Source organism: Acinetobacter junii CIP 64.5, from assembly GCF_000368765.1.
In the GTDB taxonomy this organism is placed as follows: domain Bacteria; phylum Pseudomonadota; class Gammaproteobacteria; order Pseudomonadales; family Moraxellaceae; genus Acinetobacter; species Acinetobacter junii.
Window position 1 is genome coordinate 1185747 of sequence record NZ_KB849655.1, and the last position, 57671, is coordinate 1243417.

The window sequence follows — 57671 nt, forward strand, 5'->3', positions numbered from 1 at the left end:
TGGTGGGCGCTGACGGGATCGAACCGCCGACATTCTGCTTGTAAGGCAGACGCTCTACCAACTGAGCTAAGCGCCCTTAACGTCTTCATCGTTTGTGAGGTGCATTATAGAGAATCTTTACAGCCTGTCAAACGCTTTTCCTCATCTTTTCTAAAAAAACAGTGTGAATGATTAAAAAATAGGTAATTCACGATAAAATCTAATATTTCAGTATTTTATTTAAACACTTATTCGATTTCTAACAGCTAAATTTCTAAAGGCGATTCAGAAATGTAGACCAGTGCATGTTCAGGAACCAGTTCAAACAATTCAAGAATCTCATCATTCTGCATACGAATACAGCCATGCGACATTGGAATACCCATTGGTTGGCTTTCAGGTGTTCCATGAATATAGATATATCGATTGAACGTGTCGCAGCCCTCACCTTTATTAAAACCAACTTCTAAGCCATCTAGCCAAAGAATACGAGATAAAATCCAATCCCGTTCTGGAAACTGTTCCGCTAATTGCTGATTATAAATTTCACCCGTAGGTTGACGAGCGATGAAGACTGAATTCTTTGCTGCTTTCTGACCGATTTTCTGAGCAACACGATGCCAGCCTCGTGGTGTTTTACCACTATTTTCTTGTTCACCAATGCCATTCTTGCCAGATGAAATCACATAGAACTTATTATGTTTGGGCAAATATAAGGTTTGTTGTGCTAGATCGATCAAAATATCAGCTTGTTCGATGGTATACGACATTTTTATCTCAAGATTAAATAACGCTAAATTATTTCAACACAAATCATAGCTGATTTCTGTAGTTTTGATTTTTTAAAAATTTGGCTCTATAGGCGTTTAAAATGACTAAAAAATTATGAGTATTCTTATTATAGCATTTGGTTTGTTAAATTTAAGCGTAAATCAACGCAGCATTAAAGCCATCTCTCAGATTTACTTAATCATTTTTTGACTCAGGCTCAGGGCGTGACCACAGCCAAATTGCAACGATCAACATCGTCACATCAGTGAATACTTTGACTAAGATTGGTGCATTGGTAAATAACATCAAAACTCCACTGATTAGCATCATAATTGATGCAATCCATTTTGCTTTGCGTGGCACAGTGCCGTATTCACGCCAGTTGCGTAAGGTAGCTCCATATTTGGGATGATTGAGTAACCAAGCATCCATTTGTGGCCATCCTTTTGATGCAGCCCAAGCAGCAAGGATCAAGAAAACCGTTGTTGGCATACCTGGCAAAATTGCACCAATAATACCGAGCGTAATGAAAATTACGACCAGACTTCGCCAAAATAAAGTTTTCATTGCGCTATTAACCAATACGTCAACACAAGCGTGCTAGTATAAAGTGTTTTTAAGCTGCTTTCTTAAACTTGGCTGGCTTATTTCTATGATTGGATTAAATGATGTCTGAAGCCGATTCTACGCCGCTGTTTTTTGAACCTTGGATACAATTTAAAACCCCAATCGTCAGGCAGCTCGCATTTTGCATCTCGAGCCCGAATATCCTTTCACAAAAGCCACATGAATTAGTAATAAAAAACAATTTTGAGCTACACGATGACCTTCATTGGCAAGAGCTTTACCAATCCTACGAAGCACGTTTATTTCAGTTAGATGATGATCCAAGCCCTTTAATTGAATTTATAGCTCGCTTAAAAAGCACACGACTTGGGTTGCGTTTCGAAAATTTACTGTGGTTTTGGCTTTTAGATCAGGATTTTCATCATTATCAATTACTTGGTCATAGCATACAAATCATCAACGGCGCAGTAACAATTGGAGAGCTCGATTTTTTAGTTTTAAATCAGCGAAGTAATGAAATTGAACATTGGGAAGTGGCATTAAAGTATTATCTAGGTGAAATGGATCTAGAATTAAAACATTGGTACGGGCTCAACCGACAAGATACATTGAACAGGAAATTACAACATTTCACTGAACGACAATTTCAGTTTTCTGAAATAAATGATTATAAAATTCAAAGAAAATTTTGTGTTTTAAAAGGTCAATTGTATTTACCGACTGTTTGCAACGGTCAACGCCCCCTCCCCACATGGATAAATAATCGTCGCAGAATAGGAAAATGGGGAACACATATTCCAATCGCTCAATATCATCGCTTACAACGGCATGAATGGTTGTGCCCAAATCGTGAAGTAAGTTCTACCTCAGCCAAATGGTGGACAGATGGGCTCTATCACGATCCCAATAGTGAACCTCAGTTTTATATGTTTAGGACATCATTGTTCAAGCAAACTTAAGTTGTTTAACTTTTATAAAGTAACATTTCATAACAGTTCTACAAACAAACCATCATGTTCATTTTATAGTATTTTTTTTAGCCTCTAAGAACATCATAATTACATTTAAACGGAGAAGATGATGAAAAAAATCTTAGTTGCTTCGATCATGACTGCTTTTGTTTTAACTGGTTGTAATACATTTAAAGGTTTTGGTCAGGACGTATCTAAAGCAGGTGACAAAGTTACTCAGACTGCTGAAAAAACTCAAGAAAAAATGTAATCTTGATCCAGCAAGTTCACAAAACCTTATCTCATCTCAGATAAGGTTTATTTTTACATACCTTTCTTAATCATATTCCCCTATTATATCGGTTCAGAATTCACCAGATTTAGCTACATCTCGCATGAACCAGCATTCCGATACTTTAGAACTCAGTTTACAACTTCTTCGTCAACCTTCTGTCACTCCATTCGATCATGATTGTCAAAAAATCATGGCTGATCGATTAGAGAAAGTAGGTTTTAAAATTGAAAAGATGCGCTTTGAAGACGTTGATAATCTTTGGGCACGTCGGGGTACAGAACAACCTGTTTTTTGTTTTGCTGGGCACACAGATGTAGTCCCAACAGGTCATTTAGATGCATGGAACTCAGATCCATTTCTGCCAAGCATTCGTGATGGCAAGTTATATGGTCGTGGTTCAGCTGATATGAAAACAGCTTTGGCAGCAATGGTTGTTGCTTCTGAGCGTTTCGTAGCAAAACATCCAAATCATAAAGGTTCTATTGCGTTCTTAATTACCTCTGATGAAGAAGGCCCATCAATCAATGGTACTGTCAAAGTTGTTGAAACCTTAGAAGCGCGCAATGAGAAAATGACGTGGTGTCTTGTTGGAGAACCTTCGAGTACTCATCGATTGGGTGACATTGTAAAAAATGGTCGTCGTGGATCTTTAAATGCTGTTTTAACGATTCATGGCAAGCAAGGACATGTGGCTTATCCTCATCTTGCACAGAATCCAATTCACCTCGCCTCTAAAGCAATTAATGAGTTATGTGAAACAGTTTGGGACAATGGCAATGAATATTTCCCTGCGACTTCTTTCCAAATCTCAAATATTCATGCAGGAACTGGCGCAACCAATGTCGTACCAGGAACTTTGAAAGTGACTTTTAACTTCCGTTATTCGACTGAGGTTACAGCCGAAATATTAAAACAACGTGTTATCGAAACTTTAGATAAACACCAATTAACCTATGACATTCAATGGACCTTGTCTGGTTTACCATTCCTTACACCTGTCGGTGAGTTGGTGAATGCAGCAAAAACAGCCATTAAAAATGTAACAGGCATTGAAACCGAACTTTCTACGAGTGGCGGTACTTCAGATGGTCGTTTTATCGCACCAACTGGCGCACAAGTGCTAGAGCTAGGGGTTTTAAATGCAACCATTCACCAGATTAACGAACATGTCAACGTAGATGAGCTTGATCCATTAACTGATATTTATGAGCAGATTCTAGAAAATTTATTAACTTAATCCTGTGCATTAAAAAAGGAACTCTATTTTGAGTTCCTTTTTTATTTTATAAACCTAGCTTGGTTTGAATATGCTGTAAATTAGGTACGTAGAATTGCTTCTCTCCCATTTTTACATACTTGAAGACCGTACTATCATTAATATCACGTTCTTCATCTACCATTTCTGAGATACGTAAACGAATAGATTCTGGCATTTCGTTGCATACCAAAGCAAAGCGTTCTGAAACATCATCACCCTCAATGACCAAAGCAACACCTTCTTTTAACTTCGGATCATTGACAGCAAAGACTGGTAGCTTAAGATCATGCCACTCAATGAAATCAACATTGGTTTCAGTATCCATTGCTGAAAGCACAATGTTTTGTGGTAACAACATTGGAACATTATCAAAACAATCAATAATATAGGCATCAATAAAACCAGTAGATACTGTAATTAAATGCTGTAGTTCTTGTTGGTTAATTTGTCCCAATCCAGCAGTGTTCGCATTTTTTTTTGCCATTCGTTTCTACCTCTCAGCGAACCGTCAGTAAACTTTCGATATTTTCCAAAAGAGTTTCCTCTTGGAATGGTTTACCCATGTATTGACTTACACCCAATGACAATGCTCGTTCACGATGTTTCTCACCAGTACGTGAGGTAATCATAATAATCGGTAAATCTCGGTGTAACTCATGATGTCGAACAAGATTCGTCACTTCGAAACCATCCATTCGCGGCATTTCAATATCTAACAACATTAAATCAGGTTTGATTGTTTCAAGTTGTTCAATTGCATCAACACCGTCTTTCGCTGTCACAACATCATAACCATGACGTTCTAATAGACGTGATGTGACTTTTCGTACTGTGACAGAGTCATCGACAATCATAATCAAACGACGTTCATCATAACGCTGTTTGGTATAGGTATCATCAGCTTGTTTACTGCGATGAGTTGACTGCGCCTGACGAGCAATAGTTTGACCATCTAGAATCAAACAGACTTGTCCATCACCTAGAATCGTCGCTCCTGCAATCACACCAATACTCGAGAACTGTTGTCCAATAGGTTTCACAACAATTTGGCCACGAGAACCGATCAATTGATCAACCAGTAAAGCCGTAGTTTGACCTTGCGCACCTTTAACCAAAAGTACAGGCAGAGAATGCACCATTCCACTTAAGCGTGGAATTGGTTGACCTGCTACAAACTCAGATAAATAACGTAAGCGATATTTCTCTTGATCAATTGTGAAGTAATCATCCTGACCTTCGAAATATTGTTCTAAAGCTGCAGGAGAAATTCGCACAATACGATCAATTTGTGCAAGTGGGAACGCAAATTGCTGATCACCCGCTTTCACCATTAACGCATCACTAACCGCCACAGTTGTTGGGACACGAATTGTGAAAGTTGTTCCCTTACCAAGTGTTGAGTTTACATTGACGTGACCACCTAATGCTTTGATATCACTTTGTACAACGTCAAGACCTACACCACGACCTGAAATCTGCGTAACCTGTGCAGCCGTACTAAATCCTGGGTGGAAAATAAATTGTAAGATTTCTTCTTGTTCAAGCTTTTGATCTTTGGTCATCAAACCCGTTTGAATAGCTTTCTGCTTGATACGGCTAACATCAATACCTTTACCATCATCACTGAATGTCACAACAACATCAGTTCCTTGACGACCGATATTTAATACAATATGACCTGTTTCTGGTTTATTGGCTTGCAAACGTTGCTCACGATCCTCGATACCATGGTCAATCGCGTTACGTAACATATGTTCGAAAGGCGCAATCAATCTTTCGAGAATACTACGATCTAGTTCACCCTCAGTATTATTTACCACCAATTCTGTTGGACGATTCAATGTAGATGCTGTTTGACGAACAATACGCTGTAATCGTGGTAGCAATCTTGAGAAAGGTACTAGACGAGTTCTCATCAAGCTTTCCTGTATTTCAGCTTGAATACGAGACTGCTGTAATAGCAGACCTTCAGTATCACGGATCTTTTCAGATAAAGTTGTTTTAAAATCGACTAAGTCAGATGCCGATTCAGCTAAAGATTTCGACAATTGATTGAGTGAAGAATATTGATCCATCTCTAATGGATCGAAATCCTCATAACGTGAATTTTCACCGCCATGACGAGCAATAATTTGACTTTCTAACTCACCTTCCATTCGACGCAACTGATCAGCCAAACGCTTAATCGCTAGCTCCATCTCAGTTAGAGTTCCACCTAACTGTCCCAAGTCCATCTCAATACGCGAACGGTTGATCGCATTCTCGCCTGATAAATCAATCATTTTTTCAATGACATCAGCAGAAACACGGATCATTTCATTGTTCTGTTCGATACGCTCAGAACTTTCCCACTCACCAAACATTGATGGTGGCTCAGTACCATCACCTTGCACAAACTCCATTGTATATTCAGGAGTAAATACATCTTTAGCAGAGATTTTTTGTGGAAGCTGTGCAGAAACATCAACGAATTCGATATTTTCTAAACTATGTTTTAAACCATCAAAATTGGCGTATTGACGTTTGAAAATAGCGTCATGTAACCAAGTTAATGCTGTATTGAGTAAATTGTCATAAACATTAGAGTTGAAATGATGTAAACCAAACTGCTCAAAGGTATTTTCCAAATGATAAGCAATAACACCAACTGCTTCGAGTTGAGCCATGCGTGCTCCGCCCTTTAAACTATGGGCATTACGCTGCAACTGCAATAACAAGCTACGATTACCACGTTGTTCAAACCATTGTTTTAATAAACTTTGAGCTTGTTCTAGTAATTCTTCTGCTTCTTCAAGGAACGTTTCTTCGACAAGTGAACGTACTTCCTCATCAGCATTTTGAGATGTTTCGAGGGCATTCTGCTCAATCGTAGCTGCAACCTCACCGTCAATTTCAATGATTGGACTAGATGTCTCAGTCACCAAAGAAGTAGTCGCATCATAGTGATCTTGCGGTTGGCTATCAACAACTTCAACAGACTGCACAAGTGTGGAAGAAACTGATTCTGAAACAGAACCTTGATGTTGCTGCTGTAGAAGATTTACGACATGTACTGATGGATAATCGATTTGTTGATCACGAATTGTTTGAACACGATCAGCAATGTCATCTTGTACCAATCTTATTAATGCGATCAGCTCAGAAGATGCGTGAAGTTGCTGATTAATGAGCTTTTCGTAAATTGTTTCTAGCTCATGTGCGATTAGTCCCATATGCGTTGCTTGAATCATATTTGATCCACCTTTTAAGGTGTGCAAATAACGCATAAGATTTTTTAATGCAGCTAAATTCGTATGATCAGCAGTCCAAAGACTTAAATCTGAATCAATACCAGCGAGTAACTCGTCCGCCTCATCTAAGAAGATATCAAGTAAGTCTGGATCAAAATTACGATTTGAATCACTAGATTGTAGTAGTTGTTTGTCTAAAGCCAGTTGTTGAGCGAAATCTGTTACATCTACTGTATTACTGATGGTCGTTTGACTATTGTCATCAGATGAAAGGGCTTCAACCTCGTCACTTTCAATAATGATTTCACTGTTATTTAAGCTTAGCTCTTGATCTTGATCCTGCACATCAAGTATGAATTCTTGCTCAGCTTTTTGCTCGTGTGAAACTTCAGATACTTGAGACGAACCAGATGCACTTACACCTTTGAGCAAACCCAGAACATGGGTTGAAGGATAATCAACTTGATGATCTTTAATGGTTTGAATACGATCAGCAATATCATCCTGTACAGCACGAATTAAATTAACTAAAGCAGAGGAAGCCTGTATCTGTTGATTGATTAACTTCTCGTAAATAGTTTCTAGCTCATGTGCGATTAATCCAATATGCCTTGCTTGAATCATATTTGACCCACCTTTTAAGGTGTGTAAATAACGCATCAAATTCTTTAGAGCATTTAGATTTTGTTGATCAGATGACCATGTCGTTAAATCTGCATCGATACCTGCGAGTAACTCATCAGCCTCTTCAAGGAAGATATCTAAAAGATCAGGGTCAAAATCTCGATTGGACTCATTAGAGTCAAGCATTTGCTTATCAAGCGCAAACTGCGTTGAGAGATCATTTACAGTTGTATGTTCACTAATATCTGAAGTGTCAGGCTGATCTTGAGCGACTTCAACAATCTCGGCAAGTAATTCATCACTTGATGCAACACTTTCCACATTCTGCTGAGTAAATGAACTCAGTTCATTGAGAATACGCTCATGAACTTTAGTCAAAGTTACCCGTTGTCCTGCTGCCAACGTATCAAATAATTGAATAAAGTGTTGATGAACTTGCTGATATAACTCAAAAGCATAATCAAGATTTAATAAACTCGGTTTGAATAGAAGATCTTGATAACTTGAACGTAACAGACTTGTGTACTGATACATCCCAATTGTTGCATGATGATGAGTATGCTGTAATAAAAGCTCTGTTTGCTTACTTAATGTTTGAATATACTGAGGAAATTCACTGCGGGCACGCTTTTCAAAATCAAACTCCACATCAAGCAGATCATTGATATCAAGCTCTAATAATTGAGAAACAAGACCTTGAGGACGTACGGTATCCCCTTGTTTTTCTTCCAATTGAAAATCATAGCTATCCCAAGCAAAATTGAAGGTATCAAAAATTTCATCAAACTTTTGCTTTGGACCTTCTTGTTTAAGTGTGTGTAAATAATCACGCACAAACTGAGCATAATGGATGAGTAATGCAGTTTCATCCGAACTTGAATCTAATTCTTCTTGTAAGAGCGTTTTGAATAAGTTCTCAACTTTTGAACTTGCATCAAATACCTGATCTACATGTGCCATTGCTGAACTACCACGCAAGGTATGTAAAGCTCGAATCAAGGTATTATAATTATCATTTGTTGGACGATCTTTCAGTAAAAATTGATCAATCGTTGCTAAATGATCCTCCGACTCTTCTAAGAAGATTGCTAAAGTTTCTTTTATTAAACCATCTTCTTCAGTTTGGTCTTCAACAAGATTTTCTTCATTAGAAACAGCTTTTGCTTCTTCCAAACTATCGTCAGCACTTACTTCCAAGCCTGTCATGACATCTTCTTTATCTAAAGTAACTGACAGTTGTAGCAATTCGGCTAAAGCAGGCTCAAGGCTTTGTTCTTTTTGTAGTTGCTGCCCCAATAACACTAATGGCTTTAAATTAATATGATGAGCTTGAACTGATTTAAAATCTTGGACGAGTTTAAATCTATAGATATTGAATACCGTTTGTACATATTGCTGAATATTCTGATCCAGTGAAATGGTACCTGCAATTATGCGATTCAGAGTTTCTTCAACAGTCCATGCCAATTCGCCTGATGATTTCGCACCGACCATTCGACCAGAACCTTTCAATGTATGAAAGTGGCGGCGAATATCTGTAATTACATCTTTTTGATCAGGGTGTTCGATCCATTGAACTAATAATGGTTCTAATTCAACAAAAATCTCATCTAACTCTTCAATAAAAATATCAAGAATCTCTGAGTCCTGCTCAAGATAACTGTCTTCAGGAAGCGTCATCGTTTCAACTAATGTTTTTAATATTTCTTTCATAGCGGCTTCTTTCGTTTTTATCCACTAATTGTGGCTTAAAAATACGTGTACCAACCGTACAAGATGTCGTTCCATATACTCATCATCTTGCCGAGATATTCGAAATTTCATTTCAGTCAGAGGGTTGATTCTCAGCAACCCTCTGACTCAATGTTTATTCAGGTAACTTAAAGTCAGTTACAGACTCACGTAATGATTCAGCCATGCTTGCCAATTCAGAAACAGAACGAGCTGTATCGAAGGTTGCAGTAGTCGTTTGAGATGTAATTTCTTGAACGACGTTCATCGTAGTTGCAATATGACTTGCTGAAGCAGATTGTAGTTTTGCGGCATCAGAAATGCTTGCAATCAATTTCGCTAAGTCGCCAGATACCGTTTGAATTTCGTCAAGTGCGATACCTGCATCTTTTGCCAAGTTTGCACCGCGAACAACCTCTGCCGTTGTTTGTTCCATTGAAATTACGGCTTCATTGGTATCTGTTTGAATTGTTTTTACCAATCCTTCAATCTGTTTAGTTGCTGATGCTGAACGTTCAGCTAGACGTTGTACCTCATCCGCAACTACCGCGAAACCACGACCAGCTTCACCAGCCATCGATGCTTGAATTGCTGCGTTTAATGCCAAGATGTTTGTTTGATCGGCAATATCATTAATCAACGATACGATGTTACCAATTTCTTGAGAAGATTCACCCAAACGCTTAATACGTTTAGAGGTTTCCTGAATCTGCTCACGAATATGATCCATACCTTCGATTGAACGGTTTACAACATCTGCCCCGTTTGATGCAATTTGTACAGAACGCAATGCTACATCAGCCGATTCAGAAGCGTTGGCAGATACTTGGTCAATTGACAATGCCATTTCATTCATCGCGGCAGATGCGCCTGCAATTTCTTGTGCTTGGTGCTCAGAAGCTTCAGCTAACTGGTTAGTAATATTCTGTGTATCTTGCGTGTATCGTGCAACTTCTTGAGATGTCTCAGTGATTCGAGAAACTAGATCTCGTAACTGATCAATTGCGAAGTTAATGGAATCGGCAATCGCACCCGTAAAGTCTTCCGATACTGTTGCATATGAACGTAAGTCACCGTCAGCTAAGTCTGCAATCTCATCGAGTAAACGTAAAATCGCATTTTGGTTACGGTCATATTCATCTTGTAAACGAGTTACACGCTCTTTATCAGTATTACTACGTAATGCGAGTAATTGTAACGCAGAGAAAACCAATAGTCCTAAAGCACCAATTAATACGATACCTGCAACAACATTACCCCAACCACCCTCTGCTTTATCAGATAATGCATTTAATGACCCAAGTAAGGCATCTGATTGAGAGAAAATTTGAGATGAAGCTTGACGAACACGAACGATTTGATTTGCATTCTGTAATACTGTTTCTGCAGCTGATTTTAGAACAGCATCATAATCAGATTTAATGCTATCCAAAGATTCACGTAAATCAGGTGATTCGATACGATCTACACCAAGTTCAGCACTACCATTTAATTGAGCATTTAAGTAAACACCAAAAGTATCAATATCAGCACCGAAGTCATTTGCAGAGATACTAGAGTTATCCGTACCTACTAGTACTGAGTTAATTGAACGTAAAATACGTTCTGCAATAAACACTTGGTTTTTAGTGATAATTACCTGACTACTTGGCATGTTCTCACGAACCATTTGATCAACCATCAAGTTATACTCAGCCTGAATTTCAGGAATCGTTTCACTGATGGAAATGTTCGTATCATAAAGCTGATTAATGACTTTTTGTTGCGAAGCAATTAAATCAATGTTTTTAGAAACATTAGTCCAAAGTTCATTTACTTTTTTGTACTCTGCTGAGCCTTTACCATAAACATTCTCAACAAGTTCCAAGTTCTCAGCAAATCGTTTTTCTGACTCAACCAAACTCTTCATCGCTTCAGGTGTACCTGAAGCCGTTGCCTCTGTTGCTTGGCGCGAAATCATCTGCGATAACAAACGCAACTCACCCAAACTACGAGTTAATTGGTTTGAACGTGGAACACTGACAAAAAGGTAAATTAAGAGGATAACTGCTAGAGCTAAAGCGATTAAAGCTCGATAAAGAATCGGTCTAGATTTCTCAGTTTCACCGAATAATCGTGAAAACTGATCTAATTGAGTGCGTATTTTTTCTAAAAATGCGCTGCTCTTCTTAGTACCAGAACTATCATTAACACTGCCATTTTTCTTTTTAAGTTTAAAGCCCATACCAGCTTCTCCCCTGAATACGCATTTATGTTCCGTAGCGTAAAAATTAGTTTATAAATTTTATTGATGCATTCATGTATTGAGGGTTTTGCAACAACCGACTCAGTAAAAATACATGCCATTGTTGGTTATGTTGGTGGAAGTATCCCTGACAATACTCTTTGAGCTTATTGTCTAGTTCAGAACTTTGAGAAAAAAAACTCTTTTTATTAAAGTGCTGAATCCCCAAAACTTGGTCTACAACCAAACCAACATAATGATCTTGATGGCTTATACAAATTACTTTTTGCGTTGGTGAAAATTGGCTCCTTTGTCCTGAAATAAAATGTGTTAAATCAGAAACTGAGAGCAACCGCCCACGAATATTTGCCAAACCACGCACCCATGATTGAGTATTTGGTACTGGTGTATATTTCGGTGGATAAATCACCTCCGAAATTTCCCCAAGTGGCGCAACAAAATATTGCCCTAACATCTCAAATGCAATACCAGACCAACGACTGACTTCATTTTGTGTTGAAGCGTATTGTTTATTGCCTCGCTTGGATAAGCGAAGCAATTCGATAAATCCATTTGCAGCCATAACCTATCCCATATTGAGTATTGAAAAGGCTCGTACAATTAACTTAATAGTTGCTTGATCACATCTATCAGTTGCTGTTCATCAATAGGCTTAGTTAAGTAATCACAAGCACCTTGACGTTTACCCCATACTCTGTCTGTCGCTTGATCTTTGGTACTTACAATCACGACTGGAATATGTTGTGTATCCTTACCTTTACTGATTTGACGTGTTGCTTGAAAGCCATTCATCCCTGGCATTACCACATCCATTAACACAAGGTCTGGTAACTCAGCCTGTGCCATTGTTACACCGTCAGCACCATTAGTTGCTTCTAAAACTTCATAACCGTGCTTTGTCAAAATTTCTCTAAAACGAAACGTTTCAGTAGGAGAATCATCTACAATAAGTATACGAGCCATTTTTTCCTCGATTTTAAATTTTATGCGCTTACGTGGTTACGAATCGCACTTAACAGCTCATCTTTACTAAATGGCTTAGTTAAATATTCATCTGACCCCACAACACGCCCTTTGGCTTGATCAAACAAACCATCTTTGCTTGATAACATGATTACTGGAATATTTTGATAATTTAGAGAGTTTTTAATTAATGCACAGGTTTGGTAACCATCTAGACGAGGCATCATAATATCGACAAATACGATATCAGGATTTGCTTCCGCAATTTTCGATAATGCTTCAAAACCATCGACAGCTGTAATCACCTCACAACCTTCGCGTTGTAACAGTGTCTCAGCTGTACGTCGAATCGTTTTAGAATCGTCAATCACCATTACTTTTAAATTTTGAAATTTATCTTCCATTTATTGTCCTGCCCCATTCACTCAATACAAATTATGGTTGTTTAATTTGTTTTATACAGACTAGTTGATATTTTTAACATACCTTTACTTGCATTATCAATGAAGTTTTTTGAACCAAACTATCAGTTTTTCAAAACAATATTAAACAGTTCACACTTTTCATCAAATTCCTATTTTTTTTGCATAAGAAGTATTTTTAATTGTATAAATAGCTACTAATATAGTACTGATTATTATTTAAAAATAAGTGATTTAATTAACTTTTTATCGGGGAATGTAATGACTGGTTCGTTAAAGTGCGGTTTCCGCATTCGTCACTTTACAACGATTGCTCGTAATTACATTTGCGCATTTTTTTTATGTTTTTTTTATACATCAACTTTCGCAGCAACTGATCAACCCAAAGCAGCATGGTATCGTTACTACGACAGAAATGGTGTTGCTAATGTTAGTACTTCTGTGACACCAGAGCATATTCGTTATGGGTATGAAGCACTCGATCGTAACATGCAAGTGATCAAACGAAATCAACCATATAATGCGAATAAAGATATTCAACAAGCATCTCATCGTGAAGCTTTAGCTAGACAACGAGAAAAAGATTTAAAGCTCAAACGTGCCTATGGAAGTGCAAAAATTGCAGCAATAAAACGCGATCAAATGTTAGCAAACATTAAAAAGCAGTTGAATTATCAGCAGAACCAATTACAACAGTTACAACGCGATAAGATCGGCTTCAAGCGTCAAGAAATGGAATATCATCGCAAAGGAGAATCGATTCCAGCATCACTCAAAAACAATTTAGCCAATAATGCTCAAAATATTGATAATGTAAAAAACACTGTTGAAAGTTTACGTAATAGCTATCATAAAACTGAGTCAGATTATGCTGAGATCATTCGTCGCTTAAATAAATTAGAACAAGATGAAGCATCTCGTAATCAATAATTACCCTTCCCTTTCACAACTTTCGCTTGAATTGGATGTGCTAACTTTTCCGAAATTGAATGATTCATGTCATAATGCGCTCAATTCAAAATAGACATCTTAAAAGTCCTTTTTGTAAACTAATTTTTAGACAACATTTAACTCTAGGATAGTTTCCATGCGCGCAAGCCGCTTTTTATTTGCAACGTTAAGAGAAACCCCAAATGATGCTGAAGTTATTTCTCATCAGCTTATGTTACGTGCGGGGATGATTCGTAAATTAGCTTCTGGCTTATACTCTTGGTTGCCCATGGGAACACGCGTTCTAAAGAAAGTTGATGCGATTGTTCGTGAAGAAATGAATCGTTCTGGTGCATTAGAAGTCTTTATGCCAGTCACACAACCTGCTGCACTATGGGAAGAATCTGGTCGTTTTGAACAATACGGACCTGAATTATTACGTTTCAAAGATCGCCATACAAATGACTTTGTATTGGGACCTACACATGAAGAAGTCATCACCGATTTAGCGCGTAATGAACTTAAAAGTTATAAACAATTACCTTTAAATTTCTACCAGATTCAAACCAAATTCCGTGACGAAATTCGTCCTCGTTTTGGCGTGATGCGTTCACGTGAATTCATTATGAAAGATGCTTATTCTTTCCATGCAAACCAAGAATCTCTTCAAGAAACTTACGACGTAATGTATGACACATACAGCCGTATCTTCACACGATTAGGATTGGACTTCCGCCCAGTTCAGGCTGATACAGGCTCGATTGGTGGTTCTGCATCGCATGAGTTTCATGTATTGGCATCTAGTGGTGAAGACGACATCGCCTTCTCTACAGAATCAGATTACGCAGCTAACGTTGAAATGGCTGAGGCTGTGTTAGTTGGTGAGCGTTTAGCAGCTACACAAGAATTTAAAATCGTTGAAACACCGAATCAAAAAACGATTGAAGATGTCTGTGGTTTTTTAAATGCTGAAGCGAAACAATCGATCAAAGCTCTACTTGTACAAGGTATCGCGGATGAAAACGGCAATATTCCAGTAATTGCACTTTTCTTACGCGGTGATCACGAACTGAATGAGATTAAAGCTGAAAAACATCCTCTTATTGCAGCGCCTCTGAGCTTTGCTACAGAAGAACAATTAAAGCAAAATGGTTTAACAGCTGGCTTCTGTGGTCCTCAGGGACTTGTAGAAAAAGGCTTAACCGTAATTGTTGATCGTGCAGCATCTGTATTATCTGATTTTATCGCAGGTGCTAACCAAGTTGATAAGCATGCTACTGGCTTAAACTGGGAACGAGATGCGAAGTATAGTGAAGTTTATGATCTTCGTAATGTGGTTGAAGGCGATCCCTCACCAGATGGTAAAGGTACATTGCAGATTAAACGAGGGATCGAAGTTGGTCATATCTTCCAACTCGGTACGAAATATTCTGAAGCATTAGGTTGTAAAGTACTTGGCGAAGATGGGAAACCATTTACTGTCACAATGGGTTGCTATGGTATCGGTGTCACACGTGTAGTTGCTGCAGCAATTGAGCAAAACTTTGACGATAAAGGCATTATTTGGCCACAAGCAATCGCACCATTCGAAGTTGCAATCGTTCCAATGAATGCTCATAAATCGCCGCGTACTCTTGAGGCAGCAGAAGCACTTTATGCTGAATTACAAGCCCAAGGTTATGACGTGTTATTAGATGACCGTAATGAACGCCCTGGTGTTAAGTTCTCTGATCTTGAATTGATGGGTATTCCTCATCGTATTGTAATCGGTGAAAAAGGCTTAGACGCTGGTACTTTTGAATATAAAGGTCGTCGTGATGAAGAATCAACTAATCTAAGTAAAGAAGAGTTAATCAAAAAACTTGCTGGTTAATTGCTAATTATCAGATAGCAAAAAAGCCGTTTTTGAAACGGCTTTTTTTATTTTTTAGATTTAGACAGTTAAATCTTTTATGGTCTCTGATGAACGATTGTTTTTAACAGACTCAATCCCTTTATCTCGTGATTGTTCACTTGAATACAATTGGCTAGTTCCAATCACCTGATGATTCGCTGCTTTTAAATTAAAATAAGGTTTATCATTTTTTGCTACCACTCGCTCATATCGCCCATCATCTGGACTATTTTTTTGAACAGATGCTATACCATTGAGCACCGCTGCTTTTGTTTTATAAAGTTCACTATTTAGAATGGGCTCACCATTCCCTGCTTTTAAAACAAAGCGATACTGCCCATCATTCGCTTGACTGACTTCAAACCAACCTGCTATGAGAACCTCTCTTATCGGAGTTGTTATTTATAAATTGTTATTTCAATATAGTTGAGTAGAAAACCATAGAAGATTGTTTTTTGTTCTCATTTAGTAATTTATAAGAAAAGCAACATTTCTGCTGCTTTTCTTATGCTTAAACTACGCTTTCTTTACAAATTCAGCTTTAAGTTTCATAGCGCCTATACCATCAATTTTACAATCGATATTATGACCATCACTTGCACCGTGAACTAAACGAATCGTTTTTACTTTTGTACCGACTTTTACAACAGAAGACGAACCTTTTATTTTTAAATCTTTAATAACAGTAATACTATCCCCATCAGCCAATACATTACCATTTGCATCTTTAATGATTTCTTCTGATTCATTTGTGGCAACAGAACCCTCTTTCCACTCGTGTGCACACTCAGGGCAAATAAATAAATCAGCTTCTTGATAAGTATATTCTGATTGGCATTTTGGACAATTTGGCAAAGACATAAAAGAAACTCAAAATACTATTATGAATCAAAGACAATTTTTTTCAAAACACCATTTTAAGTATTGTTAAAATTATAAAAATTCATTTTTCCTTAGCTAATATAAAATTTTTAAGCACCAAAGCATGATTCAAATTTGGATCCTTTGCAGCATATATAAGGGTTAGCTTATTCTTTTCAGCCAAGAGTACCAACTCATTAATACATGGATTCCTAGACAATTCTTCATAATACTTATCTTGGAATTCCAACCAATTTTCTACTTTATGGCAAAATGCAGTACGTAATTGTGTTGATGGTGCTATTTCTTTTAACCATAAATCAAGATGTGCTTTTTCCTTTGATACTCCTCTTGGCCATAAACGGTCAACAAGGATCCTTAACCCATCTAATTTTTCAGAATCCTCATAAATTCTCTTAATTTGAATATCCATTAAACACCACCTGAAAAGACAAAACTAACTTTCCATAGAGATATCAACCACTTCACCTTTAGCATCAAAACTCACGCAAATAACATAGTTAGTTACTTCTTCTGGTAAGCTAAAATCCAACATTTCCATTGTTTCTAGGTCTTCATCTTCAAATTGATGAACAAGCACTAAGTGTTCTAGAACTTGTAAACAATTGGGTTGACTGGTTCCAAAATGTTTTTCCCAATAATCAGGTTCAATCTCTTCGAGGTGATGTTGAATAAATAACTCGACACTATCTTCAGCTTGTTGATTTTCTAATGCTGTTCGCATCGCTGCACGAGCGATTTGCTCTCGGTTAAGTCCAAAATGATTAGCCATTATTGATTCCCTATCATCTTATGAGTTGAATTTTTATTTTTAATGCATAGTTTTATTGACTAAAAATATCATAGCGGTTTTCAAACTGTTAGCGACACATCTAATCTTCTATTTGGCTACGATTATCGAGAATTTCAGGCTGCATTTTTATAAAAAATGGCGCAAAATGTCTTTATGTTTTTAGATGAACAAATAGTTTAGGATCGATCAATGAGTGAGCTTGCTTTTACGGCTTTTAGTTTAAATGGTGTTGATGCACAAAAATTTTTACAAGGTCAGGTGACGGTTCATGTTGAACGTTTAGCTTTAAATGAAAGTCGCTACACTGCTATTTGCGATTTAAAAGGACGAATTCATTTTGGTTTGTGGATAAAAAAGCTAAATACAGAAAGTTTTGAACTAGTTACGACTCACGATCAAGCTGAAGAGTTTGCCAAGCACATTAAGAAATTTGGTGCTTTTTCTAAGTTGAAATTAGAAGAAATAGGTTCTGTTTTTCCAACTATACATGGGATCCAAACAGAATTTTCTTCAAATGAAACGGATATCTATACTTGGCAGATTGAAGCGATCAAGTCAGGGCAAGCTTGGATTAGCAAAACAACAGAACACTTATTCCAGCCGCAAGAATTACGATTACATCAGCGCGACGGCGTACATTTTGATAAGGGCTGTTATTTAGGTCAAGAAATTGTAGCTCGTCTTTGGTTTAAAGCTAAACCCAAACACTGGTTACATCTAATTCATGCCAAAGGTGATCTGCCTGCTCCAGCAACACAACTACACAAGGATGTTGAAGTTGTAAATAGTGTAAGTATTAATGATGGTTATTTAGCGCTCGTGATTGCCAAGCCAACGGCTTTAGAAGAATTAGGACTAGAAATCCTAGATTTACCAGAGGCTTTGAATGGCGATGTAGCAAGACCAAGTTAACAGTTGTAAAGACCTTTTTCATTTTTGGAGCTGTAATAACATGGTTATCCTTTACTACAACTCCTTAATGAAATCTATTGAATGACGATAAGCATATTATTCAAGCTGTTCGAAAATCTTCATGCAGTAATTTAACCTTTTGAGTAGATATCTGTTTTTCTTAAAAAATGTAATTCGAATTGTAGCAATTCCTGTTGATTTGCAACAAAACTAGTAACTGCTTAGAAAGCTAAACTTTCATAATGTAAAGAATATTTATGATTAATTCACAGTATCTCCATAGAATTTAAATAAGGTTATTTCTATTAAGACTCGTTATTATATTTTTCATAGATTTAGAGAAATTAAAACTCAAATTAAGCCAATAAATTGCATTCAACACTTATACAAAATCAAGATTTACATTTCAGATTATAAATTTATGATTAGGGTTAAAGATTGCTTTCTGCTACGCAAAGGAGTGATAGCAGACCAAACTGAAAGGAAAGAAGATGAAAAAATTGCTTATTGCTAGCTTAATTGCCATAACCTGTAACTCAGTATTTGCTGCAGAAAAAGGTAATGCTGATGTAATATTTTCTAAAGCAAACCAACTTTATGAAGCAAAAAACTACACAGCTGCTTTCCAAGAAATTCAGCGAATTGCGGCATCGGGTAATGCTCAAGCAATTTATAATCTTGGCTCTATGACTCAGCAAGGCTTAGGCACATCAAAAGATGAAAAAAAGGCATTTGAATACTTTCAAGATGCCTCAAATAAAGGATTTGGCAAGGCGAGTTATGAACTCGCACAAATATATCGATATGGTAAAAGCAATATTGGAATCACGAAAGACACACAGAAATATAAAATATATTTAGATAAAGCTGCGAAACAAGGCTCAGAAGAAGCTGGTGTAGAGGTGGCAACGATATTATTTGCTCAAGGAAAACCAGAGTACGACCAATTGGCGATTCGACAGCTACGTCCATTGATACAAAAGAATTATTATCCAGCGATACACCTAAAGGCGATCTACGATCTAGGTATGGGAAATAAAAATAAAAATCCTGTCCTACAGCAGGTTGCTGTGAACAGCTTTCGCTCTTTAGCCTCTAAAGGATATGCACCATCGTTAATGGTTCTTGGGAATTTGATGGCGAACGGAGATGTAGTTGACCAAAATCTTCCTGAAGCTCAAAAAATATTCAAGACCTTAGCAGCCCAAAATATTCCAAATGCCAAAGAATCTTTGGAAAAAGTTGAACAAGCTATTGCCGCTCAAAAAGCTGCACCAGTAGCAACTCAACCACCTAAAAAGTAATCATATATTGGCAGCACATAAAAAAGTGCTGCCAATATTTATAATTTTAAAATTGTTTAGAGACTTTTAGACCAGCACTCCAGTTCCGACCATCCGCAGGTTCAAAGAAACGGCTGCTTCCTTCGTTGACAATCACAGAACCAGCATAGTTTTTATCGAACAGATTATCTACACGCGCAAAGCCATTAATGCCCCAATCAGCACGTTTCCATGCATAACCTGTATAAATCGATGCCACAGTATAGCTTGCAGCAGCATCACTATTGATATCATTGACATAGACCTTATCCATAAACTGGGTATCAAGTCCTGCATAGAAACCTTGCTCTGGCTGCCATACCAAGCCAATAAAGGCTTGATTCTTAGCAATTCCAGGAATTGCATTGCCTTCTGGAATCTCTGCAACTTTCCCAGCCGCAGGCACTTTCGAATCAAAAGTTGCATCTAAATATGCATAGCTCGCATTCAGTGCTATGTCTTTCCAAAGCTTCTTATTCCATGCAAATTCAATACCTTTACGTAGGGTTTTATCAGCATTACGGAACGTCGCACGGCCACCCAAGCTTTCGGCTGCCACAATGTCATCTTTGGTTTCGATATAGAAGGTCGCCAAGTTAAAATCACCCAGCGTATTTGAAGATTTTAAACCGAGTTCATAGTTATCACTTTTCAATGGTTTTAAATCAAGCATACTTACGCCACCTTGTGCAGGATAAGCCATTTCAGTAAAAGTCGGTGTTTCAAACCCTTTGGCATAGCTCGCGTAAGCCAGCACTTCTGGGATGATTTGCCAGCTTAATGCAACTGAAGGTAATACCTCTTCGTATGTTGTCTTACCACTATTATCGCCGTTCAAACCAACGATATAATGATCTTTCGACTTGTAATGTACATTGCTATAACGCACCCCTGTATCTAAACGCATGGTTTGTAAAAAAGACCAAGATGCTTGTAGATAAGGATCTACATTCCACAAAGTATTGCGTTCATCACGGCGCACAGCACCTTTTATACCTTTATCACCCGCATCATTAAAGTTTTGATAGCCTTGTCGATCTTCGTTCATAGCATCGATCGCAACACCCGCACTGAATTGGGTATAAGGTAATAAATCTTTTCCTGTCCAGCGGAAATCAGCACCATAATAATCACGCTTAAAATCAATCACGCCACCAGCTTGATAGGGTGTGTTAGGGTTCTTCTGTACCGTATCTGGAATAGACTGGTATTGTGTTACCTGACGTTGCCCAATATAAGTCATCGCATACAGTTCATTTTGATCATTGAGTGGTTTTGACCAAGTCAAACCTGTCTGAGTTTGCTCAATATCTTTACGAACATTGTAAGTATTATTAGCATCATTAACTTGACGAGGATTTTGTTGCCACTGAGTTCTATTTAATCCCTGTGGATCATCAGCATGAATCTTCACATAGTTAGTAACCCAATTAATTTTACTGCCATCTTCCAAATTCCATGTCAGTTTCGCATTATTTAAGACTTTTTCTGCGCTACTATGATCGCGATAACCATCCGTATTAAAATATGAGGAACTAATGATATAGCTCGGCTCATTTTGATTTTTAGCGCCCCCTTGTAAAACTAGCCCTGCATGATTTTTGTTATGACTGCCGCCTGAATAACTCATTTCTACAGAATCCTTACCCTGCCCTTCTCGAGTAGTTGCAAGAACAGCTCCACCAGATGAATTACCATACAATGAAGAAAATGGTCCAGTCAAAACCTCTAAATGACTCAAACTATTCATATCGATGTTCGAAGTTTGCCCCTGCCCATCGGGCATCGTTGCAGGTATTCCATCAACATATAAACGTATTCCCCGCACCCCAAAGGTCGATCTAGCACCAAAACCACGCATTGATAGCTGCAAGTCTTGAGCATAATTTTCCCGATTACGTACTTGAACGCTCGGAATCCCCTTAACAAGTTCTGTTAAATTAACCTGCAAAGATTGATCATTTTTAGGGGCATCAATTCGATAAACAGATGCTGGTGTTTGCATATAAGGCGTGTCAGTACGAGTAGCTTCGACTTTAATTACAGGTAAAGGTTCAATTTGATCATTACTAGATTCCTCTGACCATACAAAGGTACTTGCCATGCCCATAGTTATTGCAACTGAACCGTATAACAAGTTAATTTTTAGTGAAGGCATGGGTATTCCTTATTTCTGTGTGGCGATGATGAAATAGTTTCTTAAAACTAAATTTTGATTATTTTATTGTTGTGTTAGAGATTTAACCTTAGCGAAAAGATCAAAGTATTTTTTCATCATGATTCGCAATTAAAAATAAATATCAGCATAATTGTAAATGAAACATTTACCCTCATTGTATTGTTGTTGAAAACAACTTGAGCTGAATATGCCTGAACTTCCAGAAGTTGAAACTACTAAGACCAGTTTACTCCCACTCTTAGAACAACGAGTCCAATCAATACAGGTCTATAACTCAAGTTTACGTTGGCCTATACCCGATGATTTGAACAAACTGATTGGGCAACGTTTAATGGCGCTTAAACGTCGTTCTAAATATATTTTGGCTGAATTTGAACGAGATCAGATGCTATGGCACTTAGGTATGTCAGGCAGCTTTCGTTTATGTGAAGCAAACGAAGAATTGCGTAAACATGATCATCTTGTAATCGACTTCGAAGATCAACAGCTTCGCTATCATGATCCACGTCGCTTTGGTTGTATTCTATGGTTAGATAAAAACAATCAAGAAAAACTGATTGATACATTAGGGCCAGAACCGCTAAGTAATGAATTTAACGCTGTTTATTTATTTGAAAAACTCTCAAAAAAGAATGTCGGCATCAAAATTGCTTTAATGGATAATCATAATGTAGTAGGCGTTGGTAATATTTATGCGACTGAAAGCTTATTCAATGTCGGTATACATCCTGCACAACCCGCTTCAACATTGAGTTTAGAGCAAATTGAAAGCTTAGTGATTGAAGTAAAACGCATTCTAAAGCATGCAATTGAGCTAGGTGGTTCTACATTACGCGATTATACCAATGCAATGGGTGAAAATGGATACTTCCAACAAACACTCCTTGCTTATGGTCGAGCTGGTGAAATGTGTGTGAACTGTGAAACCACACTGGAGAATTTAAAACTTGGTCAACGTGCCAGTGTATTTTGCCCGCAGTGTCAGCCTCTAAAATCCACCAAAGCTTAGTTGCAAATCTATTTGAGGGAGACTAATTTCATGCAAACCGCAATCGTTCGACATATTTTAGTAAAAGATAAAGATCTTGCTGAACAGTTAAAAAAACGAATTCAGTCAGGTGCTGATTTCAGCAAAATTGCCAAACAATATTCAACCTGTAATTCAGCTAAACGCGGTGGTGAACTGGGTGAAGTAAAAAAAGGACAGCTTGTGCCTGTGATTGATAAGTTAGTTTTTACTGCAGCCGAGCGTATTTTACATGGTCCAATCAAAAGCCAATTTGGCTTTCACTTAGTTGAGATTAAATTTCGTATGGATGGGCTGAGATAGCCTTCGAAGTAAAGTATTTCTGCGCCCCTCCAGTAACGTATTCAAATCTTTGGCTGCATGACATAAGTCCAAGCTTCAACTTTTTCACCTGAATCTAATATCACTGGTGCAACAACGCGTTGATATTGGAAGCCTTCGAAATCATCCAACATTTGCCAGTTTTGCTCTAACTTTTCTGTACTAAAAAGATAGCCATCAACTAAAGGATCATTTTCATTGAGCACAATGGCTGGCAGACCTTTGTCAGGCCCCCAATCGAGTACATGCACAGTTCCATGTACTTGTGCCTTTTGCCAATCACCACCTATATTTCCTAAAATATGCGAATTTTCTCGATTTGGACCAAGTGTGCCGTAAACAAATAATCTGTTCATGTTGGTTAATCCCCTAGCAATACGCTCCGCATCTTAAAATGAAAGTAGAAAGTTTTCTATGTAAAAACGATTATCATCTATCGTTCTTTAGCTAATTTTATTCCAATCTACAATAAAAAAACGGCATATCAAATGCCGTTTTCTGTATCAAGGTCTATTAACCCTGTTTTTTCAATTCATCACGGATTTCACGTAACAACTGAATATCTTCTGGTGTAGGCGCTGGTGCTGCTGGCGCTGCTTCTTTTTGTTTACGCATACGATTCATTACTTTCACCATAAGAAACACAACCCATGCCAAAATAATGAAATTAATAAAGATGGTTAAGAAATTACCATAGGTTAAAACATTGACACCTGCTTTCGTTAATTGATCTAAAGACTGTAAATTATTTGGATTGTCTCCTAGCACAATAAACTTCTGCGTAAAATCAACACCCCCACCAGTAATAACTGAAATAAGTGGCATGATGATATCTTTCACCAATGAATCAATAATTTTACCAAATGCACCACCAATGATGACACCAATGGCAAGATCCATCATATTGCCTTTGATGGCAAATTCTTTAAATTCTTGAATAATACTCATTTATAACTCTCCAGAATTGACGTGATCGCACCTACTTTTGCATTGTTTATTACATAGGCACAGTTATTCATCATAATATTGATAATTTAATATTATTCTGAAATAAATAAAGTTATTTCACACTTTAACAACATATTTTATTGTAGTAAAAATATGAACTTAAGCATGCATCAGTCATAATTCATTTTCAATAAAAAAACCGCTAAATTAATTTAGCGGTTTTTTAAATCTTCTATGCTAAAAGATTATTTATCGCGATTACGCTTACGTTCGTTTTCAGTCAAGTAACGCTTACGAATACGGATTGATTTTGGTGTTACTTCAACCAGCTCATCATCTTCAATGAATTCAAGCGCTTGTTCAAGCGTATATTCCAATGCAGGTGTTAAAGTCAGTGCTTCATCAGTACCTGATGCACGAACGTTGGTTAATTGCTTCGCTTTGGTTGGGTTAACAACCATATCATCTGAACGTGAGTTAATACCAATGATCATGCCTTCATATACTTCAAGCTGTGGCTTAGCAAATAAACGACCACGGTCTTGAAGTGTGAAGAGTGCATAGCCCAAGCAAGTCCCTTGAACCATAGAAATCAACACACCATTTTGACGTTTCGCAACAGTACCTGCTTTTGCTGGACCGTAATGCGAGAAGCTTGATGTCATGATCCCTGTACCAGAAGTCATGGTTAAGAATTCAGAACGGAAACCAATCAAGCCACGTGAAGGTACAGTCGCTTCAATACGGATACGACCTTTACCATCAACTTCCATATTGGTCATTTCACCTTTACGGAAGCCCATTTGTTCCATAACTGAACCTTGATGCTGTTCTTCAACATCAAACGTTACATTTTCGTATGGCTCTTGTTTTTCACCATCGATTTCTTTCATGATGACTTGTGGACGTGATACGCCCATTTCAAAGCCTTCACGACGCATGTTTTCAATCAATACTGAAAGGTGAAGTTCACCACGACCAGATACTTTAAAACGGTCTGGACTATCAGTATCTTCAACACGTAATGCCACATTGTGAATCAATTCACGATCAAGACGCTCACGGATATTACGTGAAGTCACGAATTTACCTTCTTTACCAGCAAACGGTGAGTTGTTCACTTGGAACGTCATCGAAACTGTAGGTTCATCAACAGACAATGCAGGTAATGCTTCAACATTTTTCGGATCACAAATCGTGTCAGAAATATTTAATGCATCAATACCTGTGATACAAACGATATCACCAGCAGAAGCAGATTCAACATCAACACGCTCTAAACCGTGATAACCCATGATTTTTAAGATACGACCATTACGTGTCTTACCTTCTTTATCAATTACGGTTACTTGAGTGTTCAATTTTACAGAACCACGTTGAATACGACCAACACCAATAACACCAACGAAGCTGTTATAATCAAGTGAAGAAATCTGCATTTGGAACGGACCATCAACATCAACTGCTGGTGGTTCTACGATATCAACAATCGTTTCAAACAACGGAGTCATATCATCCGCTAATTCTTCTGGTGATGGACCAGCCACACCACGAAGACCTGAAGCATAAACAACTGGGAAGTCTAATTGCTCATCAGATGCGCCTAAGTTATCAAATAAGTCGAATACTTGATCAATAACCCAGTCACAACGAGCGCTTGGCTTGTCAACTTTGTTAATGATTACGATTGGCTTCAAACCACGTGCGAACGCTTTTTGCGTTACGAAACGAGTTTGTGGCATTGGACCTTCTTGAGAGTCAACAAGAAGCAATACACAGTCAACCATCGACATTACACGTTCAACTTCGCCACCGAAGTCTGCGTGTCCCGGGGTATCCACGATATTGATACGGTATTCAGTATCAGTACGCTTATCTAACCATTTGATTGCAGTATTTTTCGCAAGAATGGTAATACCACGTTCAGACTCAAGCGCGTTAGAATCCATAACACGTTCAATCTCGCCTGCGCGATCACCAAGAGCACCTGATTGTTGTAAAAGTTTGTCTACAAGAGTCGTTTTACCATGATCGACGTGCGCAATAATGGCAATGTTACGGAGAGTTTTAATATCTGACATGTAAAATTCGATACGCTTTAAATTTGAGGGCAAATTATACAGAAAAATACTAAAGTTTAGTAGTGACAGTTTATTGACAGAGCAATTTTTTTCTGACGAATAGTTACAGAATCGTTGGTAAAGTAGTCTAAGTCTATTAGAATAATCAACTAATGCTTACCGCTTTTTTATGCTCCCATGTCAAATCCCCACTCAGAACAACCGCTCGATCTAGTCTATGGGCTAAATGATCGACCGAAACCTTTTATTGCTTTTTTAGCGGCGCTTCAACATCTTTTAGCGATTTTAGTGCCAATTGTCACCCCTGGATTATTGATTTGTTTGGCATTAGGTGTGTCTCGCGAAGACACCAATATGATTCTTTCTATGTCATTAATCATTTCAGGGATCGCGACTTTCTTGCAATGTAAAAAAGTTGGTCCATTTGGCGCTGGATTACTTATTGTTCAAGGAACTAGCTTTAATTTCATTGGTCCTATCATTGGTATAGGTAGCGCAATGGTAGCCGCTGGCACACCTGTCGAACAAGTTATGGCTGCCATTTTTGGTGTCGTAATCGCTGGTTCATTTATCGAAATGGGCGTATCTCAAATTTTACCTTGGGTAAAAAAGCTGATTACTCCTCTCGTTACAGGAATCGTCGTTCTGTTGATTGGTCTAACATTGATCAAAGAAGGACTGATTAGCATGGGGGGTGGTTATACTGCAATGCAGGATAATACCTTTGCAAATGCAGATAATCTCATTATGTCATGTACAGTTTTGGGGATTATCATTTTACTGAATAGAATTCGCATTATTTGGGTGAAAAGTTCAGCAATTTTGATCGCTTTAGTCATCGGTTATGTACTTGCTGGATTTATGGGACATTTAAACTTTTCCGTATTACAAGAAGCCCCGATTATTCAAATCCCAACACCAATGCATTTTGGATTGAGCTTTTCTTGGAGCTTGTTTATTCCAATGGCTTTTATTTATCTAGTAACTTCTCTAGAAGCAATTGGTGATGTCACAGCAACCAGCAAAATTTCCAATCAACCTGTAGATGGCCCCATTTGGATGCAACGCATCAAAGGTGGTGTTCTAGTTAATGGTGCCAACTCTTTCTTAGCAGGTATTTTCAATACTTTTCCAAGTTCTGTATTTGCACAAAATAATGGTGTGATCCAGTTGACTGGTGTTGCGAGCCGTTATGTAGGTCTTTGGATTGCAGCATTATTGATCTTATTAGGTTTATTCCCTGCTGTGGCTGCTGTGATTCAAGCTGTTCCACAAGCGGTACTTGGCGGTGCGGTGATGGTCATGTTCGGTGCTGTGGCAGCATCTGGTATTAATATTTTATCAACGATCCATTTAGATCGCCGTGCATTGTTAATTATTGCAATTTCATTAGCACTAGGCTTAGGGGTAGCACAAGTACCACAAATCCTAGAACACCTTCCTGAATTATTTAAAAATATTTTCAGCTCAGGTGTTGCAACAGGTGGTATTGCAGCCTTGATTTTGAATATTGTTTTACCTGAAACTCAAAAATAATTCGTTAACAATTGCAAGTGCCCAGTTTCACGACTGGGCTTTGTTTTTGATGAGAGATCAATATGGATCCACGTAGTGAAGTTGTCATACGTCAACAAGATTATTTAAAAGGGCAAGTTTTATTCATCAATGCCCCGAATGATCAGCTCGTAAAAAACTTACCCGTCGAAGTCGAAGCTTCCGTTTGGACATGGAACTTTGCAGATCATCAAGGCTTTCTAAACGCAGAAATAAAATCAATTTTTTGCGTTGAGTTTCCAGCAAATCGCTATGATCAGGTGGTTATTTTTGTTCCAAAATCAAAAGAGCTTTTAAACTATATTTTGCATACTGTTGCCAGCCATTTAGAGCTAGGTCAATCAGTCTTTTTAGTTGGTGAGAAAAAAGGTGGGATTGAACGAGCAGCTAAACAATTACAGCAATATGGAAAAGCTATCAAATTAGATAGTGCACGCCATTGCCAACTTTGGCAGATGCGACTCGAAAAATTAGCACAATCAAAAACACTGCAAGACTGGTTAAAAACCTATACGATTCAAATCGACCAACAATCACTCACGATTTGCGCACTTCCAGGTGTGTTTAGTCAAGATCATTTGGATGTGGGTACAGCAGTCTTGCTCCCTTACCTTCAAGAAGTAAAATCAGGTAAGATTGCCGACTTTGGTTGCGGCGCTGGCGTAATTAGTGCCTATCTAGCCAAATTAAACCCAGAACAGCATATTTTTGCACTTGATGTTGATGCCTTTGCATTACAGTCAACCAAGTTCACATTTGAACAGAATGGCTTAAACTTGGAAAATTTAAATCTTGAACCAGTTACTTGCTTTAGTGACGCCCCTCAAGATTTGGATGCAATTGTAAGCAATCCACCATTTCATCAAGGCATACATACTAATTACGATGCAAGTGAAACTCTGTGTCGCTTAGCAAAATCGCATTTAAAAAGTTCGGGTGAACTGTGGATCGTAGCCAATCGCTTTCTCAATTATCCTCCCCTCATTGAACAACAATTTGGTCAATGTGAAGTGAAAGCTGATCAGCAGGGATTCAAAGTATTATATGCCTGTGCAGGCAAGGTTGGTTGACATCTCAACCTAACACGTAATTTTAAGTGTCAACTGACCCTTATTCGGTTTAAGGAAATCTTATGAGCGATATTTCTGCTCCTCAACACCTACAGCGTAAGCTTGGGGCACGCCATCTCAATATGATTGCCATCGGTGGATCGATTGGTACAGGCTTATTCCTTGCTTCAGGCTCTACGATCGCTACCGCAGGTCCTGGCGGTGCGTTACTCGCTTATGCACTTATTGGAATCATGATTTATTTCTTGATGACTAGTTTAGGCGAGCTTGCAACTCATAACCCAAGTTCTGGTGCTTTCTTCACCTATGGTAGTCGCTATGTAGAAGAAGGTTTTGGTTTTGCTTTAGGATGGAACTATTGGTACAACTGGGCGATTACAGTCGCATTTGAATTAGTAGCCGTCCAATTCATCATGAAATTTTGGTTTCCAGAAATTTCTGGCTTCTATTGGAGTGCTGTATTTTTGGCTGTGATCTTTGCAATCAATGCAATGACGGTCAAAGGCTTTGGTGAAAGTGAATTCTGGTTTTCAATGATTAAAGTTATTGCCATTATTGTATTTATCATCATCGGTATCGCAATGATTGCAAAAATTATGCTGACTCCAAATGTTTCTGCATTTAGCAACTGGACCAAAGGTGATGCGCCATTCGTTGGTGGATTACAAGCACTGGTTGGTGTTGCAATGATCGCAGGGTTCTCATTTCAAGGTACTGAAATGGTCGGTGTAGCTGCTGGTGAATCAAAAGACCCTAAGAAAACAATTCCCTTGGCGATTAAACAGATTTTTTGGCGAATTCTACTTTTCTATATTTTGTGTATTTTCATCATTGGTACACTGGTCAGCTACGATAATCCTTTGTTACTGCATGCCGCAGAAAGTGAAAATATTGCGCTTTCTCCATTTACTCTTCTCTATGAAAAAGCAGGATTCGCATTTGCTGCAAGCTTAATGAATGCAGTTATTCTGAGTGCAATTTTATCTGCGGGTAACTCTGGAATGTACTCTTCTACCCGTATGCTATTTGATATGGCTAAAGAAGGTCGTGCGCCAAAGTGGTTCTCCAAATTAGATACACGTGGCGTTCCAATGAATGCACTGTATGCAACTACAGCAGTTGCAGCATTATGTTTCCTAACGACATTTATCGGTGAGCAACAAGTTTTTAACTGGTTACTGAATATGTCAGGGATGTGTGGATTTATTGTCTGGCTAGGCATAGCAATATCACATTATCGTTTCCGCAAAGGCTATTTAGCTCAAGGACATAAGTTAGAAGACCTCGCTTATCGTGCAAAATTCTTTCCATTTGCACCGTGGTTTGCATTTATTCTCTGTTCCATCATTATTTTAGGTCAGAACTATCAAGCCCTGATTGGTGGAAAAATTGACTGGTTAGGACTACTTTCAACCTATATCAGTATTCCGCTATTTCTTGCAATTTGGTTAGGGTATAAGTGGAAACACAAGACCAAACTCATTGCTTACAAAGAGATGAATGTGAAAGAAGGTGAATAATAAATCTTAATTTCACTTGACCCTTTGAGAAATACGAGTAAAATTCACGCTCATATTTTCATCGGCAATTTATATAGGAGGACACACATGCCATTACTACAAAGGAAAACACTTTAAGATTTGGCACTGTGTGGTCTCACGGACAAGTGACAAATCAAATGATCACTTGTCCGAATGCTCTTCTAAACCTAGCATTCGCTAGGTTTTTTTATGCCTATTCGGACAGAAATTTCGCTAATCGAGAAATAAAAATGGGCATACAAAAAATACTCAATGCTGAAGCTCAATACGGTGTACCTGTGAAGATATTCACCAACGATATTGATAATGAAAGCATTGAACAACTGAAGAAAATGGCACAACTGCAATTTGTTTATTCTCATATTGCAGTCATGCCCGATGTACATGTTGGTAAAGGTGCGACAGTCGGAAGCGTTATACCAACTAAACATGCAATTATACCCGCAGCTGTGGGCGTAGATATTGGCTGTGGTATGAATGCGATTCGACTCAATTTAAAAGCTTCACAACTTCCTGATAATCTTTCGTCATTGCGTAATGCAATCGAAAGAAAAGTTCCCGTAGGATTTGAGTTACATAAACAAGTGAAAGCGAAAGCATCTAGCATTATTCCGTTAGAAAAACGCTTACAACCAATCGTAAAAAAACATCCTGGTTTAATCAGAATGCTCAGAAATTTTGATTTAACTTGGCAAAAACAACTTGGAACTTTAGGTGGTGGCAACCATTTTATTGAACTCTGCTTAGACGAAAATCAAGATGTTTGGGTCATGTTACATTCTGGCAGTCGTGGATTAGGTAATGTGATCGGAACGTATTTTATTGATCTGGCGAAGAAAGAAGCTCAACATCGCTTTGGTCATGTTCCTGATAAAGATTTAAGTTATTTCGCAGAAGGATCATGTAGTTTTAATGATTATGTTGAAGCCGTTGAATGGGCTCAAGAATATGCTTTTGAAAATCGTCGTGAAATGATGCGATTAATTTTAGAAGCCATTCGCCCCCTACTTCCACCCTTTCAACTCACTAAAGAAGCTATAAATTGCCACCACAATTATGTCAGTCGAGAGAATCATTTCGGTGAAGATCTTTTTATAACACGTAAAGGAGCAATTCGTGCTGGACCTGATGAATTAGGAATTATTCCGGGTTCTATGGGTACACGTTCTTATATTGTTAAAGGTAGAGCAAATCCTGAAGCATTCTGCTCATGTTCACATGGTGCAGGTCGGAGAATGAGTCGTCATAAGGCAAAATTGTTATTTAGCCAAGATGATTTAATTCAACAAACTCGAGGAATCGAATGTCGAAAAGATCCAAGTGTAATTGATGAAATTCCTAGCGCTTATAAAGACATCGATCAAGTCATGCAGAATCAATCGGATCTCATCGAGATCATTCACACGCTTAAACAAGTTCTATGTATAAAAGGTTAAATAAATGAAACTTAAAGAAATGCCTAAAATCAAAGTTCGCAATCCCGTCGCATTATCCCCTTTACTACAGAAAGGTGGAATACATGAAACTGAGAAGCCTCGTGCACAACATCGTCGGGATCGTCAACAAACCAAACAACAACTAAGTAAAGGTGTTTGGTAATTTTTATCTTAAATCTTGAATATATAAGATTCAAAAGTGTGGAGAATTAAAATGTTTATTTATCTTAAATTTGGCAATAAAAAAGCGACTCATAAGAGTCGCTTTTTTTAGTTCAAAAACTCAATTATTGAGCTTGTTGACCTGGTTGAACTAAAACAGTACGGCTACCAGTGATCGCAGCGAATACGCGACGGTTCATAGCACGACCTTCTTTAGTTTTGTTGTCAGCAATCGGTTGATCCCAAGCGAAACCTTGAGTAGACAAACGAGATGCATCAACGTTGTATTCGTTTACAAGAGCTGATTTAACAGAGTTAGCACGAGCTAAAGATAAACGTTCGTTTAACTTACGTGGACCAGTGTTATCTGTGTGACCTTCAATACGAGCAGTCGCATTCGGGTATTCAGCTAACTTCTCTGCAACTTTAGCAATTTCAGATTTGTATTGTGGTTTGATGTCTGACTTGTTTGTATCAAAGAATACGCGAAGTTCCATGTTAAGGTCTTCAGTCAATTCTTGTGGCTGCGGCTGTGGTTGAACTGGTACTGGTTCAACTGGAGCAACTTCTACTACTGGGGCAGCTGGCTTCAAGTGACCGCCAAGAACTACGTTTAAACCAGCAAGAGCTGTGTAGTTCCAGAAGTCTTCATCGATATTATAAGTACCACGAGCTTCTGTACGAAGAGATAAAGCATCATTTAAGCGCCAGAAAGCACCAAAACCAGCATTACCTAAAGTACCTTCTTCTTTCAAACCACGACCAACACGACCCAATTGAGCTTCGTTAGCATCAGTGAAAGAATATTTATAATGACCAGCACCTAATAATACGTATGGCTTGATTTTGCTATCGTAGTTTTTAGTGATTAGATCAGAAGTAACATAGAAGTTACCGTTGATTTGTTGTTGCTTGTATTCACCATTCGGTGCTGCACTAGTAACGTCACCTTTAACTTGGTTGTATTCAGTTTCAAAACCCAACCAAGGTGTTAATTCAACACCAAGAGCTGCACCAACGAATAAATCGTCCTGTAACTCACCAGCATTTGTTAAGTTTTCAGTGCTGTTGTTGTGCTTAGAATCTTGGAATGTGTAACCAAGCATTAATGGAGTTACTGTTACACCCGCATTAGCAGCAGCTAAAGGAGCAGCAACAAGCATAGCAAGTGCAATACGACTCAATTTCATGGATATCCTCCAGAGATAACAATTGTTTGTTGTTCAAGCTTAGCCTATGAGTTTTGGCCCCATAAACACAGAAGTGTTCACAGTATTATTTTTAAGCTATTCACTTCACTTTGAATCATACAAACACTTGATGAATTTTCCAAGTGCTTGATAACTTTAACCTCGTAAATTATTGACAAAATTTCTTACAATTTCCGTTGTAGTTCAGTAAATTTTAATTCAATTTTAAAGTCTGAATAGCTTATTGTTCGCTCTCTTCAAGTTTAACAGCATTTGCTGCATGAAGTAATCTTTAGTTTCGCAATAGTAAACTTAAATTAATAAATACAGTAATTACTTAACACTTTGTTAATAAAAAAATTACAGAAACACCAACAGGTAATATTATGTTTAAATTTTCCGGCTTTACGCTGCCTGAAATCATCATAACGATTGCAATTTCCGCAATTTTAGTCAGCCTAGCACATCCTTACTTCATCGAAATATTAATTTCAATTGAAGTAAAACAAATTAAAAAGACTCTCACAATTTACATACAAAAAGCCAAATACGATGCACAAACCTATCAGAAAAATGTGACTTTGTGCGCAACTCAAGACTTTAGTTCTTGTAGTAGCGATTGGAATCATGGATTTATTGGTTTTCTTGACGCTAATCGTAATAAAAGACGCGATATCACAGAAACTATTCTGTATTCAAATCCAGTCCAACCTAAATATGGCTCATTGGCATGGCGTGGCACTCTGAATATTAACTCACTCACCTTTCAGGGAGATACGGGGTTACCACGTGGTTCAAATGGCAGTTTCTATTATTGTTCTAGTCGATCAAACCACCATCTCCAAATCATCTTAAGTAATATGGGGCATGTTCGTACGCAAGAAATTTCCAGCTGCTAAAAAACTCTTCAGTCTAGCGAATACGATGTAAAACACTTTATTGACAGAGTTTTTTTAATATACTGCATAGGTTTTGAACATTCTCAGCAAATTATAAGTCTGGAGACATACAATGACTGACATCGTAATTGTAAATGGCGCTCGCACAGCTATGGGCGGCTTCCAAGGTGCTTTATCGAGTGCCACAGCACCTGAATTAGGTGCTATCACGATCAAAGAAGCGATCGCACGTTCAGGCTTACAACCAACTGATGTTGAAGAAGTTATCATGGGTTGTGTTCTTCCAGCGGGACTAAAACAAGGACCTGCACGCCAAGCAATGCGTAAAGCAGGCTTACCTGACTCTACAGGCGCTGTAACAATTAATAAATTGTGTGGCTCTGGTATGAAAGCAGTGATGCAAGCAGCAGATATGATCAAAGCTGGTAGTGCTGAGATCGTTGTTGCTGGCGGTATGGAGTCAATGACCAATGCTCCTTACGTATTACCAAAAGCTCGAGCAGGTTACCGCATGGGTCATGGTGAAATTAAAGATCATATGTTCTTTGATGGTCTAGAAGATGCAGAAACAGGTCGTTTAATGGGTTCATTTGCACAAGATATGGCAAATACTCGTGGCTATACCCGTCAGCAAATGGATGACTTTGCAATTCGCTCTTTACAACGTGCACAAAAAGCAATTACTGAAGGTTATTTCAAAGATGAAATCGTTCCAGTAACTGTTTCTAGCCGTAAAGGTGATGTTGTTGTTGATCAAGACGAACAACCATTGAATGCAAAAATTGATAAAATTCCAAGTTTAAAACCTGCATTTGCAAAAGACGGTACAATTACCGCTGCAAATGCAAGCTCTATCTCTGATGGTGCTTCTGCACTTGTACTTACTTCAGCAGATGTTGCTTCTGCACGTGGTTTACAACCTTTAGCAAAAATCATCGCTACGGCTTCTAACTCTCAACACCCTTCTGAATTCACAATTGCTCCTGTTGGTGCGATTGAGAAAGTATTGAAGAAAGCAGGTTGGGATGCACAAGAAGTTGATCTTTGGGAAATCAATGAAGCTTTTGCTATGGTGACAATGTGCCCAATCGATGACTTTAAACTAGATGCTGAAAAAGTGAATATCAATGGTGGTGCTTGTGCTTTAGGCCACCCTGTTGGTTCTACGGGATCACGTATCATTCTTACATTAATCCACGCTCTCAAGCGTACTGACGGTAAGAAAGGCGTTGCAGCATTATGTATCGGTGGTGGTGAAGCAACTGCTGTTGCGATTGAACTGATCTAAAAATAACGTGTGAACCTTACTATTAAATAATAGTAAGGTTGCAACAGAAATCCTGCTATATGCAGGATTTCTGTTTTCTATAATTACAAAAAATAATTCACCCAGCGTTCAAATATCGGTACGTTATGCAGTGTATAAAAAAACAACAAGGAGCAAAAAATGCAACTAAATCACTATTTGAACTTTAAAGGACAAACAGAACAGGCTTTTATTTTTTATCAATCAGTTTTTGGCGGTGAATTTGCAATCATTAGCCGTTATGGAGATATGCCACCGACAGAAGGTGTAACTTTATCTGAGGCCGATAAAAGCTTAATTCTACATGTATCTTTACCAATCAATGAATATACAGTTTTAATGGGATCAGATGTAAACGATCAATTCTGTGCCCCAAACGCGGGTTTCATTCAAGGAAACAATCATTATATTTCTATTAATATTGAACATGATGAAACTGAGGCACGCCGTTTATTCAATCAGCTTTCCGTTCATGGTCATATTGAAATGCAACTTGAGAAAACTTTCTGGGGTGCACTTTACGGTGCTTTTACTGATCAGTTCGGCATTAAATGGATGGTGAATTGTCAGTTAGAAGATATATAAGAAAAATCTTAAGTACTATCAAAAGAAACTTTTTTGATAGTACTTTTAAACATCAATATTTGAGTATTGTGCAATTATCATCAAACCGATGGTAATAAAACCGATTCCAATCCAACCCGCTAAATCAATATTCTGCCCCAAAAAAACTTTTGCTAGTGCTGCTGTCGCAATTACACCAATACCAGACCAAAGCACATATAAAATTCCGGCTTGCATATATTTCAAAGCAATCGCAGCACAAGTAAACGAAATAAGATACAGTACCAAAGCAATAGCTTGATCCAGCTTATTGACCAATCCATTTGCTTTGGCTGAATAAAAAGTTGAAAGTACATCAGTTGCTATAGCGATTAATAGCCAAATTACACCTGGATTGATTTTTGATAAGAGAGTTAGCATTGTTATTTTTCAGCTCTTGATTAATCCAATTTTACAAAACAAAAAAGCTGAACCTTAGTTCAGCTTATTGATTATGGGTGGCTTATGCACCAGTTTGATAGCTTGCTTGAGGTACAGCTGTTGAAGCTTGATAAGGATTTGTAAAGTCCAGCAGACCAGCTGCTGCTTCCTGAATATCTTTACCTTCTTTTACTACAAAGGTATCAAAGCCAGAGCGTTTTAAATAATTTAAAACATCTTTAAAGATATCGCCCACTGCACGTAACTCACCTTGATATCCTTGACGGCGCAATAATGCTGCGAATGAATATCCACGACCATCATTAAAACCAGCAAACTCAATGAATATTGCATCTAATTCGCTTAAAGGGAACTGATGTGTTTCAGGTGAATCATTTACAGTGATATACAACGCTTTTTTACCTTGTATATTTGGCAATTCATTCAATTGGGCTGTTGTTAAAACAACATCACCTTGGGGAATTGCTCCATCTTCTGCAATAACTTGATAAGTATTGTCTGCAATCGTGCCATCTTTAGAAAGCACTTGTAGCGATGTATTAAGCATAAGCACGCTCCTTAAATGGCTGAATCCCTACACGACGGTATGTATCGATAAAACGCTCACCTTCAGTACGCAAATCTAGGTAAGTATTCAAAATTTCCTCGATCACGTCGGGTACAGCATCTGCAGCAAAAGATGGTCCTAAAATATCACCAATAGATGCATCATGATTCGCATTACCACCTAAAGTGATTTGATAGAACTCAGCACCTTTTTTATCTACACCAAGAATACCAATATTGCCTACATGGTGATGACCACAAGCATTCATACATCCTGAGATATTTAGGTCTAGTTCACCTAAATTATAAATGGTATCAAGATCTTCAAAACGACGTGTGATCGCTTCTGAAATAGGAATTGATTTTGCGTTAGCTAATGAACAGAAATCACCACCTGGACAGCAAATAATATCGGTAATAAAACCAATATGTGCACGAGCCATGTTGTGCTGTTCAAGCGTTTGCCACAATTCAAATAAATTTTTCTGTGGTACGTCTACCAATGAAATATTTTGTTCATGTGTAGTACGGAACTCGCCAAACGTATACTTATCTGCTAAATCAGCGATTAAGTTCATTTCTTCTGATGTTACGTCACCAGGAGCAATACCAGCACGCTTCAAAGAAATCGTAACGATACGATAACCTTTAACTTTATGAGCATTAGTATTGACGTTGTACCATTGTTTGAACTTTGGATTTTCAGCGAATAATGCTGTGAAATCCTCATCTTCTAGGTCTTGATAATCGAATGGTGTAAATTCTTCATCCAATTTTTTTAAGATTTCTGGTTGAATTCTTAGAGCTTCACGTGTGTGCTCAAATTCAGCCTCAACTTTTTGAGCAAAGACTTCTGGCGTAAGTGCTTTAACTAAAATTTTGATACGTGCTTTATATTTGTTATCACGACGACCATGTAAGTTATATACACGTAAAGTCGCTTCAAGATAAGCAATCAAATCTTCACGTGGTAAGAACTCACGAATGACGCTACCAATAATTGGTGTACGACCTAAGCCACCGCCCGCCATGATTTTATAACCAATCTCACCAGCATCATTGCGTACGATATAAACACCGATATCGTGGAACGCCGTTGCAGCACGGTCTGTTTCTTCCAGAGCAGAAACTGCAATCTTGAACTTACGTGGCAAGAACGCAAATTCAGGATGAAAAGTACTCCACTGACGAATCAATTCACAGGTCGGACGTGGGTCTGCAATCTCACCAGCAACCACACCTGCAAACTGATCAGTGGTGGTATTACGAATACAGTTACCTGAGGTTTGTATTGCATGCATTTGTACTGTTGCCAGCTCAGCAAGAATATCAGGTACATTTTCTAAAGCAGGCCAGTTCAACTGAATATTTTGACGAGTTGAAACGTGGGCATAACCACGATCATATTCAGTCGCAATTTCAGCAATTTTTCTGAGTTGTTTAGTATTCATCAAGCCATACGGCACGGCGATACGGAGCATCGGCGCATAACGTTGCACGTATAAACCATTTTGCAAACGTAATGGACGATATTCGTCTTCGGTCAATTTTCCTGCTAAATAGCGTTCTGTTTGATCGCGAAACTGAGCAACGCGTTGGTTAATCAGTTGTTGATCGAAATCCGTATATAAATACATGGCGTATGGCTAGTCATTCATTATAAAGGCGTTTAGCATAACGAGCTTTGTTTCATCAATAAAATGCTTTTTTTGCATATTTAATAACGGTTTTATTGATAAGCCTATCTAATGACTACAAAAAGGAAAAGCCCAGACGAATCTGAGCTTTTACATTCAATTTCCAAATGAAATTAGTTCTTATCTGGTAAAGCATACGCTACCAGATAATCACCCATTTTAGTACCAAATGAACCGTGTCCACCTGCCATAATTACGACATATTGCTTACCGTTAGCTTCATAAGTCATTGGTGTTGCCTGACCACCTGCAGGTAAACGAGCTTCCCATAACTTATCGCCATTTGAAACATTAAAGGCACGGATGTAGTTATCTTGAGTCGCCCCAACAAACATCACATTACCTGCTGTTGAAATCGAACCACCTAAACCTGGTACTCCAATTTTCACTGGTGGTAATTGGAATAGATTTGGCAAACTATCACGAATCGTACCAATACGTTTTTTCCAAACCACTTCATGTGTTTTTAAATCCACACCAGCAACAAAGCCCCAACCAGGTTGCTTACAAGGCAAACCGAATGGAGACAGGAACGGACTAATATCTACACCATATGGCGTACCATACATCGGTTGCATGCCCTGCTCTGTACCCGCACCACGTGCGACTGCTTGACGGTTTGGATCTGCTGGAATTAAACGACTTACGAATGGCAAGCCAATCGGGTTCATGACTGCAACTTGACGATCAGCATTCACTGACATACCGCCCCATTCGAATACACCGAGATTACCAGGGAATACTAAAGTGCCATTTTCAGAAGGTGGTGTATAAATACCATCGTAATTCAAACGTTTAAACTTCACCCGACACATTAACTGGTCAAACATGGTGGCACCCCACATGTCTTTATCTGTTAATTTATCTTTAGGTGCTAAGTTAAAGTCAGAGAATGGTTGAGTTTTAGCATAGAACTCACCTTTAGTTTGTGGTCCCCACTTCACTGTTTGCGGAACTGGTTTTTCAGTAATCGGTACTATTGGCTGACCATTACGACGATCTAAAACAAAGGCATTTCCTGTTTTAGTTAAGACATAAATCGCAGGGACCGTTTGACCAGATTTATCCTGAATATCCGCCAAAGAAGGTTGAGATGGTACATCCATATCCCACAAATCATGATGTGTGGTTTGGAAACTCCAAACTAGCTTACCTGTGGTTGCATTAATCGCCAGCATTGAGTTCGCATAGCGCTCTTTCAACTCAGTACGGTCGCCTCCCCAAATATCAGGTGTACCTACACCTGTCGGTACATAGACGATGTCCAATTTTGCATCATAAGCAAGTGGCGCCCATGCATTTGGCGAGTTATGCACAAATGTTGTGTCTTGACCTGGCATTGCATTCGGATCAGCAGCACCCGTATCGAATACCCACAGCAACTTACCAGTATTCACGTCATAACCACGAATCACACCTGATGGCTCTTTATTCGAATGGTTATCGGTCACTGAACCTGCAATTACCACTGTAGTACCAGATACAACACCTGGTGAAGTTGGGTTATAGCCACCTGGATAGGCATATGGCATGAATTCTTGTAAATTCACTTCGCCATTTTGACCAAAGTCAGAACATGCTTTACCTGTATCTGCGTTCACCGCAACTAAACGACCATCATTAACCGGAACAAAAACTTTACGAGGACATTCAGCCGAAGTTGATTTTTTCGCCTGTAAACTGGTTGCAAACTCAGTGGTGTTTGCAGCATCGTAATACATCACACCACGACAAGTTAAATGTTGGAAAGTCTTGTCCGTTTTAAGTTTTGGATCAAAACGCCATTTTTCTTTGCCTGTTGCTGGATCAAGTGCAATCAAATGTTGATGTGGCGTACACATATACATATTGTTGCCGATTTTAATTGGTGTCACCTGATTAGTTGTTTCACCTGAGTCATTTTCAGTTCTAAAATCACCTGTACGGAATGTCCAAGCAACTTTCAAATCTTTGACATTTTTGTCATTAATTTGAGTCAGAGGAGAATAACGCTCCCCTCCTTGACTACGACCATAGGCAGGCCAGTCCTCAGGTGCTACACCATCAACTGCTTTCGCTTGTGCAGGTTGAGGTGTTTGAATCACACCATTAATTTCTTGAGGATCATTAAAGATCGAGTACACCATCACCACAATAGCGATAACTAAAGTCGATGATAGCGCAACCTTACTTGAGCCAAGTTTATCAATACCTCTTGTTACAGCAGGTACTAACAACCACAAACCCAACACACCCAAAACATCAAGACGTGGAGCCAGTGCCCAGAAGTCCGTTCCAACTTCCCAAACACCCCAAATCACACTTCCTAACATTAAAGCGGCATAGACCCAGAGTGGACCAGAAGCACGCTTATAAAGTTGTACTGCTACGATGAGTAACAACACACCTGCAATCACATAATAAAAAGACCCACCAATAGCTGCGAGCCATACACCACCAATAAGCAGGAACAAAGCAATGAGGGCAAGGATCATTACCGTCAACGTTCGCAATCCTGATTTTGAAGCAGATTGATTCATAAGATCACCTTGCATCTTTGTATTTATTAGAATGACTAAGCAAATGATCAATTCGCTTAACATTCAATTGAAAAGCTAAAGCGTTCTATAGTCCGATTGAGTTGCAAACATGAGCTATAGAACTCCGAATAAAACACTTAAAAAATGGTTTGAAACTTGACACCACCCACCCATGTTTTATCGCCATTTTTCAAGGCACCGACATGGTGTACATATTGAATATTTGGACGGATGGTCAACCAATTAGTTGCATGGATGCCGTAATACAACTCAGTATTGTATTCTTCATCCAATAAAGGATTGTTTTTGTCATTGGCATGAATACGTGCTACGCCGAGTGCTAGTTCATCTTGTGGACGCTGATTGAGCAGACCTTTATAAACCAATCCAACATTTTGCATATCTTTGATGGAGTTGGTTTTTGAATCATGTACTGTGACATTCACAAAACCAGTTAAACCACGATCAGATTGATCATCATGACGTGTTAATTGCTGTTTGGCAGTAAACCAACCGCCTTGTTTATGTCCAGTTTTGCTTGGGTTTTCAATTTCAGCAGCATCGGCAGTGCTGTAGTAGTAACCAAAACGGTATTCACCTAAAAGAGATTGTTGACCAAGTTTTGGTGCCCAGACCAGCTCAGCTGGAATAATCGCACCATGTGATCCATCTGTACTTAAGTTAAAGCCTTTACCACGCTGTAAGTTCTCTGGGTTATATTCATACGCACCAATTTGCGCATATAAATCTGGCTGCAGGTTATATTTGACTCGCAATGCCCATTGACTGACAGGCCAGTTGTACCATTGATCACCCACCCAATTGCCGACTTGAGAGCCACATAATGCCAAGTTTTGGAAATCACAGTTAAAACTGTTGAAATCCTCACCTTCACCAAAACGTCCCACCTTAATATCTAAAGTTTGATCTAAAAATTTCTTTTTGATCCATAGATCAGTTAAACGCCAAGTTTGACCACGCCCCCAAACTTCTTGGGTAGAACTTAGATGTCCTTGTAAACCATCTGCAGTTTGGGACAATGATTGGCCATCTCGATAGGTCACCGTGATTTGAGCTTCAGTGTCTTGCCAACCTAAAATTTTATTTAAGTCAAAGTGTGTGCCTAAAGCCAGTTGCCCAGTGAATTCACTGCCATGACTTGAATGTTGTTTAGAATCTAAAACCCCTGCAAATTCACCTGTGTAATCAGCAGAAAAGTTATAACCTTGATCTTGTAACGCAGTGCGTTGACCGTTCCAATCACCCAACAGCCATTGACCATGAGGATCAAATGCGGAAGAAGCTGCTTGAGTGTGATGTGTGAAAAGACTCAATGAAAGAACGGATAAACAAGATACAACCCATGATTTAGAGATTGTCATGTTTACGTAACCTTTTATGTTTTTGTATATAAAAGGTTACGCCCATTTTTAATTGATTAATTTATTCAAAATGTTAATCACTTGATTAAATGTGCAATATTTTACCAAGTTGCGATTGTATGCACATATTTTCTACCATTTTCCTTGACCCAAACCTTGTCCGATAAATTGATAGCGCATTTGAGAACGTGAAAATTTGATTGGGCATGCTAATTGAGGCTCAGTTTGATCGGCATTTTCAGATAAAGGCACATCAACCACCCAACCGCGTTGTTTTGCAATCGGTGAAGTCAAAGCTTCATCTAAGCTCAACACTGGCTCCACACAAATATCTAATTGCGAAAAAATTGATTGCCACTCAGCAAAATCTTTGGATCTAAACTTTTCCTTTAAGGCTTGTTTAATCACTTGACGATCTTCGGGGTCAAAAGAACTACCTTTTGCCATCAATATAGGTAAATCTAATGCAGCAGCTAACCCAGTCATAAACTGTGGTTCTAAACTTCCTACAGAGAAATAACGACCATCTTTGGTTTCATAATAGTCATAGAAAATAGCACCATTCAGCATCCCTTGCTCAGGACCTTGTGGTGTCTGACCAGCCAAACTTGCTGAGGCGGCCATACTATTTAAACTAGCCACACAGTCCGTCATAGAAATATCTATGTATTGCCCCATACCACTACGCTGACGCTCAACTACAGCAGCTAAAATCCCAATAACCGCATGCAAAGAACCTCCTGCGACATCCGCAATCTGTACACCCAATGGAGGTGGTCCACTATCTTGTCGACCACTATGACCCGAAATACCAGCTAAAGCTAGATAGTTAATATCATGCCCTGCACGATCTTTATATGCACCTGTTTGACCGTAACCTGTAATAGAACAATAGATTAATCGAGGATTGATCTCAGCAAGCGTTTCATAATCCACCCCTAATCGACGCATCACATCTGGTCGAAATTGTTCAAGCAGGATGTCAAACTCTGAAATTTTATTTTTAATTAACTCAATATTTGAAGCATCTTTTAGATCAAGCGTAATGGACTGTTTATTTCGATTAAGATAACTATGCGCAGTGGCTTGACCATTGGCATAAGGTGGCACGATTCGAACCAAATCTGGACGACTCGGAGATTCTACATGGATAACTTCTGCACCCATGTCTGCAAGATACATACTCGCGAATGGACCAGGCAACAAAGTAGAAAAATCTAGAACTTTCAATCCCTTTAAAGCAGTTGGCATAATAATTTTTACTCATATTGTTCAAATTTTCTTTTATACTAGGTTCGGATAAACACAAAAACAATGTCATGTTCAGCCATTTACCTTGATAGTTTCGGCAATTTAACATGTACTTAGTGAGCAATAATTTTTTCTTGTCAATTGCTCAATTAGATATTTTAGACGGTTATTTAGGTCAATTATCGTGAATAGTAAAGAAACTGAAGGATTCAATATGAGCCGTGATACGATCAGCATCCACTTCGTGAATGCGGCTTTAACAGGTGTAAAACGCCTAGGCATGGACGTTGAAACATTACTTTCACATGTCGGTATTGAAGCAGAATTGCTTCGTCAACCTAAAGCTCGAATCTCCCCAGAGCAATACACTCGCTTTGTCAAAATGTTATGGATGGTCACCCAAGACGAACACGTTGGTTTCGATGTTCAACCACGTCGTTTAGGTACATTTGCGATCATGTGCCAATTGATCATACATTCGAAAACACTTGGTCAAGCACTCGAACTTTCCTCACAATTTTACAAATTATTCGGTGATGAATGGTCTGTAAGTTTAGAGCGCGATAAACATGAAGCTCGTTTAGTACCTCACATTCCTAAAGCACTTGACCCTGATCATTTTATTACGGAAAGTATGCTGATGATTTGGCATGGTCTTGCTTCGTGGTTAATCGAACGTCGCTTACCTTTGGAGCGCGTCCATTTTGGTTATGAACGCCCTAACCATGCAGATGAGTATGATGCGCTATTTTTTGCACCAGTGATGCAGTTTGACGCACCGCGTACAGAAATTACATTTGCTGCAGACTATTTAGATTTACCTATTCGTCAGGATGAAAAAACTTTAGAAGAGTTTTTAAAAGCCGCACCAGCACAACTTCTAGTGAAATTCAAAAATACCAACTCACTCACTTCGCGTATCCGTGATGTATTGAAGAGCCAAATCGGCGAAGAAATGCCAACTTTAAATGATGTGGCATCTATGCTGTATTTATCTCCTCAAACATTACGTCGTCGTTTGGCTGCGGAAGGTAAAAGCTATCAAGGTGTCAAAGATGCCTTACGTCGTGACGCTGCGATTCATTTATTGCTCACTCCAAACCTCACTTTAGAAGATGTTGCTCAACAAGTTGGCTTTAGTGAAACCAGTACCTTTCACCGTGCCTTTAAAAAATGGACTGGTGTTACCCCAGGTTTATATCGCCAGTTGCATGGGCATCACAATTAACTTAAATCAGACAAAGTGTTCAACCCTTAAAAGTTGAACACTTGTTGAAAAATATGGTATTAATCCACTATATTCCTCAACAATCACGATAAATAATGATAATCAAAAAAGGCGATTTTTCAGACCCTCAAGTTCAAGACCTCATACGCATTCATTTGCACGGCATGCATCAGAACACACCGATTGAGCATAGTTTTGCACTCGATTTCAGCAGCCTACAAAAAGACTCCATTCGATTTTATACACTTTGGCGTGATGATCAGCTTCTTGGTTGTGGTGCGATTCAAGAGCTTAACCCCTATCATGCTGAACTTAAATCGATGCGGACTCATCCCCAACATCTACGTCAAGGTGTAGCGACACACTTACTCGATTATCTTTTGAAAATTGCTAAACATAGCAATTTTCAAAAAGTGAGTTTAGAAACGGGGAAAGACTCCCACTTTGATGCAGCAATTCATCTATACAAGAAATTTGGTTTCGTAGAGGGTGAAGCCTTTGCTGAATATAATGAATCTGAATATAGTCAATTCTTTCATCTAAATTTATCTAATCAATAGTTTAATCTCAGATTTTCATCTGCTTTTTTAAAGAGGTTTTTTGCAAAAACTCATTGATAAGTAATCTAATTACAAGTATTACAGCCGTAAAGCCAAAACATTATCTTGAAAAAATATAGCCAATACCCTGATTTTAATGCTAATTATCAATCACCACTTATTTGTTTTAAGAAAGCAGCTGTCTTCCGAGGCGAAGTTAGGTGAATAAATCGTATGTGCTGGTATTTAGGGTTGTTCATCATCGCTAAATACCTTTTCTTATTTTGTGGATATTTCTGAAACATCCATAAAAAAATCGATTTTTGGGAGAATACCATTTTCAAGTTCTCTCTATTATTCGAGTTTTTCCATAATCGCTCACGACTTAAAATACGCCACAAAGTCCGTTTAGTAAGACGATAAAAGTTAACAGAAAAAGAATAATCTAGCCAAATGACCGTATCCACCTCAGACCAAATCATATCAATACTGCGTGAATAAAGATTATCGATCACCCATCCCGTTGATGCTGCATCCATACTCAGTTTAAGTTTGCAAAAAAATGCATCATTTGAAGATTCTTGCCAATCATCTAGCCATAGCAAATCATCCAGTTCGATATATTGTATTTTTAATTTTTCCGCCAACTTTCGAGCCAGCGTAGATTTGCCAGAACCCGTAGTACCAATAATATTAATAAATTTCATCAAGCAAATTATGTTGAATTATGGACATGCATTTTACTAAATATTTCAACTATTCAATAGTGAACTGAATTGGCGAAAAACATCAAACTTACCAATGTTTATCATCATTGCACTGACACTTAAATTGAGTACACTCGAAGCACAATGATTTTAATTTAAGGCAATACAAGGAACAGCTATGAGCGAGGCCTATATTATTGATGCCATTCGCACACCACGCGGAAAAGGAAAAAAAGACGGCTCATTACATGAAGTAAAGCCAATTACTTTACTCACAACATTATTGAATGAATTACAACAACGCCATCAACTCGACACATCTAAAGTCGATGATATCGTTCTCGGTTGTGTGACACCGATTGGTGATCAAGGTGGGGATATTGCCAAAACTGCTGCGATTGCTGCAGGTTGGAATGATGATGTCGCAGGCGTACAAATCAACCGTTTCTGTGCTTCTGGTTTAGAAGCTGTGAACTTGGCAGCACAAAAAGTTCGTTCAGGTTGGGAAGATGTTGTGGTCGCTGGCGGTGTGGAGTCAATGTCACGCATTCCAATGGGTTCTGATGGTGGTCCATGGGCGCTTGATCCAGAAACCAATTTGAAATCGTCTTTTGTTCCACAAGGTGTAGGTGCAGACTTAATCGCAACTTTAGATGGTTATAGCCGCGCAGATGTAGATGCATTTGCGGTCGGTTCGCAACAAAAGGCTGCTGCCGCTCAGGCAAATGGTTATTTCGATAAATCAGTTGTGCCTGTGAAAGATCATGCAGGTGTAACAATCTTAGAAAAAGATGAATTTATCAAAGGAAATACCACAGTTGAAGGTCTAGCAAAACTGAATGCTAGCTTTGAAATGATGGGTCAAATGGGCTTCGATGCTGTTGCTTTACAGAAGTATCCTGAAGCGCAAAAAATTAATCACGTTCATCATGCAGGTAACTCATCAGGTATCGTCGATGGTGCTGCGGTGGTGTTATTGGCTTCTGAAAAAGCAGTCAAAGAACAAGGTTTAAAACCTCGTGCCAAGGTGCTTGCAACTGCATTGGTCGGTACAGATCCAACCATTATGTTGACTGGTCCTGCCCCTGCTGCACGTAAAGCATTAGAAAAAGCAGGCTTGAGCATCGACGATATTGATTTATTTGAAGTGAATGAAGCTTTTGCAGCTGTGGTGATGCGTTTTATTACAGAACTGAAAGTTCCTGCTGAGAAAGTCAACGTCAATGGTGGTGCGATTGCGATGGGACATCCATTAGGGGCAACTGGTGCCATGATTCTAGGAACTTTGTTAGATGAATTAGAGCGTCAAGGTAAAAAACGTGGACTAGCAACATTATGTGTCGGTGGTGGTATGGGTATCGCTACCATTATCGAGTTGGTGTAAGGAGAACAACATGAGCGCTATTAAATACGAAAAAAACGCTGACAATATTGTAATTCTTACACTAGATTCATCTGGTCAATCTGCAAACACCATGAATGCAGAGTTCCGTGATGCTTTAGATGAAGTCAGTCAAAAGCTTAAAGCTGAAACTGATCTGAAAGGTATTATTTTCCGTTCAGCTAAGAAAACCTTCTTTGCTGGTGGTGACCTAGATGAGCTGATTCAGGTACAACCTGAACACGCTACTGAATTTTTCAAGATGATTGAAAAACTCAAAGGTGACTTACGCACAATCGAAACTTTAGGTGTGCCTGTTGTTGCAGCTTTAAACGGCACTGCGCTTGGTGGTGGCTGGGAAATCGCTTTAGGTTGTCATTATCGTATTGCCATTAATGATCCAAAAACTAAATTTGGTTTACCTGAAGTGACTTTAGGTTTACTTCCTGGCGGTGGTGGTATCGTCCGTATGGTACGTTTGCTGGGCTTACAAAATGCATTCCCGTTCCTTATGGAAGGTAAGCAATTTGGTGTCGATAAAGCAAAATCTCTTGGTTTGGTACATGACACAGCTGAGAATGAACAAGAGCTGTTAGAAAAAGCGATTGCTTGGGTGAAAGCTAATCCAAAATCACAGCAACCATTTGATGTGAAAGGCTACAAAATCCCTGGTGGTGATCCTAAAACGCCTGCGGTTGCGCAAGTGCTTGCAATTGCCCCTGCCATGCTACGTGACAAAACCAAAGGTTGCTACCCTGCTCCTGAAGCGATCATGGCGGCTGCAGTTGAAGGTGCACAAGTCGATGTAGATACCGCGCTTCGTATTGAATCACGTTACTTTACGCAACTGACTGTCGGTCAAGTGTCGAAGAACATGATCGGTACGTTTTGGCATGGTCTAAATGCAATTAAATCAGGTGCGAGTCGTCCTACTGCAGTTGCTAAATGGCAAGCGAAGAAAGTCGGTGTTTTAGGTGCAGGTATGATGGGTGCAGGGATTGCCTACTCAACTGCAATCAAGGGCATTCCTGTCGTACTCAAAGATGTGTCTGTAGAAAATGCAGAGAAAGGCAAAGCTTATTCACAAAAGCTACTTGATAAACGTGTTTCACAAGGTCGTATGACCGCAGAAAAACGTGATCAAGTGTTAGCGCTTATTACGGCTACTGCTGATGCAGCTGATCTACAAGGCTGTGACTTAATCATTGAAGCAGTATTTGAAAATCAAGAACTCAAAGCCAAAGTGACTCAAGAAGCTGAGCAGTATTTAGCGGAAGATGGAATCTTTGCATCGAACACGTCTACCTTACCGATCACAGGTCTAGCAACAGCAAGTAAAGATGCTAAAAACTTTATTGGCTTACATTTCTTTAGCCCAGTCGACAAAATGCAATTGGTCGAAATCATCAAAGGCAAAGAAACTTCAGCTGAAACATTAGCTAAAGCCTATGACTTTGTACAACAAATTGCAAAAACACCAATCGTGGTAAATGACAGTCGTGGTTTCTTTACCAGTCGTGTGTTTGGTACGTTCATTCAAGAAGGTATGCGTCTACTTGCTGAGGGTGTACATCCAGCAAAAATCGAAATGGCAGCACTCAAAGCAGGTATGCCTGTTGGTCCTCTTGCGATTCAGGATGAAGTATCTTTAACTCTGACTGAGCATGTAGCAAGCGAAACGCGTAAAGCATTGCAAGCTGAAGGGAAAGACTTACCGAAAACCCCTGTAGATGAAGTGGTTCACACCATGATTCACGAGCTCAATCGTAAAGGTAAAGCAGCAGGTGCAGGCTTCTATGAATATCCAGAAAATGGCAAAAAACATTTGTGGGATGGGCTCAGCCGTTGGACAAAAACGAATGATATTTCTGAACAAGATATGATTGATCGCTTCTTGTTTGTTCAAGCGCTGGATACTTTGCGCTGCTATGAAGAAGGTGTTCTAGAATCAGTAATTGATGCCAATGTCGGTTCAATTTTTGGAATCGGTTTTGCTCCATGGACTGGTGGTGCAATTCAATTCCTAAATCAAAATGGGATTGAAAAATCACTACAACGTTCAGAGGAATTGGCTGCTAAATATGGTGAACGTTTCAATCCACCACAATTGTTAAAAGACAAAGCGCAGAAGAAAGAAATTATTCAATAATTTTTTCACTCTCTTCACTTTACGCTCATATCAGTTTCTTTAACTGATATGAGCTTTTTTGTATTTATTGATATAAAACCGAATTACGTCTAATCCATCACAAATTGTGCTATAAATACACCAATTCTGCTTTACTTTTTGTCCTTTGGAAATTTGTCTTATGTCTGAGAAATTATGTCCTGAAACCTCTCCGTGGGGTTGGAAAGCACTGATCATCACTTGCATTTTAAGCTTTATCTTTATGGTGATTTTTTATTTAGCCATAAATAATGAGCCTGACTATATGCCAATGAATCAAAAAAAAACAGCGGCAGCAGCTGAAATGTCACAATCTCCAGCAAATGGCGAAGCTCAACATAGCGAGCATCAGCAACACAATCACTAAAGTATTCTTGTCGAAGATGATAACCCCGTGTTAAACAGGGATTTATCATCCTATTCGAGATATTGAATGCTTCACCAAAATCGTCAAGCACTGGTCGTTGAAGGTGGTGGAATGCGCGGCGCATTTACCAGCGGTGTCTTAGATGCATTTTTACTGCAACAATTTAATCCATTTGATCTTTGTGTTGGTGTTTCATCTGGTTCTACCAATGTCGCTAATTACCTCGCAGCTCAACAAGGTCGCACCCTACAAATCTATCTAGATCATTCTCTTCGATCTGAATTCATTCATTATGGACGCTTCTTCAAAGGTGGTGACTTACTTGATTTGAAATGGATGTGGGACGTGGTTGAAAAAGAAAATCCACTCAATCAAGCTCAATTATTTGCCAATCATCCTGAGTTCTACATGGTATTGACCCATGCTATCTCAGGAGATGCAACATATATCAAAGCCTCCAAAGACAACATTCTCGATGGATTACGTGCATCAAGTTCTATTCCTGTGCTTACCCGTCAAGCAGTAGAAGTTTTTGGTGAACCCTACTTTGATGGCGGAGTCGCAGATGCTCTCCCCGTACTTTGGACGGCGAAACAAACTAATGTATCTAAACTCATGGTACTGAGAACTCGCCCCAAAAATTACTACAAAGCCAGTAGTAAAGGTGATCAACTACTTGCAAGGTATGCATTCAAGCAACGACATGGTTTTGCCAAAAGTTTATTAGCAAGAACTCAACGCTATAATGAATCTGTTCAATTTGTTAGAACAGCATCTGAACAAAAAATATTGGAGGTTTGCCCACCCGACTTAAAACATATGGCGGGTCGACTCACCAAGAATAAAGCCAAGATTCGTTATGGTTATGATATTGGTCTAGAAACAGGCTTCAAAGCTATTGAAGATTGGAAAGCCCTATAATCATCTCGCTTACTCCAAGTCTTTGAATACTATAACATTGAAGACTTGGAATCTTATTAAAATCGTATCTTATTCTAAATAATAACTTAGATTTAGCCCTAATTATTAATTTCAGACTATTCTTTTTTGCAAATCAACTTTCAAGTTTCAATCAATAATACAAATCATCAGACACCCCAAAACAAACTATAAAACCATATAATGTTTAGGCTTTTTATCAAATTGATTAAATGATGTTGTTCTAGCAAGTTTTTTATTTATTTTATTTTTGGAATTTTCTATGAGTAATCGCTCAAACTCTCACAACGATTCAAGTGAAACCGTATTAGGTTGGAAATTTGTCATTATCGTTGGGGTACTTAGTACAATTTTTCTCAGTTTCTTCTACTTAGCTATGAGCAATGAACCAGATTATATGCCTGGAGCACAGCGAGCAGCAGAACAACAAAAAGCAATCGCTCAAGAAAATGCTCAAGCAAGCTCAGAGGTTGAAACCCAACATCAGCAACACCAATAAAGAAATATAACTTGCTCGATCTGATCGTCGATCGAGCAAGTTATGATCTAACTCTTCGTTTCAGTGATTTTTAGTTTCAATCACCAACTGCATTTTTATATGAGGAATTCCACACTCATCGTATGCATCCCCTTGTATCGAAAATCCTAATTTTTCATAGAATGAGATGGCGTGAACTTGTGAGGATAAGTGAAGAAATTTTCGATCTTGTTGATGTGCTTGCCGAATAATCTCTAACATAATCATACTTCCAATTCCTTGTCCGCGATAAGCTTTGAGTACAGCCACACGCCCTACACTATTGTTTTGTAATAAACGCGCAGTTGCAATTGGTTGATCTTGATCATAGACAACAAAATGATCTGAAATCATATCTTGATCATCCCACTCCTCTTCTTCAGGAATATTCTGCTCAATTATAAAAACTTGTTTTCGAATGAACTTTGCGTCTTGCTCTAACTTATCCCAGTGACCACTTTGAACTCTAAACATCTCGATCTCAGCTTAATTAGCACTTACAACCTAAATTTTCGATCGGCATTTGATCTTGTAACAGCAATTCTAAGCTTTGTTTTTGGATACCATACATCTGTTTTAAGGCTTGAATTTGCTGCATAATTTTCGGATCAGGCTGCTGAACATCTTTACGCTTGGTCGCTAAAATCATCTTATTTTTACTGGTATGTTCCAGTGAAACGAATTCAAAAACTTTAGTTTCATAGCCGTAAGCCTTAAGCAACAAAGCACGCAATGTATCTGTCAGCATTTCTGCCTGCTGCCCTGCATGAATGCCAAACTGAAGCATCGGTTGTAAAACCTCTGGGCTTTTTAATTGAGGTCGCAACTCTTTATGGCAACATGGCGCACACATGATCATTGAGGCATTCAGACGAATTCCTGTATGAATTGCAAAGTCGGTTGCTACATCACAAGCATGTAGTGCAATCATGACATCTAGCTTTTCTGGGGCATAGCTCCGCACGTCACCTTCAAAGAAATCAAGATGATTAAAGCCAACATCATCTGCAACTTTTTGGCAAAACTGTACAAGATTCGAACGCAGTTCAACACCTGTGATTAACGGGGTTTTATTTTGCTCTAATAAATAATCATACAAAGCAAAAGTTAAATAACCTTTTCCTGAACCAAAATCAACAATATTAAGTTCTTGTTGAGAAGCATCAATTTGCTCATAAGCATTTGAAAAAATTTCAATAAACTTATTAATCTGTTTCCACTTGCGCGCCATACTTGGAATGAGTTGTGCCTTTTCATCGGTAATTCCAAGATGTTTAAGAAATGGACTTCGTTGCTGAACAAATCGATGTTTTTCACGATCATGATGCTGTTGAACTTGGTTTACACTGATTTGCTTTTTCTGTGCATTCAACATGGCTTTCTTTTTGTTTTTTTTCAGTTGAATATCTTGATGCATTGTAAATAGATTGGCTTGTTTCGACTGAACCAACAGCTCGGCTATTTTCTCTAATCCCTCTTCAATCGGATAATTCTTAGTAATATCTTGCGTTTTATAATGATATAAACAGGACAGCATACTTTGATTTTGCAGTTCAATAATGCGAAAAGTCATTTTTTCTAAATCTGTCATTTCGCCCTTGTATTGACTCAAGATCAATCGGTCAAAACTATTGTTTCCAATAGATTGCTGAATCTCCAAGAAAAATTGCTGTTCTTGTTCAAAGGAAAATTTGGGCGCAAACATAGTGAAAACCTGACAAATAGAAACTAAATTTTATAGCGTCTTACTTTAAAAGGGAAATTGCATTACGATACAGTTGTATTTTTATACTATTAGAAGCTCAATGAACGCTAATTTTCTAACCAATTATGATCCCAAAGAAGAATTAATTAATGCCTATAGTCACGGGATTGGGGCAGCTCTGGCGCTAATTGCATCGGTGTTTCTAATTATCAAAGGATATGGACTACCTTTCGGACAATGGATGAGTTTATGGGTATATGGGTTCAGTCTTGTATTACTCCTCAGCAGTTCTATGCTTTACCATTTCTCTCAAGATGGAATGAAACGCTACTGGTATAAAAAACTTGACCATACTGCGATTTATTATCTGATTGCAGGAACATATACCCCCTTTCTAAGTATCGCAATCCCGACAGCGAAAGCACATTATTTATTAATTGCGCTATGGATCATCGCCTTGATTGGGACGGTATTTAAACTGATCCTAATTCATCGTTTTCAAAAAGTATCTTTGGCTGCCTATATCATCATGGGGTGGTTAGCCGTGTTGGTTATGGATGATATGCAACGTTATCTATCAAAAGAAGCAATCCAGTTATTGATTGCGGGTGGGCTTGCTTATACTGTCGGCACATTGTTTTATGCTTTAAAAAAGGTAAGATATACCCACGCAATTTGGCATGTATTTGTGCTAATAGGGGCAGGTTTACACTTTCTTGCAATCTACTGTTATGTACTTTAACTCCTGTCAACAGGCCAAAAGAAATGACACTAGTTTCATGAGTAGACTATGCATTCAAGGAATTCTCAAGTCCATATTTCTGTGTCTTGATCAAATAAAATAAGGTCTCGTATGTCGTCTAGCACTACGACTGTCACCCCCGAAGTGGCAAGCAATTCAAAAACAAGGGTATTATTTGCCAGTCTCGTGGGTACCACGATTGAGTTTTTTGACTTCTATATCTACGCAACTGCAGCCGTTTTAATTTTTCCTCATTTATTTTTCCCAGAAAGTAGTGATGGTGCCGCTGTACTAAAATCCCTCGCAACTTTTGCAATTGCCTTTATTGCTCGCCCGATCGGAGCCGCAATTTTTGGACATTTGGGAGATCGAATTGGACGTAAAGCAACTTTAGTCGCAGCTTTACTCACTATGGGGATATCAACCGTTTGTATCGGTTTGCTGCCAACCTATGCACAAATTGGTCTTGCAGCTCCTTTACTATTAGCTTTATGCCGTTTAGGTCAAGGTCTCGGTCTTGGTGGTGAATGGAGTGGTGCTGTTCTACTGGCGACTGAAAATGCACCTGAAGGCAAACGTGCATGGTATGGCATGTTCCCTCAACTGGGCGCCCCGATTGGTTTTATCCTCTCAACAGGTTCTTTCCTATTATTGAATGCTTTTATGTCAGAACAAGATTTCATGACTTGGGGCTGGCGTATTCCATTCGTCTCAAGTGCGGTGTTGGTTCTGGTTGGTCTCTATATCCGTCTGAAATTGCATGAGACTCCTGCATTCCAAAAGGTTTTAGACAAACAAAAAGAAGTTAATGTCCCATTCAAAGAGGTCATGACGAAGCATTTCCCAATGTTGGTCTTGGGTACTGTTGCTGCGATTTGTACTTTTGTCGTGTTCTATCTCACAACTGTTTTTGCTCTCAACTGGGGTACAACAAAACTGGGATATGCTCGCGGCGATTTCCTTGAATTACAATTGATCGCAACACTTTGCTTTGCAGCTTTCATTCCTGTTTCAGCGATTCTTGCTGAAAAGTTTGGACGTAAAAATACATCGGTTGCTATCTGTATCTTATCAGCCTTATTTGGACTTTGTTTTGCGCCACTTTTAGGGTCAGGTAGCCCATTACTTGTGTTCCTATTTTTATGTATTGGTCTCTCAATCATGGGACTCACTTACGGACCGATTGGAACTGTACTTTCTGAGATTTTTCCAACATCAGTCCGTTATACAGGTTCAGCATTAACCTTCAACTTGGCAGGTATTTTTGGTGCATCCTTTGCCCCTTACATTGCGACCAAACTCGCTGAAAGCTATGGTTTAGATGCTGTAGGAATGTATTTAAGTTTAGCGTCAATTCTTTCATTAATCGCGTTTTTGTTCATCCGTGAAACCAAACACGATGATGTAAATAACCAAGTCTAATCTATATGTTCTTATTGAGTGAACGTCATAAGAGGTTCACTCAAACCATTTGTCGGGCAATTCCACTCACCCTTTTTCAAACGCTACAACATCTCTCCCGCTAATATTTTTTGTGCTAAAATACGCGACTCCCTTTTTTTAGATGATTGTGCTCATGTACGCAGTGATTATCGTTGCCGTATTTTTGGTCAGTTTTTTATATACTTATTATCGTGGCAAAGAACGATTAAAAGCATCTCGACAATTATTCGACCATTCGACATTTCTAGCACCAGTTAATATGTTTATGACTGGTTTCTCCAAATTACCGAACCAACCATTCTTTGATGTGGCGCAGTTTCCTGAGCTCAAACCATTACAGGACAATTGGCAAGTAATCCGTGAAGAAGCAATCCAGCTACAAAATCAAATTAAAGCAGCTGAAAAGAATAACGATGCAGGTTTTAATACCTTCTTCAAACGTGGTTGGAAACGTTTTTATTTAAAATGGTATCAAGCTAGCCATCCATCAGCTCAACAACTTTGCCCTAAGACAGTTGCCTTGTTAGAAAGTATTCCTTCAGTAAAAGCAGCAATGTTTACTGAACTTCCATCTGGAAGTTATTTAGGTAAACATCGTGATCCTTATGCGGGTTCAGTTCGTTATCATTTAGGTTTAGTAACACCAAACAGCGATGACTGTTTTATTGAAGTTGATCAAGAACGCTATAGCTGGCGCGATGGTGAAGCAACTGTTTTTGATGAGACTTTTGTGCATTGGGCTGAAAATAAAACGGATCAGACCCGTATTATTTTATTCTGTGACATCGAGCGTCCAATGAAATGGGGCTGGGCTCAGAAGATCAATCATTGGTTTGGTCGCAATGTTATGTCAGCGGCAAGTTCACCGAATGATGATCAAGATAAAACAGGTTTTATCAATCGAATTTTCAAGTATGGCTATGCCGTACATCATTATGGTCGTGGTTTAAAACAACGTAATCGTAGAGTTTACTATCTTGCAAAATGGCTGATGTTTGCAATCATTATTGGTCTGATTTTATTACCTAGCTTTCTTTAATTAGCTGTAAAAAAAGGAGATGCATCTGCATCTCCTTTTTTGTTGAAACTTTTATTGATTGGTAGCTTGTGGTGCTTGAGCACTTGCTGTTTGAGCAGCGGCTGCATCAGCAGCTTGTACTGCAGCTTCACCGATGAGTGCGATCTTCGCCTTTTCCTGACTCTTTGCAGATAATGCCGGGTTAGCAGCTACGATACGATTGATATTGGCAGAGTTAGCAGGTGCGATAGCCGCTGTTTGCAAAACAATTGGGCGATTCCCTGTATCTCCAAGTATATATCGAATCCCTGTACGAGGGCTGATTACTGTAGTTACTTCACGTTTAACTTGAGCTTCAGCTGTCGTCGCGCCTTTTGCTGCAAGTACTTTGTCTACTGTGGTTGTGGTCGTTGCTTGTGGTGCTTCATTAGCAAAGCCTACACTTGATACCGCAACACTCGCTAAAATTAAAAGTTGTAATGGTTTTTTCATCGTCTTCCCGCGTTTCATGCGAATTCAGTCAAAGTCATTCTATTGAATAATGAAACTATAAAGCACTTAACGACTCAAGTTACTTCTCGTAAAAAAGCAGGGATTAACCCTGCTTTTATATCAAACGGTATCGGAGTTTAGATTTTACCGTGACACTGTTTGTATTTTAATCCCGAACCACAAGGACACGGTGCATTGCGGCTTTCTGGAACTGGGAATGGAGCATTATTCACTGTATATTCAGGCTCTTCAGATGCAGTCACTTCACCCGTTAAACCATCTACATCATCATGTTCAAATGATAAACGCATTGATTCAGCTTGACGTTGTTGTTGTGCTTCAAGCTCAGCCAATTCTTCTGCTGTTGGTACATGAACACGAGATAAATCAGTCACAACGTCTGATTTGATGATACCCAACATGTTCACAAACAAATTAAATGCTTCTTTCTTATATTCCTGCTCTGGATTTTTCTGAGCATAGCCACGCAAGTGGATACCCTGACGTAAATAATCCATCGCAGCTAAATGATCTTTCCAATGGC

At 38.6% G+C, this 57671-nt stretch carries 55 protein-coding genes and 1 tRNA gene (1 of these 56 only partly in view); 27 read left to right on the forward strand and 29 right to left on the reverse strand.

Annotated elements, in window-relative coordinates; genetic code table 11:
- The 3 genes from F948_RS11205 to F948_RS11215 all read right to left on the reverse strand — a co-directional run bounded on the left by F948_RS11205 (position 1) and on the right by F948_RS11215 (position 1317).
- Positions 1-76 (reverse strand) — tRNA-Val (locus tag F948_RS11205).
- 169 nt (positions 77-245) lie between these two features.
- Complete coding sequence (gene elsL / locus F948_RS11210) at positions 246-749, reverse strand: cell wall-recycling L,D-carboxypeptidase ElsL (protein ID WP_004963873.1); 504 nt, start codon at positions 747-749, stop codon at positions 246-248.
- 196 nt (positions 750-945) lie between these two features.
- Positions 946-1317, reverse strand: coding sequence for a YbaN family protein (locus tag F948_RS11215; RefSeq protein ID WP_004963875.1), 372 nt, complete (start codon positions 1315-1317; stop codon positions 946-948).
- Positions 1318-1418: 101 nt separating this feature from the next.
- Here F948_RS11215 and F948_RS11220 point away from each other — a divergent pair, with 101 nt between their 5' ends.
- The 3 genes from F948_RS11220 (at position 1419) to dapE (ending at position 3799) form a co-directional block, all read left to right on the forward strand.
- Entirely contained in the window at positions 1419-2276 is an 858-nt protein-coding gene (locus F948_RS11220; protein ID WP_004963879.1) for a DUF1853 family protein, read from the forward strand.
- Between the two features lie 118 nt (positions 2277-2394).
- Positions 2395-2538 (forward strand): entericidin A/B family lipoprotein, encoded by a 144-nt coding sequence (locus F948_RS11225; protein ID WP_005402122.1) that lies wholly within the window; start codon positions 2395-2397, stop codon positions 2536-2538.
- A 124-nt stretch (positions 2539-2662) separates the two neighbouring features.
- A complete protein-coding gene (dapE, locus tag F948_RS11230) occupies positions 2663-3799 on the forward strand; it encodes a succinyl-diaminopimelate desuccinylase (RefSeq protein ID WP_004963882.1) in 1137 nt (378 codons plus the stop codon).
- A gap of 46 nt (positions 3800-3845) precedes the next feature.
- On the opposite strand, the gene F948_RS11235 is transcribed toward dapE, so the two are convergent.
- The 6 genes from F948_RS11235 to pilG form a co-directional block, all read right to left on the reverse strand.
- A complete protein-coding gene (locus tag F948_RS11235; RefSeq protein WP_004908731.1) occupies positions 3846-4304 on the reverse strand; it encodes a hypothetical protein in 459 nt (152 codons plus the stop codon).
- Between the two features lie 13 nt (positions 4305-4317).
- Complete coding sequence (locus tag F948_RS11240) at positions 4318-9387, reverse strand: hybrid sensor histidine kinase/response regulator (RefSeq protein ID WP_004963885.1); 5070 nt, start codon at positions 9385-9387, stop codon at positions 4318-4320.
- Between the two features lie 154 nt (positions 9388-9541).
- Positions 9542-11629, reverse strand: a complete 2088-nt coding sequence (locus tag F948_RS11245; RefSeq protein WP_004963889.1) for a methyl-accepting chemotaxis protein — start codon at positions 11627-11629, stop codon at positions 9542-9544.
- Positions 11630-11675: 46 nt separating this feature from the next.
- Positions 11676-12212 carry a chemotaxis protein CheW gene (locus F948_RS11250; protein WP_004908738.1) on the reverse strand — a complete coding sequence of 179 codons (537 nt, stop codon included), beginning with the start codon at positions 12210-12212 and terminating at the stop codon, positions 11676-11678.
- Positions 12213-12250: 38 nt separating this feature from the next.
- Positions 12251-12613 (reverse strand): response regulator, encoded by a 363-nt coding sequence (locus F948_RS11255; protein WP_004664659.1) that lies wholly within the window; start codon positions 12611-12613, stop codon positions 12251-12253.
- A 20-nt stretch (positions 12614-12633) separates the two neighbouring features.
- On the reverse strand, positions 12634-13017 hold the full coding sequence (pilG, locus tag F948_RS11260; RefSeq protein WP_004640629.1) for a twitching motility response regulator PilG: 384 nt from the start codon (positions 13015-13017) through the stop codon (positions 12634-12636).
- Positions 13018-13296: 279 nt separating this feature from the next.
- Here pilG and F948_RS11265 point away from each other — a divergent pair, with 279 nt between their 5' ends.
- Both F948_RS11265 and F948_RS11270 read left to right on the forward strand, forming a co-directional pair.
- Entirely contained in the window at positions 13297-13965 is a 669-nt protein-coding gene (locus F948_RS11265; protein ID WP_004963893.1) for a hypothetical protein, read from the forward strand.
- Positions 13966-14122: 157 nt separating this feature from the next.
- Entirely contained in the window at positions 14123-15838 is a 1716-nt protein-coding gene (locus tag F948_RS11270) for a proline--tRNA ligase (protein ID WP_004963897.1), read from the forward strand.
- 60 nt (positions 15839-15898) lie between these two features.
- Here F948_RS11270 and F948_RS11275 read toward each other — a convergent pair whose 3' ends face one another.
- The 4 genes from F948_RS11275 to F948_RS11290 all read right to left on the reverse strand — a co-directional run bounded on the left by F948_RS11275 (position 15899) and on the right by F948_RS11290 (position 17513).
- Positions 15899-16234, reverse strand: a complete 336-nt coding sequence (locus tag F948_RS11275) for a YegP family protein (protein ID WP_026057400.1) — start codon at positions 16232-16234, stop codon at positions 15899-15901.
- Between the two features lie 141 nt (positions 16235-16375).
- A complete protein-coding gene (locus tag F948_RS11280; protein ID WP_004963901.1) occupies positions 16376-16720 on the reverse strand; it encodes a zinc ribbon domain-containing protein YjdM in 345 nt (114 codons plus the stop codon).
- Between the two features lie 82 nt (positions 16721-16802).
- Positions 16803-17153, reverse strand: coding sequence for a DUF488 domain-containing protein (locus F948_RS11285; protein ID WP_004963904.1), 351 nt, complete (start codon positions 17151-17153; stop codon positions 16803-16805).
- A 24-nt stretch (positions 17154-17177) separates the two neighbouring features.
- Entirely contained in the window at positions 17178-17513 is a 336-nt protein-coding gene (locus F948_RS11290) for a DUF2004 domain-containing protein (RefSeq protein ID WP_004963907.1), read from the reverse strand.
- A gap of 210 nt (positions 17514-17723) precedes the next feature.
- Here F948_RS11290 and ygfZ point away from each other — a divergent pair, with 210 nt between their 5' ends.
- Positions 17724-18446, forward strand: a complete 723-nt coding sequence (ygfZ, locus tag F948_RS11295) for a CAF17-like 4Fe-4S cluster assembly/insertion protein YgfZ (RefSeq protein WP_004963910.1) — start codon at positions 17724-17726, stop codon at positions 18444-18446.
- Positions 18447-18937: 491 nt separating this feature from the next.
- Positions 18938-19750 (forward strand): tetratricopeptide repeat protein, encoded by an 813-nt coding sequence (locus F948_RS11300; RefSeq protein ID WP_004963912.1) that lies wholly within the window; start codon positions 18938-18940, stop codon positions 19748-19750.
- A gap of 46 nt (positions 19751-19796) precedes the next feature.
- Here F948_RS11300 and F948_RS11305 read toward each other — a convergent pair whose 3' ends face one another.
- Entirely contained in the window at positions 19797-21926 is a 2130-nt protein-coding gene (locus tag F948_RS11305) for a TonB-dependent receptor (protein ID WP_004963916.1), read from the reverse strand.
- Between the two features lie 208 nt (positions 21927-22134).
- Between F948_RS11305 and mutM the strand changes: the two genes are divergently transcribed.
- Positions 22135-22956, forward strand: a complete 822-nt coding sequence (gene mutM, locus F948_RS11310) for a bifunctional DNA-formamidopyrimidine glycosylase/DNA-(apurinic or apyrimidinic site) lyase (RefSeq protein WP_004963919.1) — start codon at positions 22135-22137, stop codon at positions 22954-22956.
- A gap of 30 nt (positions 22957-22986) precedes the next feature.
- Complete coding sequence (locus tag F948_RS11315; protein WP_004908776.1) at positions 22987-23277, forward strand: peptidylprolyl isomerase; 291 nt, start codon at positions 22987-22989, stop codon at positions 23275-23277.
- A gap of 41 nt (positions 23278-23318) precedes the next feature.
- On the opposite strand, the gene F948_RS11320 is transcribed toward F948_RS11315, so the two are convergent.
- The 3 genes from F948_RS11320 to typA form a co-directional block, all read right to left on the reverse strand.
- Positions 23319-23651, reverse strand: coding sequence for a gamma-glutamylcyclotransferase family protein (locus F948_RS11320; protein WP_004908779.1), 333 nt, complete (start codon positions 23649-23651; stop codon positions 23319-23321).
- A gap of 157 nt (positions 23652-23808) precedes the next feature.
- Positions 23809-24243 (reverse strand): large conductance mechanosensitive channel protein MscL, encoded by a 435-nt coding sequence (mscL, locus tag F948_RS11325; RefSeq protein ID WP_004908781.1) that lies wholly within the window; start codon positions 24241-24243, stop codon positions 23809-23811.
- Positions 24244-24488: 245 nt separating this feature from the next.
- Positions 24489-26324, reverse strand: a complete 1836-nt coding sequence (gene typA, locus F948_RS11330; protein ID WP_004908783.1) for a translational GTPase TypA — start codon at positions 26322-26324, stop codon at positions 24489-24491.
- 177 nt (positions 26325-26501) lie between these two features.
- On the opposite strand from typA, the gene F948_RS11335 reads away from it, so the two are divergent.
- From F948_RS11335 to F948_RS16500, 5 genes are all read left to right on the forward strand, one after another.
- Positions 26502-27860, forward strand: coding sequence for a uracil-xanthine permease family protein (locus F948_RS11335; RefSeq protein WP_004908784.1), 1359 nt, complete (start codon positions 26502-26504; stop codon positions 27858-27860).
- 62 nt (positions 27861-27922) lie between these two features.
- Positions 27923-28948 (forward strand): class I SAM-dependent methyltransferase, encoded by a 1026-nt coding sequence (locus tag F948_RS11340; protein ID WP_004963925.1) that lies wholly within the window; start codon positions 27923-27925, stop codon positions 28946-28948.
- 62 nt (positions 28949-29010) lie between these two features.
- Positions 29011-30468, forward strand: a complete 1458-nt coding sequence (locus F948_RS11345) for an amino acid permease (protein ID WP_004950518.1) — start codon at positions 29011-29013, stop codon at positions 30466-30468.
- A 251-nt stretch (positions 30469-30719) separates the two neighbouring features.
- Positions 30720-31925, forward strand: a complete 1206-nt coding sequence (locus F948_RS11350; protein ID WP_004963928.1) for an RtcB family protein — start codon at positions 30720-30722, stop codon at positions 31923-31925.
- 4 nt (positions 31926-31929) lie between these two features.
- The gene (locus F948_RS16500) at positions 31930-32088 is read left to right on the forward strand and encodes a hypothetical protein (protein ID WP_004963933.1); all 159 of its coding nucleotides are present in this window, start codon (positions 31930-31932) and stop codon (positions 32086-32088) included.
- Positions 32089-32212: 124 nt separating this feature from the next.
- Here F948_RS16500 and omp38 read toward each other — a convergent pair whose 3' ends face one another.
- Positions 32213-33277, reverse strand: coding sequence for an outer membrane protein Omp38 (gene omp38, locus F948_RS11355; protein ID WP_004963936.1), 1065 nt, complete (start codon positions 33275-33277; stop codon positions 32213-32215).
- Between the two features lie 386 nt (positions 33278-33663).
- On the opposite strand from omp38, the gene F948_RS11360 reads away from it, so the two are divergent.
- The 3 genes from F948_RS11360 (at position 33664) to F948_RS11370 (ending at position 36067) form a co-directional block, all read left to right on the forward strand.
- Positions 33664-34176, forward strand: coding sequence for a GspH/FimT family protein (locus F948_RS11360; RefSeq protein WP_004963938.1), 513 nt, complete (start codon positions 33664-33666; stop codon positions 34174-34176).
- 112 nt (positions 34177-34288) lie between these two features.
- Positions 34289-35464, forward strand: coding sequence for a thiolase family protein (locus F948_RS11365; protein WP_004963942.1), 1176 nt, complete (start codon positions 34289-34291; stop codon positions 35462-35464).
- 159 nt (positions 35465-35623) lie between these two features.
- The gene (locus F948_RS11370) at positions 35624-36067 is read left to right on the forward strand and encodes a VOC family protein (RefSeq protein ID WP_004963946.1); all 444 of its coding nucleotides are present in this window, start codon (positions 35624-35626) and stop codon (positions 36065-36067) included.
- A gap of 45 nt (positions 36068-36112) precedes the next feature.
- Here the strand turns inward: F948_RS11370 and F948_RS11375 are convergent, their stop codons facing one another.
- The 6 genes from F948_RS11375 to F948_RS11400 form a co-directional block, all read right to left on the reverse strand.
- Positions 36113-36466 (reverse strand): DMT family transporter, encoded by a 354-nt coding sequence (locus F948_RS11375; RefSeq protein ID WP_004963950.1) that lies wholly within the window; start codon positions 36464-36466, stop codon positions 36113-36115.
- Positions 36467-36548: 82 nt separating this feature from the next.
- Positions 36549-37034: a DUF934 domain-containing protein gene (locus F948_RS11380; protein ID WP_004963954.1), complete on the reverse strand. Its 486-nt coding sequence runs from the start codon at positions 37032-37034 to the stop codon at positions 36549-36551.
- Complete coding sequence (locus F948_RS11385; RefSeq protein ID WP_004963959.1) at positions 37027-38670, reverse strand: nitrite/sulfite reductase; 1644 nt, start codon at positions 38668-38670, stop codon at positions 37027-37029. Before F948_RS11385 ends, F948_RS11380 begins: the two co-directional genes overlap by 8 nt.
- Before the next feature lie 173 nt (positions 38671-38843).
- Positions 38844-41249 carry a glucose/quinate/shikimate family membrane-bound PQQ-dependent dehydrogenase gene (locus F948_RS11390; RefSeq protein WP_004963963.1) on the reverse strand — a complete coding sequence of 802 codons (2406 nt, stop codon included), beginning with the start codon at positions 41247-41249 and terminating at the stop codon, positions 38844-38846.
- 137 nt (positions 41250-41386) lie between these two features.
- On the reverse strand, positions 41387-42631 hold the full coding sequence (locus tag F948_RS11395) for a carbohydrate porin (protein ID WP_004963964.1): 1245 nt from the start codon (positions 42629-42631) through the stop codon (positions 41387-41389).
- 132 nt (positions 42632-42763) lie between these two features.
- Positions 42764-43882 carry a CaiB/BaiF CoA transferase family protein gene (locus F948_RS11400; protein WP_004963966.1) on the reverse strand — a complete coding sequence of 373 codons (1119 nt, stop codon included), beginning with the start codon at positions 43880-43882 and terminating at the stop codon, positions 42764-42766.
- Between the two features lie 214 nt (positions 43883-44096).
- Between F948_RS11400 and F948_RS11405 the strand changes: the two genes are divergently transcribed.
- A complete protein-coding gene (locus tag F948_RS11405) occupies positions 44097-45110 on the forward strand; it encodes an AraC family transcriptional regulator (protein WP_004908826.1) in 1014 nt (337 codons plus the stop codon).
- 95 nt (positions 45111-45205) lie between these two features.
- A complete protein-coding gene (locus F948_RS11410; protein ID WP_004908828.1) occupies positions 45206-45670 on the forward strand; it encodes a GNAT family N-acetyltransferase in 465 nt (154 codons plus the stop codon).
- 146 nt (positions 45671-45816) lie between these two features.
- Here the strand turns inward: F948_RS11410 and F948_RS11415 are convergent, their stop codons facing one another.
- Positions 45817-46356, reverse strand: a complete 540-nt coding sequence (locus F948_RS11415) for an AAA family ATPase (protein WP_004908830.1) — start codon at positions 46354-46356, stop codon at positions 45817-45819.
- Positions 46357-46534: 178 nt separating this feature from the next.
- Between F948_RS11415 and F948_RS11420 the strand changes: the two genes are divergently transcribed.
- The 5 genes from F948_RS11420 to F948_RS11440 all read left to right on the forward strand — a co-directional run bounded on the left by F948_RS11420 (position 46535) and on the right by F948_RS11440 (position 51709).
- On the forward strand, positions 46535-47740 hold the full coding sequence (locus tag F948_RS11420) for an acetyl-CoA C-acetyltransferase (protein ID WP_004908831.1): 1206 nt from the start codon (positions 46535-46537) through the stop codon (positions 47738-47740).
- Between the two features lie 10 nt (positions 47741-47750).
- Entirely contained in the window at positions 47751-49886 is a 2136-nt protein-coding gene (locus F948_RS11425) for a 3-hydroxyacyl-CoA dehydrogenase NAD-binding domain-containing protein (RefSeq protein ID WP_004963968.1), read from the forward strand.
- 160 nt (positions 49887-50046) lie between these two features.
- Positions 50047-50271 (forward strand): hypothetical protein, encoded by a 225-nt coding sequence (locus F948_RS11430; protein WP_004963971.1) that lies wholly within the window; start codon positions 50047-50049, stop codon positions 50269-50271.
- Positions 50272-50337: 66 nt separating this feature from the next.
- Positions 50338-51192, forward strand: coding sequence for a patatin-like phospholipase family protein (locus F948_RS11435; protein WP_004963974.1), 855 nt, complete (start codon positions 50338-50340; stop codon positions 51190-51192).
- Positions 51193-51472: 280 nt separating this feature from the next.
- Entirely contained in the window at positions 51473-51709 is a 237-nt protein-coding gene (locus F948_RS11440; RefSeq protein ID WP_004963976.1) for a hypothetical protein, read from the forward strand.
- A 60-nt stretch (positions 51710-51769) separates the two neighbouring features.
- Here the strand turns inward: F948_RS11440 and F948_RS11445 are convergent, their stop codons facing one another.
- Positions 51770-52201 (reverse strand): GNAT family N-acetyltransferase, encoded by a 432-nt coding sequence (locus F948_RS11445; RefSeq protein ID WP_004963978.1) that lies wholly within the window; start codon positions 52199-52201, stop codon positions 51770-51772.
- Positions 52202-52217: 16 nt separating this feature from the next.
- The gene (locus tag F948_RS11450; protein ID WP_004963982.1) at positions 52218-53432 is read right to left on the reverse strand and encodes a class I SAM-dependent methyltransferase; all 1215 of its coding nucleotides are present in this window, start codon (positions 53430-53432) and stop codon (positions 52218-52220) included.
- 100 nt (positions 53433-53532) lie between these two features.
- Between F948_RS11450 and trhA the strand changes: the two genes are divergently transcribed.
- The 3 genes from trhA to lpxO all read left to right on the forward strand — a co-directional run bounded on the left by trhA (position 53533) and on the right by lpxO (position 56656).
- A complete protein-coding gene (gene trhA / locus F948_RS11455; RefSeq protein ID WP_004950465.1) occupies positions 53533-54174 on the forward strand; it encodes a PAQR family membrane homeostasis protein TrhA in 642 nt (213 codons plus the stop codon).
- A gap of 111 nt (positions 54175-54285) precedes the next feature.
- Entirely contained in the window at positions 54286-55596 is a 1311-nt protein-coding gene (locus F948_RS11460) for an MFS transporter (RefSeq protein WP_004963984.1), read from the forward strand.
- Between the two features lie 154 nt (positions 55597-55750).
- Positions 55751-56656, forward strand: coding sequence for a lipid A hydroxylase LpxO (lpxO, locus tag F948_RS11465; protein WP_017397444.1), 906 nt, complete (start codon positions 55751-55753; stop codon positions 56654-56656).
- A gap of 51 nt (positions 56657-56707) precedes the next feature.
- Here the strand turns inward: lpxO and F948_RS11470 are convergent, their stop codons facing one another.
- Positions 56708-57127 carry a hypothetical protein gene (locus F948_RS11470; protein ID WP_004963991.1) on the reverse strand — a complete coding sequence of 140 codons (420 nt, stop codon included), beginning with the start codon at positions 57125-57127 and terminating at the stop codon, positions 56708-56710.
- 137 nt (positions 57128-57264) lie between these two features.
- Positions 57265-57671, reverse strand: partial view of a preprotein translocase subunit SecA gene (gene secA / locus F948_RS11475; RefSeq protein ID WP_004908854.1) — the end only. Its footprint extends 2329 nt past the window's final position; only the last 407 of its 2736 coding nucleotides appear in the window; its start codon lies beyond the right edge, outside the window — the gene reads right to left on this strand; it ends in the stop codon at positions 57265-57267.

What these genes read in the sequence shown, in the direction of transcription:
- elsL (WP_004963873.1), bottom strand. Translation starts at nt 749, where the DNA reads ATGTCGTATACCATCGAACAAGCTGATATTTTGATCGATCTAGCACAA.
- F948_RS11215 (WP_004963875.1), bottom strand. Translation starts at nt 1,317, where the DNA reads ATGAAAACTTTATTTTGGCGAAGTCTGGTCGTAATTTTCATTACGCTC.
- F948_RS11220 (WP_004963879.1), top strand. Translation starts at nt 1,419, where the DNA reads ATGTCTGAAGCCGATTCTACGCCGCTGTTTTTTGAACCTTGGATACAA.
- F948_RS11225 (WP_005402122.1), top strand. Translation starts at nt 2,395, where the DNA reads ATGATGAAAAAAATCTTAGTTGCTTCGATCATGACTGCTTTTGTTTTA.
- dapE (WP_004963882.1), top strand. Translation starts at nt 2,663, where the DNA reads ATGAACCAGCATTCCGATACTTTAGAACTCAGTTTACAACTTCTTCGT.
- F948_RS11235 (WP_004908731.1), bottom strand. Translation starts at nt 4,304, where the DNA reads ATGGCAAAAAAAAATGCGAACACTGCTGGATTGGGACAAATTAACCAA.
- F948_RS11240 (WP_004963885.1), bottom strand. Translation starts at nt 9,387, where the DNA reads ATGAAAGAAATATTAAAAACATTAGTTGAAACGATGACGCTTCCTGAA.
- F948_RS11245 (WP_004963889.1), bottom strand. Translation starts at nt 11,629, where the DNA reads ATGGGCTTTAAACTTAAAAAGAAAAATGGCAGTGTTAATGATAGTTCT.
- F948_RS11250 (WP_004908738.1), bottom strand. Translation starts at nt 12,212, where the DNA reads ATGGCTGCAAATGGATTTATCGAATTGCTTCGCTTATCCAAGCGAGGC.
- F948_RS11255 (WP_004664659.1), bottom strand. Translation starts at nt 12,613, where the DNA reads ATGGCTCGTATACTTATTGTAGATGATTCTCCTACTGAAACGTTTCGT.
- pilG (WP_004640629.1), bottom strand. Translation starts at nt 13,017, where the DNA reads ATGGAAGATAAATTTCAAAATTTAAAAGTAATGGTGATTGACGATTCT.
- F948_RS11265 (WP_004963893.1), top strand. Translation starts at nt 13,297, where the DNA reads ATGACTGGTTCGTTAAAGTGCGGTTTCCGCATTCGTCACTTTACAACG.
- F948_RS11270 (WP_004963897.1), top strand. Translation starts at nt 14,123, where the DNA reads ATGCGCGCAAGCCGCTTTTTATTTGCAACGTTAAGAGAAACCCCAAAT.
- F948_RS11280 (WP_004963901.1), bottom strand. Translation starts at nt 16,720, where the DNA reads ATGTCTTTGCCAAATTGTCCAAAATGCCAATCAGAATATACTTATCAA.
- F948_RS11285 (WP_004963904.1), bottom strand. Translation starts at nt 17,153, where the DNA reads ATGGATATTCAAATTAAGAGAATTTATGAGGATTCTGAAAAATTAGAT.
- F948_RS11290 (WP_004963907.1), bottom strand. Translation starts at nt 17,513, where the DNA reads ATGGCTAATCATTTTGGACTTAACCGAGAGCAAATCGCTCGTGCAGCG.
- ygfZ (WP_004963910.1), top strand. Translation starts at nt 17,724, where the DNA reads ATGAGTGAGCTTGCTTTTACGGCTTTTAGTTTAAATGGTGTTGATGCA.
- F948_RS11300 (WP_004963912.1), top strand. Translation starts at nt 18,938, where the DNA reads ATGAAAAAATTGCTTATTGCTAGCTTAATTGCCATAACCTGTAACTCA.
- F948_RS11305 (WP_004963916.1), bottom strand. Translation starts at nt 21,926, where the DNA reads ATGCCTTCACTAAAAATTAACTTGTTATACGGTTCAGTTGCAATAACT.
- mutM (WP_004963919.1), top strand. Translation starts at nt 22,135, where the DNA reads ATGCCTGAACTTCCAGAAGTTGAAACTACTAAGACCAGTTTACTCCCA.
- F948_RS11315 (WP_004908776.1), top strand. Translation starts at nt 22,987, where the DNA reads ATGCAAACCGCAATCGTTCGACATATTTTAGTAAAAGATAAAGATCTT.
- F948_RS11320 (WP_004908779.1), bottom strand. Translation starts at nt 23,651, where the DNA reads ATGAACAGATTATTTGTTTACGGCACACTTGGTCCAAATCGAGAAAAT.
- mscL (WP_004908781.1), bottom strand. Translation starts at nt 24,243, where the DNA reads ATGAGTATTATTCAAGAATTTAAAGAATTTGCCATCAAAGGCAATATG.
- typA (WP_004908783.1), bottom strand. Translation starts at nt 26,324, where the DNA reads ATGTCAGATATTAAAACTCTCCGTAACATTGCCATTATTGCGCACGTC.
- F948_RS11335 (WP_004908784.1), top strand. Translation starts at nt 26,502, where the DNA reads ATGTCAAATCCCCACTCAGAACAACCGCTCGATCTAGTCTATGGGCTA.
- F948_RS11340 (WP_004963925.1), top strand. Translation starts at nt 27,923, where the DNA reads ATGGATCCACGTAGTGAAGTTGTCATACGTCAACAAGATTATTTAAAA.
- F948_RS11345 (WP_004950518.1), top strand. Translation starts at nt 29,011, where the DNA reads ATGAGCGATATTTCTGCTCCTCAACACCTACAGCGTAAGCTTGGGGCA.
- F948_RS11350 (WP_004963928.1), top strand. Translation starts at nt 30,720, where the DNA reads ATGGGCATACAAAAAATACTCAATGCTGAAGCTCAATACGGTGTACCT.
- F948_RS16500 (WP_004963933.1), top strand. Translation starts at nt 31,930, where the DNA reads ATGAAACTTAAAGAAATGCCTAAAATCAAAGTTCGCAATCCCGTCGCA.
- omp38 (WP_004963936.1), bottom strand. Translation starts at nt 33,277, where the DNA reads ATGAAATTGAGTCGTATTGCACTTGCTATGCTTGTTGCTGCTCCTTTA.
- F948_RS11360 (WP_004963938.1), top strand. Translation starts at nt 33,664, where the DNA reads ATGTTTAAATTTTCCGGCTTTACGCTGCCTGAAATCATCATAACGATT.
- F948_RS11365 (WP_004963942.1), top strand. Translation starts at nt 34,289, where the DNA reads ATGACTGACATCGTAATTGTAAATGGCGCTCGCACAGCTATGGGCGGC.
- F948_RS11370 (WP_004963946.1), top strand. Translation starts at nt 35,624, where the DNA reads ATGCAACTAAATCACTATTTGAACTTTAAAGGACAAACAGAACAGGCT.
- F948_RS11375 (WP_004963950.1), bottom strand. Translation starts at nt 36,466, where the DNA reads ATGCTAACTCTCTTATCAAAAATCAATCCAGGTGTAATTTGGCTATTA.
- F948_RS11380 (WP_004963954.1), bottom strand. Translation starts at nt 37,034, where the DNA reads ATGCTTAATACATCGCTACAAGTGCTTTCTAAAGATGGCACGATTGCA.
- F948_RS11385 (WP_004963959.1), bottom strand. Translation starts at nt 38,670, where the DNA reads ATGTATTTATATACGGATTTCGATCAACAACTGATTAACCAACGCGTT.
- F948_RS11390 (WP_004963963.1), bottom strand. Translation starts at nt 41,249, where the DNA reads ATGAATCAATCTGCTTCAAAATCAGGATTGCGAACGTTGACGGTAATG.
- F948_RS11395 (WP_004963964.1), bottom strand. Translation starts at nt 42,631, where the DNA reads ATGACAATCTCTAAATCATGGGTTGTATCTTGTTTATCCGTTCTTTCA.
- F948_RS11400 (WP_004963966.1), bottom strand. Translation starts at nt 43,882, where the DNA reads ATGCCAACTGCTTTAAAGGGATTGAAAGTTCTAGATTTTTCTACTTTG.
- F948_RS11405 (WP_004908826.1), top strand. Translation starts at nt 44,097, where the DNA reads ATGAGCCGTGATACGATCAGCATCCACTTCGTGAATGCGGCTTTAACA.
- F948_RS11410 (WP_004908828.1), top strand. Translation starts at nt 45,206, where the DNA reads ATGATAATCAAAAAAGGCGATTTTTCAGACCCTCAAGTTCAAGACCTC.
- F948_RS11415 (WP_004908830.1), bottom strand. Translation starts at nt 46,356, where the DNA reads ATGAAATTTATTAATATTATTGGTACTACGGGTTCTGGCAAATCTACG.
- F948_RS11420 (WP_004908831.1), top strand. Translation starts at nt 46,535, where the DNA reads ATGAGCGAGGCCTATATTATTGATGCCATTCGCACACCACGCGGAAAA.
- F948_RS11425 (WP_004963968.1), top strand. Translation starts at nt 47,751, where the DNA reads ATGAGCGCTATTAAATACGAAAAAAACGCTGACAATATTGTAATTCTT.
- F948_RS11430 (WP_004963971.1), top strand. Translation starts at nt 50,047, where the DNA reads ATGTCTGAGAAATTATGTCCTGAAACCTCTCCGTGGGGTTGGAAAGCA.
- F948_RS11435 (WP_004963974.1), top strand. Translation starts at nt 50,338, where the DNA reads ATGCTTCACCAAAATCGTCAAGCACTGGTCGTTGAAGGTGGTGGAATG.
- F948_RS11440 (WP_004963976.1), top strand. Translation starts at nt 51,473, where the DNA reads ATGAGTAATCGCTCAAACTCTCACAACGATTCAAGTGAAACCGTATTA.
- F948_RS11445 (WP_004963978.1), bottom strand. Translation starts at nt 52,201, where the DNA reads ATGTTTAGAGTTCAAAGTGGTCACTGGGATAAGTTAGAGCAAGACGCA.
- F948_RS11450 (WP_004963982.1), bottom strand. Translation starts at nt 53,432, where the DNA reads ATGTTTGCGCCCAAATTTTCCTTTGAACAAGAACAGCAATTTTTCTTG.
- trhA (WP_004950465.1), top strand. Translation starts at nt 53,533, where the DNA reads ATGAACGCTAATTTTCTAACCAATTATGATCCCAAAGAAGAATTAATT.
- F948_RS11460 (WP_004963984.1), top strand. Translation starts at nt 54,286, where the DNA reads ATGTCGTCTAGCACTACGACTGTCACCCCCGAAGTGGCAAGCAATTCA.
- lpxO (WP_017397444.1), top strand. Translation starts at nt 55,751, where the DNA reads ATGTACGCAGTGATTATCGTTGCCGTATTTTTGGTCAGTTTTTTATAT.
- F948_RS11470 (WP_004963991.1), bottom strand. Translation starts at nt 57,127, where the DNA reads ATGAAAAAACCATTACAACTTTTAATTTTAGCGAGTGTTGCGGTATCA.